Consider the following 47,271-nt stretch of genomic DNA (forward strand, 5'->3'; position numbering starts at 1 on the left):
GGGTCGCTCTTGGGGGTCTATTGGTCACTTTTGAATCCTCTGATTATGACCGGCATTTACACCGCGATTTTTGGTGATGTGTTTTCGTCTTATTATGGAGATTCTCTAGTTGACTATATGCTTGCCGCCTTTACGGGGTTGAGCGTAATTCATTTCTTTTCCGGGTCAACCTCCCAAGCCTTGGTTAGCGTGGTGGGAAATGGTGTTTTACTGAATAAGATTAAGCTGCCGGTGAGTGTGTTTCCGGTCGCCATGATTGCCTCGAATGTCTTTCAATTTTCTGTAGGGATGTTTCCGCTGTTAGCGATTGTCACCTTTGTGCGATCGCACAGTATTTTAAACGTTCTAGCCCTCATGCTTCCCTTGGTTTCCCTGGTGTTAGTCTGCACGGGAATTGGCCTCTTTGTGAGTGCCTTGTTTGTCTTTTTTCGAGATCTCCCTTACTTCTACGAACTTGTCACTTTTGTGTTGTGGTTTAGTTCCCCCGTGTTTTATCCCAAAGATATTATCCCTGACGCTATCGAACCCTTTTTGACCTTAAACCCCCTAATTGATATCATCGATAGCATTCGCGATATTGCCTTAGATGGTCGAGTGATCACAATCTGGGGCTATGGTCAAAACCTAGGCGGGCCAAATCTCATTGAGGTATTCCTGAGCTTGATGTATGGCTTGCTCTTTCTGCTGATGGGCTGGCTTTGCTTTCGGTGGTGGCGACCCCGTTTTATGGACTTATTGTAAATGCAGGAAGTGATTCGACTGGATCAAGTCTCCCTTTGGCGACGCACTCAAGAAGAGTTTTCCTATGACTTAAAAAAAACAGTCTTGTCAGTGCTAGAGGGAAAGTTTAATCGTCCAAAACGCAAGCTCGTTTTAGACGGGATTGACTTGGTGATTGAACGGGGAGATAAACTCGGCATTATTGGCCCCAATGGCTCTGGAAAATCCACCTTACTGAAGGTGATCAGCGGCATTTTAGAACCCACCCACGGCACGTTACGGGTGCGGGGTAATATTGCGCCTTTGATTGAGTTGGGGGCGGGGTTTGATGTGGAATTATCGGTGTTCGATAATATCGTGATGTATGGTGTGATGTTGGGATTTTCCCGCCGCGAGATGCAGCAGCGGGCGTTTTCCATCTTAGATTTTGCGGAATTGAATGATTACTATCTCGCGCCGGTGAAGGCGTTGTCGTCGGGGATGACGGCGCGGTTGGGGTTTGCGATCGCCACCGATGTTCACCCCGATATCTTGATCCTGGATGAAGTCCTTTCCGTTGGCGATGAAAGCTTTATGCGCAAATGCCAAAAGCGGTTAGATGCGTTTTGGCAAGATCACGTTACCGTTCTCGTGGTCTCCCACTCGATGGACTTTATTCGCGAATCCTGCAATCGCTGTATTTTTCTGTCCAACGGCTCGATTCAAGCGGCGGGTGATGCGAAGGACATTGTGGATCAGTACCTTGACGGTATTGCTCCACCCTAATCAGCATGGCTACCGCCACCGGACACTAGGGTGACGACAGGATTTGAGAGCCTTGGTCAATGAGGTGGGCTTCTAGATCCAGGCGGCATTGTTGAGCCAATTGCCACAGTTCTTGCTCAGAATACTGGGGGTGCTGAGTTGCCTGCTGGAGCTTGTGATAGATCGCTTTGCTGCTGTCGAGGGTGGGGAATTGACTAGAGGCGGCGCGGATTTTGGGGTGTGCTGTCGAGAGAACCTGCTCACTGGTGTTGAAGAGCGATTCATGGAGTTTTTCGCCTGGCCGTAGCCCCGTAATGGCGATCGGAATGTCGTGACCCGGTGTGAAGCCCGCCAGAGTAATCATCTGTTCAGCAAGATCGTAGATATTCACGGGTTCGCCCATGTCTAGTACTAAAATTTGTCCCGATTGACCCACCGCCAAACTTTGAATCACTAGTTGCGAGGCTTCGGGGGTGGTCATAAAGTAACGGGTCATGGCGGCATCGGTGACGGTGACGGGGCCACCCCGCGCAATTTGGGCTTTAAAGATGGGGACGACACTGCCGCGACTGCCGAGGACGTTCCCGAAGCGCACGACCAAAAAGCGTGTTGTCCCGGTGGTTGCAAAGGAGCGCACCAAGAGTTCCGCGAGGCGTTTGCTCAGACCCATAAAATTGCTCGATTCGACGGCTTTGTCGGTGGAAATCATCACAAAGGTTTTCACCCCGACTTCGGTGGCGAGACGGGCAAGATCGGCGGAGGCGATCGCATTATTTTCCAGAGCTTCCGTGGGGTTCTGCTGCATCAGCGGCACATGCTTATGGGCGGCGGCGTGGAAAATAATCTCCGGTCGCCACTGGTGCAGGAGGGCAGTCATGCGATCGCGGTGGCGAATATCAGCAATCAAGGGTTGAAGCGTCAAGTCGGGGAAGGTGCGCCGTAGTTCTTGTTCAATGGTGAAAATGCTATTTTCACCGCGCCCCAAGAGCAAAATTTGGTGAGGTCGCAGGGTGGCCACTTGGCGACAAATTTCCGAGCCGATCGTGCCGCCCGCTCCGGTGACGAGAACGGTGCGCTGCTCAATTTGCTGGCGGGCGGAGGGGAGTTGAGCGTTAAAGGCCTCGCCAAAGTCCAGGTTGATTTCTGCCCGGCCCAGGATGTCTTGAATTTGGATCTCGCGGGCTTGGGGGGTGAGGAAGCGATCGCGCAGCAGTTCCGCATGGCCGGGCAGGATTTTGAGGGTGAGCGGGGTTGAGTTGACCAAGGCTAAAATCCGCCGGATCTGGTCAGGATGGGCAGACGGAATCGTGATTAGGGCTTCGGCAACGCCATGGTATTGGGCAATCTCCACAAGCTGCGCAGTTGTGCCCAAGACCTTCACGCCTTCGACGGTGCGGCCGACTTTGGTGCGATCGTCATCCACAAACCCGACAATCTCTAGGGCTAAATCCGCATTTTGCCGCGCTTCCTGCACCACCAGCGCCCCGGCCTGGCCTGCACCAATCAACAGCACCCGCTGTACTGATTTAGTGCGGCGATGATGCGTCGCCTGTCGCCTAAAGGGTTGCTGCACCGAACGCCGCCGCGCATAGCGTAGCACCACCATCCCCATCAAACAAAAACTCCAGTCAATCACCGCCACTCCCAATGGAATTCCGGTTTGGGTAATGTCCAGACGCGGCAAAATTAAGCGCGTCAGGGTGATGACCAGCAGCGAGTAAAACGTCACTGCATTCAGGAGACGAATGAAGTCTTTGAGGCAAAATAAGCGCCACACATGCTGATAGAGGCCAAAGCAAGTTTGGGTGAATAACCGTCCGGGAATGGCCACCAACGGTAACACCCAGGCCAGGGTGACATGGGGGGGGGCGATCTGACCCTCAAACCTGACCCAAAATGCCACTAAGCACATCAGCCAGGCGACGCACCCATCTAAGCCAAAATGCGCTAAACGATAGACCGACGGTAGGCGAACTCGTTTCCCCATCAATTCCACATCCCGTAATTGTTCCTAGCACTGTACATCACTCCGGACGCACTCCCCCCGCTTTAGGTTTCTCGTCTTGTTGCGCCGCTAGTTCGGCTTGTAAGCGCGGCCATTGTTCAAGCAGAATGGCCGCCAGGGTAGCCACCATAAACCCAGCAATGAGGGAGAGGATCACAATCTGGAGGGGCGATCGCTGCACTGCACTAATCTCCGACTCCTCAATCACAGTCAGCGGCAAAAATTCCACACTATTGTCAGCGAGATCGTCCTGAATATCTTGGAAATATCCTTGTTGAAAGGACAGTGTAGCCTCGGCTCGCAGGAGTTCTGCCCGTTGTGTTTCGAGGGCTGTGCGACGAGCAATATTGTCGGGGGGAGTCACGGCGATCGCCGCATCCAACTTGGCGATCGCTTGCTTTACCTGGGCATCCTGCACAGCCAGCGTTCTCAATTCATCGGTGATTCTCTCATTCAGAGGGTCTTGCCACGCGATCGCTAATGCTGCCATCAGGGGTTCTGTCTGATCCTCTAACGGTGGTGCAGTGGCAGCCGTCAGGGTGAGGGCGATCGTATTGCTCGTGGCATCATAGGGAGCGGCACTAATACTTACTGCATCTGGTGTCACCGTCCCCACTGCTGTCACAGTCCACTGACCAATTTGACTCAGGGTTTTAGGGGCTGGGCGAGGGGTTTCAACCGGGTTTAATTGAGTCAACAGGCTATCCAAGGGATCGGGTTCAACCCCAAGCGTGATTGTTTGTTGATAGGTGGTGGTGGCTTGCAAGGCTGTTGTCGCCGTAGCCGCGATCGCCACCACTAGCGTCGTCACACCGATCAAGCGCCAGCGACGCTGAAAAAACCGAATAATATCAACTAGAGAAATTTCATCGTCATCATAAACTGGGGACTGTTCCGGATTCATCACCATAGTTTCAGAAAATGCCAGAGAGATTGAAATCTAGGCATAGCATACCCTGACCCTGCCGGTTCTCAAGCTGGGTCAGCGTTGAATCTGCTATTTTGACATTTCCCCCTTCCCCTTTGAGCAGAGATCCGGTATGGTTTCACAAGTGTTACGATTTAAACTTTCCTATTGAAGCGAGCTTTGACGGTCTTCACGATCTCAGTTCCTTCCCCGCAGCCTTCTTGTCCCCTGGGGAACTTTACCCCCTGTCTGACGTAAAATCGGAGGTCGAAGTGCAGAAGAGGTGTGCCCGAAATCGCAAACGTTCAAAACGCCGCGCAATCTATTGTCCCCACCATGGCTGCTATCTCGATAGTGTGAGCCAGAAGTATTCTCTCTATACGGAATCAGCGGGAACATTACAATCTCGTGGCATCTGTCGGTTATCAGCCCTGCTGTTAGTGGCGACCCATACCGCTGTCCCCTTAGTCGGGGAATGGCTCGAAGCCTTTTGGTGTCCTGAATGTCAAGAAAGCACCTGGTACTATGTACGGCAAGGGAGCGATCGCACCCATGAAATCCAGTCAGCGCCGAGAGAATTATGGATGCAAGCCACCGGGGTCATTAATGCCACAGGAAATCCTTCGGTGGGAGAGTTTACACGACGGCAGGCCAGGGCGCGATCGGGGGTGCGAGATTTTGGGATGGTTCGGTAGTATTTTGGTTGGATGTTTAGATGCTTAAAAAACGTCGATCTGTGACCTCACCTTCAGTTTTGCAGGATTTGGGGCGGCTCTGGGTTTATCTCAGTGGCCGACGGCGGCGACAGTTGGTGATGCTATTGGTTTTGATGATTGCATCTTCCCTCAGTGAGGTGGTGAGTCTGGGGGCAGTCATTCCATTTTTGGGAGCGTTGAGCAATGCGGAGCGGTTACTGACGAATCCTCGGCTAGAGCCTTGGCTGACTACGTTGCGGATCGTCACGGCCAATCAACTGGTAACGGTACTGGCTATTGTTTTTGTCCTCGCTGTTTTAATAGCTAATGGGCTGAAGTTGGTGACGGTTTATTACCAGACTCATTTGGGATCAGTAATTGGTAGTAATTTGAGCTGTCAAGTTTATGAAAACACTCTACATCAGCCCTATCCTTTCCATGTCCAACAAAATAGCAGTGATTTAATTCAACTTGTTACAACAGATACTAGTAGTTTAACTCAGGGTGTTCTAATTCCTGGTTTAGCTATTATCACCAACAGTATAACTACTGTTGCTTTGACTTGTGCATTATTAGTAATTGATAGTCAAGTTGTATTGATTTCTGCCGTTGTTCTAGGCGGAACCTACGGCTTGATATATCGCCAACAAAAGGCAATTCTTCGGCGCAATAGTCAGGTTATGACCGAAGCTGGTCAGGATCGGATTAAATCAGTCCAAGAAGGCATTGGTGGAATTCGGGATGTCCTTTTGAATAGTTCTCAAGGTTTTTTTCAGACGGTTTATGATCAGTGCGATCGCAAGGTTCGTCGTGCCATTGCTGACAACACCATTGTTCCATACACACCACGCTACACGGTGGAGGCGGTGGCAATGACAGCGATCGCTCTTCTTGCTCTAACCCTGGGGCGTGATGGTGATTTTAGCCAAGCCATTCCAGTCTTAGGAAGTTTAGCTTTGGGGGCAAACCGTCTCTTGCCTGTGTTACAGCAGTCTTTTTCTGCCTTAGCTCAAATACAAGGCAATTATTCAGCCCTAGATCGGGTTTTGCGAGGGCTTGAACGCTCAGTGAGTCCAATCCCTTTTCAATCCCAGCCTCGACCTCTGGAATTGACCCAATCTCTCCAATTATCCGAGGTCTGGTTTCGCTACCGACCAGAGCTAGACTGGACATTGCAGGATCTAAACCTAACCATTGCAGCAAGGACGACAGTAGGATTTGTGGGGAGTACCGGGAGCGGTAAGAGTACAACGGCGGATTTGATTTTGGGGTTGCTAGAACCAGAAAAGGGCCAGATTTTGGTGGATGGTCAGCCGTTGCAGGGGGAGCGATTGCGTCAGTGGCAGCAGGGGGTGGCCCATGTACCGCAGCATATTTTTTTGAGTGATGGCACGATTGCGGAAAATATTGCCTTTGGGGTACCAGTGTCAGCGATTAACCGGGGGCAAGTGGCTAAGGCGGCGCGACTAGCACAGATTGAGGAGTTTGTTTTGGGGTTGCCGGCTCAGTACGAGACCTATGTGGGGGAGCGAGGCATTCGCCTCAGCGGGGGACAGCGGCAGCGGATTGGCATTGCGCGGGCGCTTTATCGTAATACGTCGGTGATTGTGTTTGATGAGGCGACGAGTGCCCTGGATAATGCGACGGAGCGGGAGGTGATGGCGGCGATTGATGGGTTGAGTGGGGAGTTCACGATTATTTTGATTGCCCACCGGTTGAGTACGGTGGAGCGTTGTGATCATGTAGTGGAATTGGAACAGGGGCGGGTAGTGGCCCAGGGAACATATGAGGAGTTAATCGAGAATTCGCCTACTTTCCAACGGATGGCAGGTGTAAAGTAGTTTAGCAGAAGTAAAAAACAGTATCCTTATCACTGTGTTGTATGATTAGAACTCATTAAGATGCGTGCAATTCTTTTAGCCGCAGGACTAGGTACTCGGCTCCGCCCTCTCACAGCAACAATACCAAAGTGTCTTGTTTCCATTCATGGATCACCTTTATTAGCTATCTGGTTAGAACGACTCACCCAAGCAGGCTTTGGCCCTTTCTTGATCAATACCCACTATCTACCATCCTTGGTAGAGCAGTTTGTTAAAGATAGTGATTACAAAAATCAGGTTACTTTAGTTTCAGAACCAAAATTACGAGGAACGGCAGGCACATTGGTGTCAAACCTGGATTTTTTTGAAGGACAAGATGGGCTGCTGCTGCATGCTGATAACTACTGTTTGGCTGACTTTCAGGCTTTTCGCCAAGCCCACCAAAACCGTCCTGATCATTGTTTAATCACGATGATGACGTTCCGTACCCCTAGTCCTGAAACTTGTGGCATCGTCGGCTTGAATCAGGCAGGAGTGGTTACTGCTTTTCATGAAAAACAAGCTCATCCTCCTGGGAATTTGGCTAACGGTGCAATTTATCTCTTGAGTCCGGAGTTTCAGTCTATAGTGAGGAAGCAGTTCTCGGGTGCTACTGATTTTAGTACAGAAATTATTCCGTATTTGATAGGGCAGATTTTTACCTATGAAACTCAAGCACCTTTTATTGATATTGGCACGCTAGATGCCTACATGATGGCTAACCATTTGCCTCCACCTGAAAGTGGATCAATCTAAATTGTGTGTGATTCTATACATGGCTATCCGTCAACTCTCATAATTTGATGAAAAACTATATTAATAACTATGTTGAGCGTCTTCATTGTGCTCTCAATCAACCTGCGATGGATCAGGTTCCGCTATTGGCTGCACAACTGAGGCGGGCTTGGCAAGAACGCAAATGTATTTACTTATGTGGGAATGGGGGCAGCGCTGGTAATGCGGTGCATTTAGCCAATGACTTCATTTATGGAGCGGGGATGAAAGCTGGTGTTGGTTTAAAAGTAGAGGCGCTCAGTGCTAATCCCGCAGTGTTGACTTGCCTAGGCAATGACCTCGGTTATGATCAAATTTATGCCCAGCAACTTAGGGTCAAAGGTGAAGTGGGGGATGTTTTAATTGTATTGTCAGGGAGTGGTAATTCTGCCAATGTGGTGCAGGCATTAAATGTGGCTGATGAGTTAGGTATGGTGACTTGTGCTATCCTCGGATTTGATGGTGGAATGTGTAAAACCACTGCGCAAATTCCCATCCATTTTGCAGTGAATGATATGCAAATTGCAGAGGACATACAGTTAGTTGTGGGTCATATTTGCATGCAGTGGCTTTGCGAGGTTATTGGTGAAGACGCTGCAAGTCAAAAAGACAAAATAGCCCTTAGTTCGTTAAGCGCATGATTCATCGGTTTTTAGTCATTGGTAGCAACTCATTTTCTGGATCTCATTTTTGCCGTTATCTGATTCAGAAACAACAGTCTGTTTTAGGGATTAGTCGTTCTTCAGAACCTAATGATGTGTTTTTACCCTATCGTGGCTTGGGGAGGGATGAGCAGTTTTCCTTTCAGCAGATTGATTTAAATCACCAACTTCCGGAATTAATGGAGTACCTGCATGACTTCGATCCGGAATATGTGGTTAACTTTGCAGCTCAGGGTATGGTGGCTCAAAGTTGGCAGACACCAGAACATTGGTATCAAACTAATGTGGTTGCACAAGTTAAACTTCATGATCAGTTGCGCCATTTGTCTAGTTTGAAAAAATATGTGCATATTACAACCCCGGAGGCTTATGGTAGTACGGAAGGCTGGATTAAAGAGAATTTGCATTTTGCACCGAGTACACCCTATGCGGTTTCGCGGGCAGCTTGCGATCTACACCTGATGAGCTTTTTTAAGGCTTATCAATTTCCTGTAGTGTTTACTCGCGCCGCTAACGTCTATGGCCCTGGCCAACAGCTTTATCGTATTATTCCCCGCGCAATGCTTTATGCTCGATTGGGTAAAGTATTAGCCCTTCACGGTGGTGGACATTCCATTCGTTCATTTATCCATATTGAGGATGTTGCGGATGCTACCTATCGCACTGCGTTAGAAGGAGTGCTTGGGCAAACGTACCACATTTCTACATGGGAAACTGTTTCGATTCGAGAATTGGTTCAGAAAATTTGTGATTTGACTGGGGTGGCTTTTGAAGAGCTAACAGCAGTGACAGAAGAGCGGTTGGGAAAAGATCAGGCTTATTTATTAGATAGTGAAAAAATTCGTACTGAGTTGGGTTGGCAAGATCGCGTTTCTTTGGATGATGGTTTAGTTGCTACGTTAGCTTGGATTGATGAAAATCTTGCTACATTAAAATCTCTGCCTATGGAGTACATCCATAAGCCTTAGTTTTCGATATTTAGACGATTCAAATCATTGAGCATGGATATTTTATTAACTGGTGGATGTGGTTACATTGGGTCTGTTTTGACAGAGCAGTTGCTAGAAGATGGACATACAGTGTTGGTGGTTGATACTCAATGGTTTGGCAATTTCCTCAAGCCCCATCCTCGATTGACAGTATTAAAGCAGGATGTGCGAGAGGTGGATGCTATTCCGTTGCAGGGAATTGAGCGAATTATTCACCTCGCAAATATTGCCAATGATCCTGGGGTGGATCTAAACCCTACATTGTCTTGGGAGGTAAATGTGTTGGCGGCTCAACAACTAGCAGATCGGGCCCAGCGGGTTGGAGTGAAACAGTTTTTGTTTGCTAGTTCGGGTAGTGTGTATGGGGTCAAGGATGAACCCCAGGTGACGGAAGACCTCAGTTTAGTACCGATTTCGGTATACAACAAAACTAAGATGGTGGCGGAGCGGGTGCTGTTAAGCTATCAAGATGTGTTTCAGGTGCATTGTATTCGGCCTGCAACGGTGTGTGGGATATCACCACGTATGCGTTTGGATGTAAGTGTGAATATGCTTACTTTTCAGGCGTTGAAGAATGGCAAGATTACGGTATTTGGGGGGCAGCAAACTCGGCCCAATATCCACATTCGGGATATGGTGAATGTCTATCGTCATTTCCTTGCCCATCCGGAGTTGCCATCGGGGGCGTACAATACAGGATTTGAGAATATTTCGATTTTAGATATTGCAGAGCGAGTACAGAAGCGAGTGGCGGCGGAGATCGTTGTTACGGAGTCGAATGATCCCCGCTCTTATCGGCAAAATTCAGATAAGCTGCGGGCTACGGGTTTTGAGCCTCAGTATTCGGTGGATGATGCGATCGCAGAAATTATCGACAAATATGAATCTGGGGAATTGGTGGAAAGCGATCTCTGTTATACGGTGCGGTGGATGAAGCATTTAAATCTTTGAAAGTTATCTAGCGAAAATATCTGAAGATTGGCTGAAATACATAATTAGCCGAATAAACTAATGAAATTAGCCGAATAAACTAATGAAAGCAGTTATCCTCGCTGGAGGTCTAGGAACACGACTTTCTGAAGAAACTTACCTCAAACCTAAACCAATGGTGGAAGTCGGTGGCAAGCCTATTTTGTGGCATATTCTCAAGATTTACAGCCATTTTGGCATCAATGAGTTTGTCATTTGCTGTGGGTACAAGGGGTATTTAATTAAAGAATACTTTGCTAACTATTTCTTGCATACTAGTGATGTCACTTTTCATATGGATATTGATAACCATATGGAGGTACATCAACGGAAGAGCGAACCCTGGAAAGTTACTTTGGTTGATACTGGGGAATTGAGCCAAACCGGTGGGCGATTGGGTCGGGTGCTTCCCTATTTGAATGGGGAATCCTTTTGCTTTACCTATGGTGATGGTGTAGCTGATGTGAATATTGCTGCGTTGATTGAACATCACCGTCGCTCTGGCCTACAGGCAACTTTAACGGCAGTCCAGCCCCCAGGGCGTTATGGGGCGTTGCATCTGGAAGGAGATACTGTCCTTCAGTTTCAAGAAAAGCCTGATGGCGATAATGCTTGGATCAACGGTGGTTTTTTTGTCTTAGAGCCGACGGTACTGGAGCGAATTCATGGAGATAGTTGTAGTTGGGAATCAGAAATTCTGCCCCAGTTGGCAACTGATGGACAACTTGCTGCCTATAAACACTCAGGATTTTGGCAGCCGATGGATACTTTGCGCGATCGCACCCGTTTAGAAGAACTTTGGGCCGCAGGTACAGCTCCTTGGAAATTGTGGTGATCAATACATCCCCGCCTTATGGTCAGATCAATCTAGAATTTTGGCGCGATCGCCGGGTTTTAATAACCGGACATACCGGATTTAAAGGCAGTTGGTTGACGTTCATCTTGCTCCAACTTGGTGCTCAAGTCTGGGGTTATGCACTATCCCCAGAGACTACCCCCGCTTTGTTTAGTGCTCTGAGCTTGGTTGATAATAAAGCAGATTGTCTTGATGGTCAGTTGCATCACCGGATTGGCAATATTAATGATGAGGAATCCCTAAAACACTGCGTAGAGGACGCTCAACCTGAAGTCGTTTTTCATCTAGCTGCCCAGCCCTTAGTGCGCCAGAGTTATGTTGACCCCTTAGGAACGTGGAATACCAATGTTTTAGGCAGTTTACGGGTGTTAGCTGCACTCCAGTCATTACAACATGCCTGTGCTGTTGTGATGGTAACAACAGATAAGGTCTACGAAAATCGAGAGTGGCCTTACGGCTATCGCGAGACCGATGGTTTAGGAGGGCAAGATCCCTACAGTGCTAGCAAGGCAGCGATGGAGTTAGGGGTTGCCAGTTGGCGCTCTAGCTTTTGTGGCAATGCCCCACATCAAAATCCGTATCTCGCTATTGCTACAGCTAGGGCCGGGAATGTCATTGGCGGGGGAGATTGGTCTGGCGATCGCATTGTGCCGGATGCAATGCGGGCTTTGGCTACTGGTCAGGCTATTCCGGTGCGGAATCCGGCGGCAACGCGGCCCTGGCAACATGTGATAGAACCGCTCAGTGGCTATCTGTTGTTAGCCCAATGTCTTTACAGTCAGCAATCTTGCGATGCGGTGAATCCGAATCCCTATGCTTGCCCCTTTAACTTTGGTCCAGATGTAGAGTCTAATCGGTCGGTACAGGATTTAGTTGAATCGTTGTTGCACTATTGGCCGGGGCGGTGGCTAGCAACAATCTCTGGGGTGGCTCCCCATGAAGCTAGGTTATTGCATTTGGTGAGCGATCGCGCTCGGCAAAGATTGGGCTGGAAACCCCGCTGGGATTTTTCAACAACAGTAGAGCGCACGGTGAATTGGTATCGTCGCGTTGAAGCTGGGATACCCGCGTTCCAGTGTTGTTTGGAGGATTGGCAGGCTTACTATGTGGGGGAGGATTATGACTGAACTTTTCCCTACATCCATCTCAGGGGTTGTGGAGTTGGTGGGAAAACCTTTTTATGATCGCCGAGGTGCTTTTCTCAATGCCTTTCGTTGTCAAGAGTCTGCTTTTGCAGTCGCTTGGGGAGATCGGGCGATCGCTCAAGTTAACATCAGTCTGACGAAAACGTTAGGTGCTATTCGTGGTCTACATTACCAAGCTGCCCCCCACAGTGAAGCTAAAATGGTGCGTTGTTTGCGGGGTCGGGTTTGGGATGTAGCGGTGGATTTGCGTTTAAATTCACCTACCTATGGACAATGGTATGGGGTAGAATTAAGTCCTAGTAAAGCCAACGCCTTGCTGATTCCTGAAGGATGTGCCCACGGGTTTCAGGTGTTAGACGAGAACAGCGAGTTGCTTTATTTACATTCGGGGGCATGGGTTCCCGAAGCCGAAACTGGAGTTCGCTGGAATGATGATCAGCTTGCGATTTCGTGGCCTCTGCCCGTTACTGAAATGAGCGATCGCGATCGCTCATTGCCCTCTTTCTCTCAGCTATGACTTATTCTTGTCGCCATTGTGGTGCTCCCCTTATTCATGAGGTAATTGATCTTGGTCATCAACCCCCCAGTAATGCTTATTTGACCGCAGCGCAACTGTTGGAACCGGAGATGACCTATCCGTTGAAGGTCTATCTTTGTACAAGTTGTTGGTTAATGCAGTTGCCTGCCCATGCGGCGGCGGCGGAGTTGTTTACGGCGGATTATGCTTATTTCTCTAGTACCTCTACCAGTTGGTGTACTCACGCTGAACGGTTTGTGGCATCAGCAACCCAACGGTTAGGGTTAGGTGTTCACAATAGGGTGGTGGAAATTGCCAGTAATGATGGTTATTTGCTTCAGTATGTGCAGCAGCGAGGCATTCCCTGTTTGGGCATTGAACCCACTCGGGCAACGGCAATGGCAGCGAAGGCTAAAGGGATTGAAACTCTGGAGCGGTTTTTTGGGGCTTCGTTGGCATCTGAGTTAGTTGCTAGCGGTAGTTTGGTGGAAGGTGGGGCTGATTTGGTGGTTGCTAATAATGTGTTAGCTCATGTACCAGATATCAATGATTTCATGACGGGGATCGCCCGTCTCCTGAAGCCAACGGGGCGAGCAGCGATCGAGTTTCCCCATCTATTACGGTTGTTGGCGGGAAACCAGTTCGATACGATTTACCATGAGCATTACAGTTACCTCAGTTTGCGAGTGGCGCAACGTCTCGCGACCAAGGCCGGGTTAGTGGTGGAAGATGTGGAGGAGTTGCCCACCCATGGGGGGAGTTTACGGGTGTGGTTCGCGATTCAGGGGCAGGCTCAATCTACGGTGGCGGTGGATGCTGTATTGGCGGCGGAAGAGGCGGCAGGTTTGGAAAACCCGATGGCCTATACTCATTTCCAGCAGCGGGCAGAGGAAGTTAAGCATGATTTGTTAGAGTTTTTGTTGAGGGTTAAGAAGAAAGGGCAACGGGTGTTGGGTTATGGAGCGGCTGCGAAGGGCAATACGTTGCTGAATTATGCCGGAGTAAAGCCGGATCTGTTGCCGGTTATCTATGATGCGGCAAAGGCTAAACAAAATAAGTTTATGCCAGGGAATCATATTCCTATTCTTCCATCGGATCAAATCTTGATCGAGAAGCCGGATTATGTGTTGATTCTGCCTTGGAATATTGCTACAGAGGTGCGTCAACAAAATGCTTTATTGGAGAGTGATGGAGTCCAGTTTGTCACAGCAGTGCCAGAGATAAGTATTCTATGAAGCCACGAATTTACTACACCAAGCCATCAATTACGGAGCTAGAGGTGGGCTATGCTACAGATGCGGCTCGTAATGGCTGGGGCGATCGCTGTTATGAATATATTGGTAGATTCGAGGAAGCATTTAAAACTCATCTTGGTGTGAAATATGCGATCGCAACTTCGAGTTGTACGGGGGCGTTGCATATGGGTATGGCAGCGTTAGGAATCGGGCCAGGTGATGAAGTGATTCTGGCAGATACCAATTGGATTGCGACTGCTGCCCCAATTGTCCACCTAGGTGCAAAACCCGTATTTGTAGATATTTTGCCTGATAGCTGGTGCATTGACCCTGAGTTAGCAGAGGCTGCTATTACATCCAGAACAAAAGCGATCGTTGCCGTTCATTTGTATGGCAATTTATGCGAAATGGATCGTTTGCTGGCTATTGGCGAGAAATATGGAATTCCGGTTATTGAGGATGCAGCAGAGGCGATCGGCTCGGTATATCACGGTAAACGGTCTGGTAGTATGGGTAAGTTTGGGAGTTTCTCCTTTCACGGGACAAAGACACTGACCACTGGTGAAGGTGGTATGTTTGTCACCAATGATGGTGATTTATATGAAGCGGTGCTAACTCTCTCTAATCATGGACGCGCTAGAGGGCAAACTAAGCAGTTTTGGGCTGATATGATTGGCTTTAAGTATAAAATGTCCAATATTCAAGCAGCGATCGGTTTTGCTCAGGTGCAACGTATTGATGAACTAATCAATCGGAAACGCGAGATTCTAAAATTTTATAAAGATCACCTTGAGTGTCTTAATGGTGTATCAATGAATCCTGAGCCAGAGGGAACAACCAACGGTGCATGGATGCCCACAATTGTTTTTGACAAACAAACTGGCATTACTCGCGAACAGCTACAATCTCTTTTTAAATCAGGAAATATAGACGCAAGAGTTTTCTTTTATCCCCTATCAAATTTATTGATGTTTGAGGGTAAGGAAGTAAATGTTAATTCATGGAATATTCCAACTAGAGCAATTAACTTACCTAGTTATCATGATATTAGCAATCAAGATATTAAACGAGTCGCCCAAGAAATAGTAAATAGATTTTATCCACAAAAAAGCTAAGTAAGATGGATCAATTAATCAAAGTGATGATTGCTGGTATTGGAGGAGCTTCCCTTGGTACAGAAATCTGTAAATCTCTCAAACTAGCGAAGATATATGATGTATTTGGATGTGATATTTCTGCTACTGCTTATGGTATGTATGAAAATGACTTTTCAGATACCTATCATATATCCTCTAACAGCTATGCGAGAAATGTACTAGATGTATGTGTTGATGCTGGAATAAAATGGCTAATCCCCGGTGGCGAACAGCCAATGCAGATATTAAGTCAGGAAACGGAAATGTTTGCTAAGGCTAATATTCATGTAGTCGCTAATTCACTTGACTTAATATCTATTTGCTCAAATAAGAAGCTAACGTTTGGTAAATTGCCTGAGTTAGGGATATTAATTCCTAAGACTATTGCGATACAAAGTAAATCAGATTTAGATCACATTGGATTGCCATGTATTGTTAAGCCTTCAACAGGAACGGGTGGAAGTGTTTCCGTCTTTTTTGCTGTTAGTGTTGAGGAAGCAATGGTTTATGCCGAGTTTATTAAGCGTAATGGAAGCGAACCTATCGCTCAAGAATATATTGATATTAATGAAGGCGAATTTACCATTGGTGTTTTATCTCTTCCCAATCAAAAAATTGTTGGATCAATCGCTCTAAGACGCGAATTAAGCGCGAAGTTGTCAGTTGCTTATCGAGGGCGTGGTGGTATCATTTCTAGCGGCTATTCACAAGGCTATATAGGCGAATATCCAGAACTTTGTAAGCAAGCGGAGGATATAGCTAAAGCACTTAATAGTGCTGGTCCTATTAACATCCAAGCAAGAGTCAGGAATGGGCAGCTTATGCCATTTGAGATTAATCCACGATTTTCAGCATCAACATACCTTAGAGCTATAGCTGGTTTTAATGAAGTTGATATAATGCTTCGTTATTTAGCTTTGCAAATAGAACCTCAAAAACCATTAATTCAGACTGGTTGGTACTTGCGTAGTTTAACTGAGCAGTATGTTTCAGAAGAGGTCTTAAGATGACAATACGTTGGATTACGCCATTGCTGGGTACGGCTGCTTTTAATGGTGTTCAGGGTATTACAGATATTACTGTTGTTGATGTTCGAGATCTTGTGGATAAAGCTGGAAATAATAGCAATGCAATCTTAAATAAAATTCATCAGGCGATTGATTTAATCACACAAGGTAAACGTACTGTAGTTTGTTGTGACTATGGAATGTCTCGGAGTAATGCCATCGCCGTTGGTATTATCGTAAACTTAGAAAAAATCCCTTTTAATCAAGCTTTACGTCAAGTTCAAGAAGCTACGGGCGAAGCAGAAATTAAGCTTGACCCACTCAACGCAGTCCGTCAGGCTCTAGGCGTAAATATTAAAAAAGCAAAGTACAGTCAATATAGGAATATTTTAATCACGGGTGGGCGGGGATTCATTGGTACTGCTTTACAAGAGGCTTTAATTAATAGTGAATTTAGGTTAATATCTCCAACTCGTGAACAGATTGATATTGTTGCTGGTAGTACCAAGCTAGATCTATTAGCCAGTGAAGAAAATATTGATTGTATTGTTCACTTAGCAAACCCTAGAGTTTATACTTCTAACATTGCTATGGGGCACACTCTGACAATGTTGCGTAATATCATTGATGTATGTCTTGCAAAAGATATTCCTTTGATTTATCCATCAGGTTGGGAAATCTATTCTGGATATGCTGGCACAATTCATGTTGACGAATCCACACCAGCGTTGCCTCGTGGTCCTTATGGAGAAACAAAATACCTTTCAGAATTATTAATAGAGCATTGTTGTCGTACTCGTGGCTTACGTTGTGCTATGTTACGCTCTAGCCCAGTTTATGGCTCAATGTCTGATAAACCTAAGTTCATATTTAATTTCTTTAAAAAAGCAATTCAAGGACAGAAAATAGTTACCCATCGCTATATGAATGGCAATCCAAAATTAGACTTACTCCATATTGATGACTTTGTATCATCCATCATTGCTACTCTCAAGTCTAGATTTATTGGTAATCTCAATATAGGAACTGGACAATTAAATTCAACTTTACAAATTGCCGAAATGATTAGAGATGAGTTAGGGAGTCCTAGTATGATTGAACAAATAGAAGTAAATACGGAGGTTGCATCAATTGCAATGAATTATGGGCGAGCTAATCTTGAGTTGGGCTGGGAGCCCATAACACCTTTTAATCAAGGTTTGAAATCTCTCCTATCTCAAATTTCTACTAATTGAGTCAAAAATGGATACCAAAAAAGAGAAAGAACTACAAGAAGAATTTACATGGGCTAGATCTAAAATGTTTGCTGATTACAACGGCATTTTAGGCTACTACCAAGCGAAAGCTTGCTTAGAACATTCCCGTGGTGACAGCCTATTAGATATGCCATGTGGCGATGGCACTTTAACTTCGCTTTTAGCTTCAGATTTTAAGATAGTTGTTGGGTTAGACGCTTCTAGTCAGCACCTTGCATTAGCCAAAGAAAACCTACCAAGTGCAGAATTTCATGAGGGCTTGATTGAGGAATTTGAGACTAGCCAAAAATTTGACACTATAACAATGCTTAATATTCTTGAGCATGTAGTAGATCCAGTAGGGGTCTTACAAAAAGCGGCGAGCTTGCTGAATGACAATGGAATTTTATTAGTTCATGTACCTAATGCACTGGCTGTAAATCGAAGACTAGCAGTATTGATGGGAACTCTGACCCACTGCGAAGAACTCTCACCTTTCGATATTCAAGTCGTAGGACATCGCCGTTCTTATTCACTGTCAACTCTCTGCAATGATATTGAGCAAGCTGGACTTAAAGTTAATGCAACTGGTGGCGTATTTTACAAGTCTCTCTCTACTCCTCAAATGAATTGGTTCTTAGAAAATGGACTATGGGAAGAAGGTGGATTTGGTTGGGGACGAGTTGGGGGCGAGAAAAAAGACTGGAAAGCAGAATTTTGTCGCGCATCTTATGAGCTAGGTAAACAAAACCCTGAAGACTGTAATATTATCTATGCTTGTATTACAAAGTGATTAACTCATTCCTGAGTACAGGACAAAACTTTGGATTTCAGGTCTTGAAAATGGCTGAAAGTTAGACTCAGTAAGGATCTGCGGTAATTTAGCCTAGGATCTTTGTATATCAAGAGTTTCAGCTTTTTTGTCCTGTACTGAGAACTCATTCAGCCAAAAGGAAATTCAGTGAATCCATTAGACTCTTTTAAATCTCAAGTTGAAGCTAATATCACGGGACTTGGAGCGGACAAAGATATTCAAGCTATGTCTCGAATATGGTCGCGTGAAACTAATCGTAATGGTTATACATATAATTATTCATGGTTAGGTCGCCCTATTATCCAGTATCCGCAGGATATGGTGGCAATGCAAGAATTGATCTGGAAAGTGCAGCCAGATTTAATTATTGAGACGGGTATTGCTCATGGTGGATCACTAATTTTTTCGGCTTCCATTCTAGAACTCAATGCTATTTGTGGTGGTTGCCAAGATGCAGAAGTATTGGGCTTAGATATTGATATTCGCGCTCACAACCGGGAGGAGATCGAGGCGCATCCGATGTTTAAAAGAATCTCAATGATTCAAGGATCTAGCATTGATTCAGAAATTATTGAGCAGGTTAAAGAAAAATCCAAAGGAAAACAAAGAATCCTTGTTTGTTTAGACAGCAATCATACTCATGATCATGTACTTGCCGAGCTAGAAGCCTATGCACCGCTAACCTCTGTGGGTAGTTATTGCGTGGTATTTGATACCCTGATTGAAGACCTGCCCGATGACATGTTTGGCGATCGCCCCTGGGGGCCAGGCAACAACCCCAAAACCGCCGTATGGGAATATTTGAAAAATCATCCTGAGTTTGAAATTGACGAAAGTATTCAACACAAGCTACTAATCACCGTCGCTCCAGATGGCTATTTAAAGCGGGTTCATTAACATCAAACAAAATGACTTTTAGAAGACATAGGTAAGAAATACAATCATGAGAAATTTAAACTTTTAAGTAATGAAGACGTATTGTGCCATTTACGATTTCGCCCTTCTGCCTTATGCACTTGGTGATGTCATGACCTGGTGTGTAAAAACTGCAATGAAAGCGAAAGAAAGAGATTGTCGATATGTTGATATTTACATACGAGTTTCTTCCGAAAGCTATGCAATCAATCTTCAAACAAAACACGTCTGCCCCAATAATTATCAGATTTTCTTAAGCGAATTATATCCAGCCTTCCAGGCTCATCCGCTTTTACGTAACCTACACATTTTTTCTGATCCTGATAATTTATTGAAAAGTATATCTGCTCAAGAAACCTACGAAGATATAGAAACCCATGAAGTTGAGAGCTACAAACAAATTGCTCTGGAGAAAGCCTCTAACCAAGACAAAGATAATTATTTGATTTGCCAAGTTAAAGCACATAATGATATTAATCAATACTATGATACTTATCAAGAAATACCTAAGTTGAAAACCTCGGTTGCCAATTCAGACTTAGATTTTCTTTTTTCTGGTATTTTTAAAAATAAATTTGTTGTTTTAATACAACCTAGACTCAGAAAAGTCGATCGCGGATTTGGCGGTGATTTGACCTATAATCGGGACTCTGATTATCTTGAGTGGTTTGACTTTATTCACCGAGCTGAAGAAAAGTATCCACAGGTAATTTTCGTTCTGTTGGGGCGGCTTTCAGAGAAACCTTTATCCCTACTTCGTCTCAAAAATGTTTTCAGCTTAAGAACATTGGGTTGTACCCTTATCCACGAAATCGGTATGTTTGAGCGATCGCATTTGTTTATAGGTGCTTCTTCTGGTTTTGCCGCAGTAGCTAATTTCACGAATATCCCTTATTACATTACGAAAATCACACAGAATGTTTGTAAAGTATATGAAATACCTTACGGTTCTTCACGTTTACCATTTGCGTCGCCATCTCAAACTTTAGTTTACCAGGATGAAACTTCTCATTTATTCAGTGAGCTTCTAGAAAAAAAACTAAGTCTTTCCGATCTCCCGTCAAATGTCCTTGTTGAAAATGATACATCACCAGTTATCGATTTATTCACAACTGAATATGAATTTAGGGCAGCAGCTTTTAAGTTTTCGACCGTATCTAGAGTGGATATTTCTAAAAAATCCGAATCACTAGAAGTTGCATTAGTTTTAAAAGATGCGATCCGCCAAGGATTTGAGTTAGCCAATAAGAAAAATATACGGGAACTTCATGAGTTGCTTAATCATCTATCTAACAACTTTTCTCCACAATTAGACATTGTACCAGAATATTGGAAACTATATGCCTTGATATCAAGGGCGAAAGAGGATAAATTGCAAGAGCAACTGTATGAAAAAAAGTTTCAAGATTTAGCGAAAAAGCGATCTATATGGCTATGTTATAGAAGTATAATTTGGTATTCCAAAGTGTTTCTATTCAAAGAACTAAAATTAGTCGCAAAATTCTTTTCCATTGTGTCTAAAAAGCTAAAAAAATCTATCAAGTCATGGACAAATGTAAATAGCTAACATAGTCAATGGACTTTTCCCTTTTAATGTCGATAAGATTTTAAGATTTGTGGATAAATGAAGCTTAATTTTGCAGACCAACAGAAAATACTTTAATAACATTTTTGTATGTTAAAAAAAAATCTGCTCACTATTATAATAACCACTAAAAATAGGTGTGAAACAGCTCGTGAATCTATTGCCTTAGCAAGACGAGTAGGGAATGAATTAGACGTAGAAGTGCTGGTTCAAGATTGTAGTGATGACAACAGTCTGAGCATTATATTAGAGGATATTGGGCTACTACATCGTATTAATTATCAACATACACACCCTGTCTCGATGACTGAAAATTGGAATAATGCTGTGAGAAGAGCTAATGGAGAATATCTTATTATAATAGGGGATGATGACGCAGTCCTTCCTACAGCACTGACCGTTGCTCAATGGGCTAAAAGGAACTCTATTAAAGCGGTTAAGCAACAAACATTTGATAACTACTGGTGGTCTAATGTTCCTAGTAATCGTCTTGCTAGCTTATTTGACTATGTTTTGACTCATTCCGGTACCTCGCAGGAGTCCCACTGCCACCTTGCTTGGGCGCAGTTCTTTGCTTCAGGTCATATCCCTAATGTATTTGTGGGAGCTTACCATAACCTTGTTCATCATTCAGTATTTGATGAGTTGCTAGAGCGTACTGGAAAATACTTTGATAGCTTTAATCCAGATTACTATTCTTGTTTTGCTATAGGATGCCTTTTGAATTCTTATTATACTCTCGATTTTCCATTTACTATTGTCGGCAAATCACTTAAGAGTAATTCAAATCGTTCTTTTTCAGAGTCATACTTCCATTTCACTGAATACACAGACTATAAAATACCAAGTCTGTTTCCAAACACTCTTATACAGTTTTCTGATGAATCTATGCGCTTGGGTGCATTTAGAGTATCTATTTATCATTCGTATATTGTTTTAATAGCTAACCTTGAGTCACTGCTTAAAGTGAGAGATTATTTTCGAGAGTCTAACTATTTTTATAGTCAAGAATTTCTGGATTATGTTAATTTCCCCAAACTTTACTCTTTCGCGATCTGTTTAGAGCCTTATCAGATTTTCAAGCATATAAGTCAATATGAAAGTGTGAGAATTGTTTTTAATGGAAAGGTGATTGCATGGTATGCTAAATTAATAAGTAATTATCTTGCAACATTCAAAATATTAGGGACTCATGTTATATCTTCATGTGAGTTAATAATTAAAACTATAATCAAAAGAATGTTTAAGGGGTGGTACGATAAGTATAAGTTGCGTGTCACAGTTAGCGGATCTTCAGAACGTCACGATACATGTAGGTGTAAAACTCTAACAAGCGCTGTGGAGCTAAAAATGTCCACACTCAATGACTTGATGATTAACTAGAGCTTACTGTTTAGATGGCCGGTATTACACTGTAAATTGATGCCCAACCCAACCACATGACTATCCCAAACTTCCCTGACATTGCCGCCCAACTGCGCGCAAATGTAGTGCAGATGTCTCATCAGGCTAAGGCTGCTCACCTTGCTTCTGCTCTATCCTGCGTGGATATTTTAACCGTACTGTATGGTCAAGTCTTGAATATTGACCCTGCCCAGCCCCAACACCCCGATCGCGATCGCTTTATCCTCAGCAAAGGCCATGCTGCTGCTGCTCTTTATGCCACCTTGGCTTGGAAAGGCTTAATTTCCCCCGATCAACTACCCACCTATGGCAAACAACACTCACTCTTGGAAGAACACCCTTCCCCCAAACTGCCCGGAGTCGAAGCAGCGACTGGGTCTTTAGGTCATGGTCTACCCATCGGCAACGGTATGGCCTTAGCTGCTCGCATTCAGAGACAAGACTATCGAGTCTTTGTCCTGATGAGTGATGGTGAGTGTAACGAAGGGTCGGTATGGGAGGCAGCGATGTTTGCCGCTGCTCAGGGGTTAGATAATCTGACGGCGATCGTGGACTTTAACAAATGGCAGGCCACGGGGCGCTCTCAAGAAGTTCTCCAACTCGACCCCCTAGCGGATAAGTGGGTGAGCTTTGGTTGGACAGTGACTGAGCTAGATGGCCACGATCATGACCAGTTACTCGCCGCACTCACCCAACCCTCTAACGGTCGCCCCCATGCCATTGTTGCCCACACCATCAAAGGAAAGGGAGTTTCCTTCATGGAAGATGACAACAACTGGCACTATCGGGTGCCAACTGAACAAGAAGTACTCGACGCGAAAGTTGAGCTAGGAGTCCTATGAGAAATGCCTTTGCCAAAGCAGTCACTGAGCTGGCGACTCAGAACCCAGACCTCGTATTGCTGGCGGGGGACATTGGCAACCGAATGTTTGATGGATTTAAGAGTCAGTATCCGACCCGGTTTTATAACTGTGGTGTTGCCGAGGCAGGAATGACCGGTATCGCCGCCGGGTTAGCTGCATCCGGTTTACAGCCAATTACCTACACCATTACCCCTTTTAATACCCTGCGTTGCTTAGAACAAATTCGCGATGATGTCTGCTACCCTGACTTACCCGTAATTCTAGTAGGCACAGGTGCAGGTTTATCCTATGCCAATTTAGGAGCAACGCATCACTCAATGGATGATATTGCTGCCCTACGAATTTTACCGAATATGCATGTGATTTGTCCTGGCGATCCAGTAGAAGTTGGCTTGGCCGTGACCGCTGCCTTGGAATTGAAGCGACCAACCTATATTCGGATTGGTAAAAAAGGAGAGCCAGTTATACATCATCAGCCGCCCACCTTCCATATAGGACAAGGAATTGTCTTGCAAGAGGGTACAGATATTGCCTTGGTTAGTGTAGGAAATGTTCTGCCGATAGCAATGGAATCTGCTCAAATTCTTACCGAGAAAGGTTTATCCATTGGTTTGGTGAGTCTCCATACGGTCAAGCCCCTTGACTATAACCTTCTCACCGATCTTTTCAATCGCTATCATCAAATTGTAGTGGTTGAAGAGCATGGTCTTGCCGGTGGTGCAGGGAGTGCTATTTTGGAGTGGGGCTGTACTCAAGGAGTAGATCTTCGCAAGCTGCGATGTTTTGCTGGGCCTGATCGCTTTCTGAGTGCCTGCGGCAATCAGCAACAAGCTCGGGCTGCCATTGGTTTAGATCCCGCTTCTATTATCCAGAGTTTGGTGCAGGGGTGGGACTGCTGATGATGCTCGGATTAGATTTTGATAACACTTTGATTTGCTATGATGGCTTGTTTCATCGCGTAGCTTTAGAGCGGGGGTTAATTCCTGCCGATTTGCCTGCTCAGAAAAACTGTGTTCGGGATTACCTACGGCAGCAAGATCTAGAGGATCAGTGGACTCAGATGCAGGGGGAGGTTTATGGGGTACGCATTACAGAAGCGGAATCTTTCCCCGGCGTGTTACCGTCCCTCCAAACCTTAGCTCAGGCTGGTTGGTCTATGGGCATTGTCAGCCACAAAACCCGCACTCCCTACCAGGGGCCAGTCTACGATCTACATCAATCGGCTCGTAGCTGGCTCACCAATCAGGGGTTTTTCTCCCCTGAAGGGTTGGACTGGAACAGGAATCAGATATTCTTTGAGTTAACCAAGGAGGAAAAAGTAAAGCGGATTGTGGAGCTAGGTTGCTCACACTATATCGATGACTTGCCAGAGATTCTGGAAATGTTGCCCGCAACGGTTCAGCCCATTCTCTTTGCTCCTGGGGGTAAGGTGCGAGTACCAGAAGGGTGGCATCAGTTTCACCATTGGCGTGACGTACCTCAACTATTGGTGCAGTTAGCCTAGCGAAAATCTGAGATGGCTAAATTAATAATTCCGGGAGAAAGTCTACTAGCTGAATTTGGTTTGCTTAATCCCCAGTTAGAGCGAATTCGGGCTGGACGCAATAGCCGGGTGTGGCGGGTTGAGGGCTTAGGTTGTACCTACATCCTAAAGCAATATTTCCGTCATTCGGGAGACCCTCGCGATCGCCTAGCCACGGAATATGGTTTTCTGAGCTTTCTCAACAGTCAAGGCTTAACTAATGTTCCTCAGCCTTTAGCCCAGGATGCAGCCAATGGATTTGCCTTATATAGTTATATTCCTGGTGTTCCAGTCACTACGATTGAGACTAACCACATTCAGCAGTCAGCCCATTTTATTGAGCAAATCAATCAAAATCGCTATTCGGTAGCAGCCCGCTCTTTGCCCTCAGCGTCTGAGTCCTGTTTTAGCCTAGAGGAGCACCTACAACGGGTAAAGTGGCGTTTAGAGAGTTTGCAAATCGCTTTGGTAAACCGCACCGATCCTTCTCAGTTGGGGGCATATCAATTACTTGCGGAGCATCTATGGCCGACTTATAAAAAGCTAGAGCAGCAACTACAATTTCAATACTCAGCAGTAGATTTATCAAAAACCTTAGATTTTCAACAGCGAGTGCTATCTCCTTCTGACTTTGGCTTTCACAATATATTAGAAGTTGAGAATCAACTCCATTTCCTGGATTTTGAATATGCAGGTTGGGATGATCCAGCAAAGCTGCTCTGTGACTTCGCGAGTCAACCTCAATGTCCTGTTTCTGTCAACCAAAGCAAAGTCTTTGGGAATCAACTAAGTGTTTGGTTGCCCCAAATTCAAGAGCGAGCAAGCTTACTTTTACCTCTTTATCGTCTCAAGTGGTGCTGTATTTTGCTGAACGAGTTTCGCGATCAAGATCGCCAGCGGCGCTATCATGCTGGTGATGATCAGACTGATCATCTAGAGGTGCAGTTGCATAAAGCCCAAACTTATTTCTGTCAACATTTACCAAATTACTAATGGCCTTAGTTGATTTCATGTCGGTTCTTCATAAAAGCACCAGTCGAGACTATCTAGCTCGGGTTAATGATTCGGAGTATCCCAAAGCTAGGGCTGCTAAGTTAGCGAAGCAGTGGGGCTATGATTATTGGGATGGCGATCGCCGCATTAACTACGGAGGATATCGTTATCTTGAGGGTCGCTGGGAAAAAGTGGCCCGAGCGATGGTTGATCATTATGACTTACCAGAGCGCCCTCGCATTTTGGATGTTGGTTGTGGTAAGGGGTTTTTGTTATTCGATTTTCTCAAGGTTGTGCCTGATGCTGAGGTGTATGGTCTAGATATTTCTGATTATGCCATTGCTCATAGCAAGGAGGAAATCCGCGATCGCTTAGTAGTGGGTAACGCCACCCAACTGCCCTGGCCGGATAACTATTTCGATTTGGTAATTTCCATTACCACATTGCATAATCTCCATAACTACGACCTAGATCAAGCTTTGCAGGAAATGGAGCGGGTCGGTAAGAACAATAAATACCTTTGCGTAGAGGCTTACCGAACTGAAGAAGAAAAAGCTAATCTATTGTACTGGCAAGTCACCTGCGAAGCTTTTTGTACTCCCGATGAGTGGCAATGGTGGTTTCAGAAAACGGGCTACACTGGTGATTATTCGTTTATCTATTTTGAGTAAGTATAAAATTTTCATGACTATTCCAAAAACAATGAAAGCTGCAATTTTGGTAGAGCAGCGCCAGCCCCTGGTAGTTGCAGAAATTGAGCTACCTCAGCAGCTTGATGTGGGGCAGGTATTGGTAAAGGTTCACTATACAGGTATCTGTGGTTCCCAGTTGGGAGAAATTGATGGAGCGAAGGGGCCAGATCGCTTTCTACCGCATTTGCTAGGTCATGAAGCATCAGGAACGGTGATGGCGGTAGGGCCAGGGGTCAAGCATGTCAAGCCGGATGATGTGGTGGTACTACACTGGCGGAAAGGATTAGGGATTGAGGCGACACCCCCAACGTACCAATGGCAGGGTCGTGATGTTAATGCTGGGTGGGTGACTACTTTTAATGAATATGCGATCGTGTCCGAAAATCGCTGTACGCCAATTCCATCCGATAGTGATTTACAGGTTGCTGCGTTGTTTGGCTGTGCGGTGACGACAGGTTTTGGTGTGGTCGAAAACAATGCCAAGCTTAAGATTGGAGAGTCTATAGTGGTCTTTGGAGCTGGGGGTATTGGACTGAATATGGTACAGGCGGCTGTTCTGGTTAGTGCCTATCCTATCATTGCGGTAGATATCCACAAAAATCGTCTGCAACTGGCGGCAGAGATGGGGGCAACCCACCTGATCGACAGTTCCTACGAAGACCCTAAGTCTAAAATTGCTGAAATTATGGGCAATGCTGGTCTGGATGTCTTTATTGACAACACCGGACAACCCTCAATTATTGAAATAGGCTATCAGTTAACCAAACCCCAGGGACGTGTGGTGTTAGTAGGAGTGCCGCGTAAAGGTAAGGATATTAGTATTTATTCTCTACCACTTCACTTTGGCAAAGTATTAATTGGTTCTCACGGTGGGGATTGCTACCCTCATCTTGATATTCCCCGATATCATAATTTATTTCGCTTGGATCGCATCAAACTCAAAGAGTTAATTACAAACACATTTAACTTAGGTGAAATCAACAAAGCAATTAAGAAAATTCGCAATGGGGAAGTGAAAGGCCGTTGTTTAATATCCTTTAAATAGATGAATGAATAACATTGATATTACATTACGTTTTTCTGAATTAACTAGAAATTTTGATATTTAAGCAATAATAGTGGGTAAGTTAGTATGAGCATGAAAGTTAGTGAAGCACGGTGTCATGTTTGTGACGGAACATGCGAAGAATTTGAAGATTTTGGTTCATTTCGTCAGATTGCATCTGATTGCAAGCCCTATAAAAGAGGTGGACAATTAGTGATTTGTCAAGATTGCGGAATGGTTCAAAGACCATTAAGTGCAGGCTGGAAGAAGACAACAGAAGAAATTTACTCAAACTACCAGTTGTTTTATCAAGGCTTGCAACAAAATGAGGAGATTATTTTTCATAGTCTCACTGGTCAAAGCACATCTAGATCTAAATTGATGTTATCTTGGTTAGATAATGTTCTTGAATTACCATTTTTAGGTTCTTTTCTCGATATTGGATGTGGGGCTGGAGGTTTTTTAGAAAGCTTCTCAAAATATCGCCCTCAATGGCAATTGTTTGGATTAGATATAGGTGATAATGCAAAAAAAACAGTAGAAAAAATTCCTAACACTCAGTTTATTCAAGGCTCAATAGATTTTCTTTCTGAAGACACTAAGAAGTATGACTTAATTCTTTTAAGCCATACTCTAGAGCATTTACCTAATCCACGTCAGTCCTTAAAAATTATACTCGATCATCTGTCAGATGATGGCTTTTTATTCATACAAGGTCCAATTCTCGAAACTGCTCCATTCGACATATTAGTAGCCGATCATCGCTCTTTTTTTACATCGCAAACACTATCCTATCTTCTACAAAAAAGTGGATTTGAAATTTTATCTATAGATACCAAGTATTTACCAAAAGAAATCAGTGTTTTGATGCAAAAGCAAAAAGGAGATAGAAATCAGCCTAATAATGATTATCATTCGAGTTACTATTCAAACAAAGAAATGGTTCAAGAAAATATAAATTTTTTGAATTCTATCCGAGACCAATCTTTAGAGTTCAAAGGAAATACAACAAAAAAGATCGGTATTTTTGGTTCAAGTATTTCTTCATCTTGGCTTTTTGGTGAATTTGAAGAGGCACAATTTTTTGTAGATGAAAACTCACAACGTATAGGTAGTTATCATCTAGGTGTGCCAATAATAAGCCCTTCTGTCTTATCTAATGAACATACTGTACTCATGCCTTTTAGACCTGATATTGCCAAGTTAATTGCTGATCGTCTACATAAAACACTAGGTCTTGAGGATGTATTTATATTACACAGGGCACCTCGAAAAATAGAAAGATTTCATGAACCGAGCGCGAGAGGAGCAGGCTCTGCGCCAAACTAGAGACAAGGCAGACAGGAGCAGGGAACCATGGGTAAAGGCTTCGGCAGAATTGAGAAGCGGCGGCAGCAGCTAGAAGCACGCAAAGACAAGCTGCAAGACCTCAATGAGATGATACCGTGGCGGGACTTGGGGCAAGTGCTCGACCAACTGCCGCGCCCAGAACGAAAAAGCAAAGCGGGTCGCAAAGCCATCGACGTGGTGGTTCTGTTCAAACTCTTGATCTTGAAGCATCTCTACAACCTGAGCAACGAGGAAGTCGAGTACCAAGCGCACGACCGAGCCTCATTCCGCCGATTTCTGGGGTTGTCGGGAGAAGCAGAGATTCCGGATGCGACGACCCTAGACCGGTTTGAGCAACGGCTGAGAGAAGCCAACCTCATCGAGGAACTCTTTGAGCAGTTTGCCAGCTTCCTGCGAGAGGCAGGGTATGAAGCGAAAGGGGGTCAAATCATTGATGCTACGCTGATTCCAGTGCCAATCCAGCGCAACAGTCGAGAAGAGAACCAGAAGATTAAACAAGGAGAGCTCCCGGAAGCCTGGCGAGAGCAGCCCCACAAACTGTCCCAGAAGGACAGGGATGCCCGCTGGACGAAAAAGAACGGCCAGAACCACTTCGGCTACAAAAACCACATCAATATCGATGCCAAGCATGGCTTCATCCGCCGCTATAGCATTACCGAAGCCTCGGTGCATGACTCCCAAGCCTTAGGTGCGGTGCTAGACCCGGACAATGGTGGCGACGAGGTTTGGGCGGATAGTGCTTACCGCGATGAGCAAGTGGAAGTCGGCTTGGAAGCCCTTGGTCATAGCAGTCAAATTCACGAACGAGCCTATCGCAACCGACCGTTGACAGAAGAGCAGAAAGCCTCCAACCGGAAAAAGTCCAAGACCCGCGCCAAAGTCGAGCATGTCTTTGGGTCTTGGGTGATGACGATGGGGGGCAAGTTAGTCCGGGCGGTCGGTCTAGCGCGAGTGCAAGCCCAACTGGGCTTCAAAAATTTGGTGTACAACCTCAAGCGCTATGTGTTCTGGCAACAGAAGTCTCGATCTCAGTCCCGAGTTCAGTGTGTCTAAAGGAAGGAATGGCGGTGAAAATGAGGCTAATTTCGCGCAAGACGTGAGACATTTGGGTCAAGGGTAAGGATTCAGGTGGGGGGGTTGACAAATCAGAAAAAACAGCTAGGTTAGCACAATGAAGCCCATCGAGATTCCCCCAGCCGTCGAACGAGAGCAACTGAGACAAGCATCATCAGAGGTGCTGGTGGAACTGGTGTTGCGGCAACAAGAGATTATTCAGCAACTAGTCTGGGAAATAGAGCGGCTCAAGAACAACGCCAACAGCGATAGCGAGAGTTCATCGAAACCCCCATCAAGCGACATCCACAAACGCTCAGAACACCAACCCCCAGAAAAAGAGCCACCAAGCCAAGGAAAGCGTAAACCCGGTGGGCAACCCGGTCATCAGGGAAAAACTCGCAAAGGGTTTGGCAGAATAGACCGCTACGAAATGGTGCGAGCACAAGTGTGTGGGTACTGTGGGAGCCAAGAGTTGAGCCTAGTCCCCCGAAAAACGCGCCGCCATGAAGTAGCCGAGTTAATCCAACCCGCCATAGAAGTAGTGGAGTATGAGCAGCAGTGCTGCTGTTGTAGCCGATGCGGACAGGAAACATGGGGAGAGTTACCGCCGCCAGTGCTGGGAGGTCAAAGCTTAGGAGCCGGACTGCAATCCCCTGTTGGTGTGGTTGGGGAACTACGCTCACATGAGCTATGAAAAGCGGCAGGAATTCCTAGAGGAACTGGGGAATATCACCGTGGGAGTAGGGACATTACAAGCGACCAATGAAAGGGCATCCCAAAGCGTTAAGCCGACAGTAGAGGAACTGGGAAACTGGGTGAAACACCAAGACTACGCCCAAGTGGATGAAACACCATGGCTAGTCAAGGGAGTGAAAGAGTGGATGTGGGTAGTGTGTGGGGTGGGTTTTTGCCTCTTCCACGCCGCTGATACTCGTTCAAGGGCGGAATTAGAGACCCTATTAGGTCGAAGCTTTGATGGTGTACTCGTCTCTGATGACTTCAGTGTGTACAACGGTTATGAGGTGAAAGCCCAGCAGAAGTGCTTGGCTCATCTAAGGCGGCACTTCAAGAAAGTCTGCAAGCTCAGGCATGGAAAAAATCCAGAGTTGGCGAAGGCATTCCTGGATTTGATTGACACAGCCTTTGAGCAGCATCGTCAGTGGCGTGAAACCGAGGATGGGGCTGCCTATCATCAATGGGCGGCGGGCTTTATCTATGAGGTGAAGGCGGCTGTGGAGCATTGGCTCTCCCTGGCTGGGCATGAGGCAGGCTTGTTATTGCGCTCTCTACGCGATAAGGCAAATCAGTGGTGGTATTTCCTGTCCCATCCAGAAATTCCCCCGGATAATAATCGTGCGGAACGCTCGTTGCGGTTGGCTGTAACCAAGCGTAAGGTTTGTGGTGGCTCGCGTTCGATGGCAGGTTTTGCCCAGACGGCAAGGTTACTGAGTGTGATTCAGACTTGTCGGACTCAAGGGCGTTCGGTGTTGAGTTTCTTGAAACAAGCTTTGATGGCGACGGCTTCTCCTGAGCAAGTCTCCATGCCTTCCCTCATCCCTGCTACCTGAATCCTTACGAAAATCTTTTGTTCGAGGTGCCCTACAGTCAGTAATTAAATGACTATGATAAAAACTGCAATTATTGGAGCCAGTGGATACATTGGGTGGCGTTTATTACAATCCTACAGAAATGAATTTCCTGATTGTATAGGAACCACTTTCTCTCAAAAAATACCTACTCTGCATCATTTTGATATCCGATGTCCTGATCTTCATGCGTTAAACCTTATCAAAACCGGTCATAAAGCTGTTTTGATTGCATCAGCAAAACCCAACATTTCTTTTTGTGAAAATAATCAGCAATTAGCTTATGATGTTAATGTTAAAGGGACGCTCGATCTTGCCCGTCAGGCTGAAGATCTAGGGTTACCAATAATTTTTTTGTCAACAGATTATGTATTTGAAGGAACTGCTGCACCATATAAAGATAGTGATATTCCCAAACCAACAACCCAATATGGACTTCAAAAGTTGACTGTAGAACAAGAGTTACCTAGTTTAGTCAGTAATTATCTCATTCTACGTCTTAGCAAAGTATATGGCACTCAAAAAAAAGATGGAACATTGCTAGATGAAGTAGCCAAAAATTTTACGTCTAGCTCAGTAATGCGTATGGCAAGTGATCAGCTATTCTGCCCCACACATATTGATGACATAATTGATGTGATTCATGAGCTACAAATAACTAGTTGTGGTAATAAAATCTTAAACTTATGTAACCCTCATGGTATTTCCCGCTACGAAATTGCCATGCTTATGGCGGATGCAATGAATGCAGATAAGAATTTAGTTCATTCTATTTCACTACATGATCTGCCAAGAATGCGATCACGCCCTCTTGATACGCGCATGTCTCCATCTGGTATAGTGGCGCAGATCAAGCCTGAATTCATATCAACACAACAGAGTATACTCCAAGTTGCTAGAGCTTGGTATGATAACCTTGAATAAGAATAATGTATTCCCAGTGCATTGTTAGGGATACAAAGATCCCTTAACAAGTAACGAGCAATACATTAACAGACCACTTCTCTTACTCTAAAAAAGAGATGTAAATCTCTGAACTTGTTGTTAGATGTTGTCATTACATCTGAAAGTATCTTGACAAAATTAGAGTGACTAGAAAGTGATCGCTAAAGCCATTACTCTTTTTATTGCCATGAACATCCATTCTCGTAGGTTATCTTGTCGTCTCTGTGAATCACCAAACCCTATAAAGGTTCTACCTTTGCAGCCTGTTCCAGTTGGTGAGCACTATTCTCAAACTCCGCCTACATCTCAAGAAATGCGTTTCCCCATTGATATTTATCATTGCGATCATTGTGGCGCTGTACAGACCCAAGATGATATTGCAAGTGATTTTTTATGGAATGGATATACCTATTTCTCAGGACAAACACGGGGAATCATAAAACATTTCCAAGACTTCGTAAGTTTTTATAAGGAAACTTACGGGTTTCCTTCCTTATGCCAAGCTTTTGATATTGGAAGCAATGATGGTTCTCTACTTAAGTGTTTTGAAGCAGAGGGCTGTTCCGTCTATGGAATTGATCCATCTGATATAGTGGCTGGTGTTGCTCAAGAGTCAGGAATTCCGACATTTATTGGACTATTTTCAGATGCAGTTATCGCGTCCTTTCCCACTGAATATCAAACAGCGGATATTATAACAGCTTTCAATGTATTTGCTCATTCTCCTGATATGCCTGGGATGATCAGAGGCGTAAAGCAAATGCTGAAGCCTAACGGAATTTTTTGTTTTGAGGTTCAATACTTAGGTGATATCGTCAACAAAAAATTGTTAGGAACAGTGTTTCATGAACACATGATTCACTACTCAGTTACGTCCGCCAAAAATTTCTTGGAAGCCTACGATATGAAGTTAATAAACTTCACAAGAAATCCCATTCAAATGGGATCAATAATCTTTTTTTGTGCTCATCAGTACTCTGACTATCCCACTAACAGCGAAATCAAAAAACTGTTAGATCATGAAAAGTATATGGGCTTAACTGATGGTCATTGGGGTGAAGAATTTTCTACCCATATTTATGAACAAGTCACTCGCATTCAAGAGTACAGAGAAATGTGGACAGCGAATGGTTTTAAAGTTGTTGGGTACGGAGCTGCACGCTCAGGGCCAACTCTAGCTATCCAATTTGGTCTAGAAAATTGTCTTGAGTACGTCTTGGATGATCATCCTTCCAAATGCGGTAAGTTCGGGGTATTTGAATCTATTGCAGTGCATCCTACGCAAAAACTTTACACGGCTAAGCCGGATGTTGTCATTGTCTTGGCATGGATTCACACGAAAAAAATTATCCAAAATAATGTTTCTTATTTGGAATTAGGTGGTCGGTTTATTAGCTTGTGGCCTAATGTAGCTGAAGTAACAATTGAAAACTTGGATAGTTGGCTCAAGATGTTTGACCAGGTAAAACAATGATTAAACTGGGTTTTATAGGCACGGGTTTTGTTGCTCAACAATGCCACTTACCTTCATTTGACAGTGTAGCCAGATGTACAATTGTAGCTGTTTCAGATTTACAATCCGATCTTGCTGATAAAATCGGGCGGCGTTACGAGGTACCAAAAGTTTATTATTCACATCGAGAGTTACTTGAAGATCCCGAAATTGATGCTGTTGTCATCACAGTACCTAGACCCCTAACCAGTGCTTTGTGTTTTGATGCTTTGCAAGCTGGTAAGATGGTTTTCACAGAAAAGCCAGTTTCGTTAAACTATTCTACAGGGTTGAGTCTACTAGAAGTTTCTAGCAAGCTTAATTTACCCGTTCAGGTAGGATATATGAGGCGATATGACTCTGCTGTTTTAAAAGCTGCACAACACCTGAAGGTGCTTAAAGACTCTGAACAGTCGCCAGTATTGGTTCGGGCATATTGCTATATGGGAGATTCTTACTGTAGTCCCTTTGGAGACTTTAAATCCACACAGATGCTCCAAAATACAATCAGTAATTTTGAATCGCGACCTAGCTGGTTAGATAAGAAAACTTCTGCTGTCTATGAATCGTACTTGAATGTGTTTAGTCATATTCTTGACTTAATCAGCATTCTTCTAAATACAAAGTTATCAGTCGTCAAAACGCTCCTAGATTCACAAGGGCAGGGTATTGTACTTTTATCTACCGCAGATGGTGTAGCTATTGAGCTAAGTACAGCAAAATCTTCACTGAACCAATGGATGGAGGGTATTAGTTTTGTTTTTGGAGATCAAATAGTAGATTTATCTCTTAGCCCGGCATTTCTTAAAAATGTGCCAAGCACTCTACAGATTCGTAGAGGTGATACTGATGATATGGTAGAAATAGTTCGTCCAAAGTGGAGTTGGGCGTTTAGGAATCAAGCCGAAAATTTTATCAATCTGTGCCAGAATTGGCCTGATTCGGAAGCAAATCTTGCTGATGCAGTAGAGCAAGTCAGGCTTGTTGAAAGTATATTTTCTTAGTCCTGATAAAGGTGGCAATCTAGTCTAGACTAATCGGTGATAATTAAACTTTTCTTTAGATTGAAATACAAAAATTGATAAAATCTAAGATTTCTCCCCGCACTGTTTTTGTCTCTGGTAATTTTAATGTGCTGCATCCAGGGCACCTGCGACTCTTGAGGTTTGCTAAGGAATGCGGTGATCGCCTAGTGGTGGCCGTACACAGTGATCGCATCGCAGCTAATGCCGCTCATGTGCCTGAGCAATACCGCCTCGAAATGGTCAAAGCCAACAGTTGGGTTGATGAAGCCTTTATCATTGATGAACCCATCACCAAAGTACTGCAACGGTTGCAACCCGCGATCGTGGTAAAAGGGAAAGAACATGAAACTCAATTTAACCCTGAATCAACCGTTCTTCAGACCTATGGCGGGCGACTCCTGTTCGGGTCTGGCGAAGCAACGTTCTCTTCCCTGGATCTCATCCGCAACGAATTCACTCAGACTAATCTGCAAACTATTCATTTACCCCAAGAATTCATGGCTCGTCATGGACTCACCCAAGCAGATATGGTACGACGGGTGGAAAAATTTTCTAATGTAAGAGTCTGTGTAGTTGGAGACTTAATTATTGATGAATACATCACTTGCCAGCCCCTGGGCATGTCTCAGGAAGACCCGACTATTGTAGTCACCCCCATTGACTCCACCCGCTTCGTAGGTGGAGCTGGTATCGTAGCAGCTCATGCCGCTGGCTTGGGAGCCCAGGCACAGTTTGTTTCAGTCACTGGAGTCGATAGTATCCAGAGTTTTGCCCAAGAAGAACTAACATCTTACGGTGTGAAGGCTCATCTCATCAGCGATGACAGTCGTCCCACAACTCTTAAGCAGAGATTTCGTAGTAAGGGCAAAACATTACTGCGAGTGAGCCATTTGCACCAAGGCTCCATCAGTACTCAACTGCAATCTAAAGTTCTGGACCGAGTCGTTGCGGCCCTTAATAAAACCGACGTATTAGTATTCTCCGACTTCAACTACGGTTGTCTGCCCCAACCTCTTGTAGATCAAATCATTCATCATGCCCAAAAACTTGGGGTAATGATAGCAGCCGACAGTCAATCCTCATCCCAAGTGGGAGATATCAGCCGCTTTCAAAGCATGGATTTAATCACTCCTACTGAGAGAGAAGCCCGTCTCAGCACCCGTAACCATGAAGATGGTTTAGTAGTACTAGCAGAGCAGTTACGGCAACAAGCTTACGCCCGCAATATTTTGCTGAAGCTCGGCAGTGAAGGGTTGCTTATTCATGCCGATGCCGATAGTAACCATAGCAGCGATGCAGGAAACTGGTTAACAGATCGAGTTCCAGCCCTCAACAGCTCGCCAAAGGATGTAGCCGGAGCAGGCGACTCCTTGTTGATCGCAAGTGCCCTAACCCTAGTTGCGGGTGGCACCATCTGGGAGTCAGCCTGTCTCGGCTCCTTAGCCGCAGCGATTCAAGTAGGGCGGGTTGGAAATTCTCCTGTACAGAGACAAGAGTTATTCCTAGAGTTAGGATCTATTGTCAATTAAGCTCAAAGCATCCGTACTCTTTGACTAAATACAAACTATCTGATGCTCTTCAACTCCTATATTTTTATTTTTGGATTTCTTCCGGTCACCGTTATCGGATTTCTGATTTCACGCCAGGTTGAGAATAAAAGTCTGACGCTTGGCTGGCTGACACTATGCTCACTTTTCTTCTATGGGTGGTGGAAATGGGAATTTTTGGCACTTATACTTACATCGATCGCCATCAACCTCGCATTTGCAAAGCTTTTACTAGCAGAAGGTAAACCTCAGCGGCTTCGTAAAATCGTAAGGATTCAGGTACTTGAAACGCAGTCACAGCAAGGCTTTCAAAATCGAGGTGAGTTCTAAACTAACAGTTCATTCTCAATAAGTACGCAAGACTAGGGGTTACAGCCTTGTTTATTGAGAATAACAAAATAGCCCGAAATAGCTGAAACCCATACTGAGAAATGCTTACAGCCAAATTCTCATGACCTGAATACTTACGTAAAATCTTCATGATTGTGGGAATTACGTTTAATCTCAGCATACTCGGATTCTTTAAATATGCTGACTTCTTTATTACTAATATAAACGCAATTTGGTAGTGCGTCAAAATGATGTGGGTTTGGTAAAGTAGAGGAATCGTTACCACTGCACTAAAACTATGGAATGTCGGCTCTGCGGTCATCCCAAAACCCACAAACACGGCAAAATGCCCAATGGTCATCAACGCTACTTCTGCCCTCACTGCCAGCAAACCTTTGCCGAGAGTTTTGACACCCTCTACTACTATCGCCATGTTACTCCGGAGCAGATTGAGCAAGTACTTCAAGCCCACAGTGAAGGCACTAGCTTGCGAGGAGTCAGCCGCATCAGCGGATTAGCCTATAACACCGTGGTCAGTATTATTCGTGCCGCCAGTGCTAAAGCTTTGCTGGTTCATAACGACCAAGTGCAGGGCGTGGAAACGGAGGACGTGAGTGCTGATGAGATGTGGTCATTCGTGAAAAAAAAACAAACAATGCTTGCCCGAAGAAGTTGAAGTAGGCGATTGCTGGATTGCGATGAGTTTGGCAGATTCGAGCGGGTTAATCTTGACAGCACGAGTGGGGAAACACACCGATGAACTGATTGAAGAACTGGTGGTGAGCACGGAGGGAAAGACCCATTGCCAGCAATGGAATAGTGACAACTGGGGAGGATATGAGCGGGTACTGCCGCTGGAAATTGAGCACTACATTGGCAAAGACCAAACGCAACGGTTGGAGCGTACCAATGGAATTATCAGGCAGCAGACGGGTAGGTGGCATCGACGACAGAACAAGTTTGGCAAACTGTGGCAGCAGACAAAGGTGACGGTGCGTTTAGTGGTGAGTTATTTCAACTGGATCTGGCAGCACAGTCGCTACAAGAGCACGGCGGCACAACGAGCAGGATTGACTGACCATCGCTGGAGTTGGCAGGATATCCTCTCCTTCCCCACAATAATCTAATGCACTACCCGCAATTTCCATTTCCAACAGAAACCTTGTTCTAAGTAGCTCAGGCAAGAAAGAGTGAACTATGTAACAGAATATTGAGGTTGTCGCAGATTGACATATTCAGTGGAGTGAGCGTTTTGTTGTGCCCGAGCATCAAGTCCAAAAATGACCTCACAAGCCAACTCCTTCTCTGACTCAAACATCTGACCAACCAACCTGGTTGACTGACAAAACTTAGTCAGGGTCATACTGGTATGTGCGTATGTTGAACTCGATTTGATAGGTGCGACGGTCGTGTTGTTTTCGAGAAGCCATAGCGGGTTCAGGGTCACGAGCCTGGGAAAAACAGACCGTCCTAATGAGCTGCCAACCTTGCTCCAAAGCGGTTTTGATCCAGTCCCAACCGATGCGGAAATAGCTGTTGCCACGAAACCAGTGGGGGTCTACCCGGCGACGGTCTCCGGACTCCACCACCACGACCCCTTGAGCCGTGACATAGAGCGTCGCGACCGCGAGGAGGAACCAGAGGCGAGACAGAGCGCAGACGGAGCGCAGTTCTGATTTCTGGAGATTCCAACCGCTAGATTGGTCATCGAGAAACGCTTCCTCGATATCAAAGCGCAAGCCATATTCGCGGAACGTCTGTAGGTTAGTGGGTTCATCACTGACGATTGCCCAAAACTCACCATTGATGTTGTTGTAGCCAAGGGCAACATGAACCGGTCCGTACCACTCCTGCTTGTGGAGTTTGACGGTGTGTAGACAAAGGGCTTCCCCCCGTTGGAGATGGAAGTCTTTCAATTGCTGCCAGCCTTTACCAGCCCGCCAGAGCCAGGTGTTGCGCTTGAGACGAATGCGATAGTGCCAGCCCAACTCTTGACTGAGCATCTGCATCGCCTTGAGGTGGACAAAGCCTCGGTCGGCCAGCAACACCACCTTCACCCCTTGGGGCAATCGGTTCGCGCCTTGGTAGAGCAGCTCTCGATAGTCGCTGAAAGCGATGGAGGCACTTTTGTGTTCCAATACTCGCCACACCACGGTTAAGGCTCGGCCTCGATGCACCACAGCCAAACGCACCAGGCAATAGTTGTCCCAGTACATTGAGGTGTCTAAGCTCAGATACAAACAGTCCTCATTCCAAGTGGCAAGCGCTGCTTGAATCAGCGGTTTGTACAGCCGATGGACATTGATGCGACTGTTGTGTAGCCAGCGGCTGACCCGACGTTGCTTGCTTTGAGCTTGGTGCCCACGACAAGGCAGGTAGGGTAGCCAGCGGGTTAGGTTGACTTCACCGCGCTGAATCAAGGCGGCTACCATCCACACACAGGTGGTCAGATGCGCCCGATGTGCCCAGGACACCGATTGACTCAGCCAAGGGGCTAAGGCATCGTAGAGGGGGGAGTTTTTTTCACAGCGTTCGTTGTTTTGAGTGGTATCTAAGCTTAGAACGCTGGCTCCCCTGTTATGACCTCGACCCCTGAAAAACCCTCTCAGTCAAGACTTCGACTTCTACCTCTCAACTTTTGTCAGTCAACCAGCTCATTCTCTCAAATAATACGCTGAATATGTCAAATTCTTTACGATCTCGTATAACCCAAATACATGATGCTTTGCGTTATACAAAAGTATATAATGCGTTACGTTCCACCAAAAAAAATATTAGATCTCACGCAAACAAAATACATAAAATATTGAGATTCACAAGTAAAAAGCACTGTTCAAGTACACCTTTAGCAGTGTATGATCTTCGTTGTTCACCTGTGAGCTATGACTTTGCATGCTTTTTGTATGAAGCAGACTGCTTTTTCAAAGAAAAAGGATATAATCAGTTTCACGTTATCATTGTCTCAATCATTGATGAACCTCAACCATGGGAAGAAAAACTAGACTACCTCAAGGTTATCGGTGATTATCAAAAAAGGCAGCGAATCTCTAATATCTTAGTGCCGTTAGGATTGTTATATCAGGCTTGCGCATCAACTAGCCTGATCAACGATCCAAATCTGATTATTGAAATCAGCCAAAAACGTCATAATATATATCCAGAAAATTATGGCGGGTTGTTTTTGCTAACCATGGACTATAATAAAGTCTATGATTATGAGCGCAAAAAAACAAATTTCTCTGGTTTCAAAGCATCTACTCTTGATTTAGAGAAAGTCAATTTTTGGCTTTCAAGTCAGGCAGTAAATCGTCCATTTGTAACCTTCACTATCCGTCACTATCAATATCAAAAAGAAAGGAATTCTAACATTCCAGCATACATTGAATTTAGTCAACATTTAAAAACCTTAGGAATTTCCAGCGTTTTTATTCCAGATGCTGAAGATATATCCTACCTTGAGCAAATATGCAGCTATCCCATCTTCTTTGCTGGTGCATTTAACTTATACCAACGCCAAGCAATTTATGAGTTGGCTATGACTAATATTTTTAACTCTAATGGTTGCCATGTTCTTTGTGCTCTTAATCAATCATGTTCATATATCATGTCGGGCATTGTTAATAAGTATTGGTCAAAAGAAGCGCATGAAGCGAGAGGTCTAAAATATGATGCTCAGCCTTTCTGTGAAAATAGAGGAGTCTGGGAGTGGGAATCTGAAACATTCGCATCACTCAAAAAGTCTTTTGATCTTCTCTTAAAGAAAAATCCTGATTGGTTAGCGAGTGAAAAGTGAGTAAATCCTTCCATCGAGCCATTAATGTCTAATGTCATAATTTCTAATCAATGAATTTTTCCGTACATTTTCAACGTAACTTTGAGTTTATTGTCAGCATGAGTTCTCTAAAAATCGTCCATGTTATAACAGGTTTAAATGTAGGTGGCGCAGAAATGATGCTATATAAGCTTTTATCTCATCAAGATAAAGAGCAATTTGAATCTGTAGTAATCTCTTTAATAGATAGAGGGGAATTGGGTGATCGCATTGCAGCCCTAAATATACCAATTTATTGTTTAGGATTAAAATCTAATACATTTTCTATTGTGATGGTTTATGAATTATGGCAAACAATTAAGAAAATCAATCCTGATGTTATCCAAGGTTGGATGTATCATGGTAATTTGATAGCACTATTTATAAAGCTTTTAAGGTATCCAAAAGTGCCTGTTGTATGGAATGTGCAAAGTTCTTTATACTCTTTAAAATATGAGAAAATCACGACTGCTTTAGTTATTCAACTGGGTAGAATACTGGATTTTCATGTTAACAGCACGATTTACGTCTCTGAAATTGCTAAAGCGCAACACCATGAATTTGGTTTTGATAATCAAAAAAGTATTGTAATACCGAATGGATTTAATGTAAATAGTTTTCAGCCTTCTCTGCAATCATATAAAGAAGTTAGGCATGAACTTGGACTAAATCACGACTGTCTAATTATAGGGCTAATAGCCCGTTTTCATCCTCAAAAAGATCATGTAACTTTCTTAAAATCTGCTCATTTATTACTTCAAGAAAAAACTGACACGAATATTGCTTTTTTATTATGTGGAACAAATATTGACAATAACAATTTAGTTCTAATAAATATAATCCGAGAGCTTGAGCTAGTAAAAAATGTTTATCTTCTAGGAGAACGTCAAGATATTCCTCGTTTGACAGCAGCATTAGACATTGCAACACTCTCTTCTGCTTACGGAGAAGCCTGTCCAAATGTAATTGGAGAAGCAATGTCCTGTGCTGTTCCTTGCGTCGTAACCGATATCGGTGATTCAGCCTGGCTAGTTGGAGAAACAGGGAAAGTTGTTCCACCTTCTAATCCAGAAGCTTTAGCTGACGCATGGAGAGAATTAATTAACCTGAAAGATGGCAGAAGAAATCTAGGTCAAAAAGCTAGGCAAAAAATAGTCAATAACTTAGCTATTGATGTGATAGTTTCTCAGTACGAAAAACTGTATCATCAAATAACTAATATGCAAGGGTAAAAAAGTAAAATAGCTGATTGACGGACAAAAGATTCAGTCAGGGGAGTAAGAAAAAGAGCAAAACTGGAATTCAAGGCGATAAGAGCGTTGCCGATGCTGAGGACGAGAAGCCATAGCCGGTTCAGGGTCAGAATTAGAAAAGAAAGCAACAAGCCGAATCAAGCGCCAGCCCTCAAGGAGAGCAGTACGAATCCACTCAAGACCGATACGAAAATAGCTATTGCCGCGAAACCAATGGGGGTCAACCCAGCGACGCTTGCCCGATTGGACAACCTCAAGACCCTGAGCTGAGACATAGAGAGTCGCCAGAGCCAGAATGAAGCAGAGACGGGAAAGAACACAAACTGAGCGAAGTTGGGAAGATTGGAGGTGCCAACCCCCAGACTGGTCATCGAGAAACGCCTCCTCGATATCAAACCGGAGACCATACTCAGCAAAAGTCTGGAGGTGGGTCGGTTCATCACTGACAACCGCCCAAAACTCGCCATTGACATTGTTGCGACCGANAATGACATGAACCGGACCATACCATTCACCTTTGTGAAGTTTGACGTTGTGCCAGCAGAGGGCTTCACCGGGTTTGAGATGAAACGCTTTTGGTTGGCTCCAGCCCTTGGCAGAGTGCCAAACCCAGGTATTGCTTTTGATGCGGATGCGATAATGCCAGCCGAAGGTGCGCACCAGCGTCATAGTCTCCGTCTGCACAAAGCCCCGGTCAGCCAGCAGCACCACCTTACACCCCTTGCGGTAGGAGTCGAGCGACATCTTGGAGCAGTTCTCGGTAGGTGTTGGCGGCAACCGAGGCACTGGGATGAGCCAACACACGCCAGCCTAGGGGTAAAGCACGACCGCGATGCACCACAGCCACCCGAATCAGACAATACTCATCCCAAAATAGTGAGGTGTCTAAGCTCAGGTACATCACCTCATCCTGCCAATCGGCTAAGGCGGCTTTGATGATGGGTTTGTAGAGTCGATGAATATTGATGCGGCTATTGCCCAGCCAGCGTCGGACTCGCCGCTGTTTACTTTGGGCAAACAATCCTCGACAGGGCAGATACGGCAGCCATTTCGTGAGGTTGACTGCTCCGGTTTGGATGACGGCGATGACCATCCAGATGCAGGTAGTCAGGTGGCTCAGATGCGCCCAGGGGATGTCTTGACCCAACCAGGTTTTCAGGGCATTGTAAATTTGGGAGTTTTTTTCACAGTTCTCCAGAGTTTTGTTGTGGTAACTCAATTCTAGAGGACTGACTCCCATTTCTTAATTCTCTGTATTTCAGTCAGGGCAACCTCTTTAGCTATCCCTACCACTTCTTTTGTCAGTCAATCAGGTCGAGAAGAAGCGAGAAGAGATTATCAAGTATATAGAGGAAAGGAAGCAGGGTGAACGCAAAAATCAATAAGAACCACCTTATTGAGAATAAGTAGCTCAGGCAAGAAAGAGTGAACTATGTAACAGAATATTGAGGTTGTCGCAGATTGACATATTCAGTGGAGTGAGCGTTTTGTTGTGCCCGAGCATCAAGTCCAAAAATGACCTCACAAGCCAACTCCTTCTCTGACTCAAACATCTGACCAACCAACTCATCTCGCTTGAGATGCTGCCACTCCAACTCAATAGGATTCATCTCTGAACAGTAGGGGGGCAGGAAGAAAAGATAAAGCCCCTGAGCTTGCCAAGTAGCAATCTGGGCTTGAACAAGCTTGCTGGTATGAATGGAGCCGTTGTCCAGCACAATGACCCTTATCCGTCCGGTTTTCGAGAGGATGTCAGCGGCACTCTGGGCTTGCTGGTTCATCAAGGCGATGAAGTCATCGCTCTTAAAGCTGCCTAAAACCAGAGAGTAGATGAAGGTGACCAATGGCTGCCACAAACCGATGATGCTGAGCCTCTTGCCTCGCTTGCGAGTCTGCTCCTGTCGTTTTTGCTCACCTCGGAAGTAATAGCTGTAACTGGCGGCACTCCATAAACAACTGCCGGATTCGTCGCCGTAGAGCAAGTCAATCTCCCCTGCTGCCGCAGAGAGTTCGAGCATCTCTAAGTCTGCTTGCTTAATCGCCCGCGTTGCTGGGTCTTGGCGCTCTCGGTGACTCTGACGTGTCCGCTTCCATATCACCCCCTTTTTTTGAGCACCTGACGCAGATGGTCTGGGCTCAAGCTAATGCCTCTGTATCGTTTGAGTTTCTTGGCTAACTGTACGCTGTTATAGGTTCGCTTTTCTTCACGCAAACAGGTTTCTAGGTACACCATGTCGGCTTCTGTCCAGGTGCTCTTTTTTCCTCTTCCTGGTGCATCCCAGAGTCCGCCTAAGCCCTTTTCCTGCCAACGTTTGAACGTTTTCCTCACTGTCCCTACATTCCAGTGCAAGTGTTGGGCTATCTTTTCGACGTACCATCCTTGATGGCTGAGTCTCAGAGCTTCTGCACGGTCTTTGACTCTCTGTATTACTGTGGTTGCTTTCCTTAGCTCCCACAGGGTTCTTTCTTCCTCTGGGCTTAGAAATACTCTCATCCTTGCTCCCATAAGTACACCTGTTCTTTGTACTCACTCTTTACATCTCTCAATCTACCTCTCTTTTTCTACCCTGGCCTACTTAGTAAGTATATTTATGTCAATACATTGGCTCTATTGACATAGGCGAGAACGATAAAATAGGACTTCTCATTATATTCATGTCGCTCGAAAGCCAATGCACACTTTGGACACAATTTTCTTGCGCTTACCCTGGAGATGCACCTTTTTTTTGCGTACTAAGCTAAATGATAGATAATGAATCTGAAAATATTTTTTTAGGCATCCATACCAGTAATGTTCTATTTTTCCCATAAGTTCATTCAAATGTGTTCCGTTGTTATGGTTGCTGCTCTGGCCTTGCTGGTTTGGTCTTGCGCCTTACCCGCTCAAGCCAATGCTAACTTTGAGCGACAGGTGCTAGAGGTGATTCAACAGCATCCAGAAGCCATCATGGAATCTGTCCAAAACTACAAACGCCAACAACGTGAGCAAATCCAAGCCACCCAAGAAGCCTTTGCTCAAGACTTGATTACTCAACCCGATGGAATTGTTGGCTCTTCACCGCGCACAGGTGATCTCGAAAATCGGGCGATCTTATTAGAATTTTCTGATTTTCAATGTCCATTTTGTGCCAAAGCCCATGACACGATTAAAACGTTTGTGGCGCAGCATTCGGATCAAGTGACGTTGGTGTATAAACATCTGCCATTGGCTTCGATTCACTCCCAAGCAATCCCGGCAGCAAAAGCAGCTTATGCCGCCCAACAACAGGGTCAATTTTGGGAATTTCATGATGCTTTATTCCAAAATCAAGACCAACTCGGGGAGGAATTTTATCTGAAAACAGCACGTCAACTACATTTGAATCTAGAACAGTTTGAGCGCGATCGCGCCAATGCTATGGAAATTATCTCAGAAGACACAAATCTGGCGACTCAAATGAAGATTAATGGCACACCATTTTTTATGTTTCAAGGTCAAGTGTTTTCTGGTGCTGTTCCGATTGAGAAGTTTGAAAACCTGCTATAACCCGCTTCTGTCACTCTGGGAGATTTTGACGAACTTGCGCTATCACAGCCAAGAAAAGAATCGGTATTTGAACCCGATCTGACAAAAGAGGGCTATAGCAATCTGACATGATTTTTGAACAGAAAGATGACTGAAAGCCTTGCCTAACAACAATAGTTATTTTACGAATCAAGCAGGATTACTATATACCTATAATCGAATTAAGTTGTCCTGCTTGATTCGATTTTTTTGCAATAAAAATTATTATCATCAAAAGATTGGATTTATGTATATTAGCGTTTAGGCAAGGATTTCAGGCTATATAAGTTTAAAGGTAAGGATTCAGGTGGGGGGGGGTTGACAAATCAGAAAAAACAGCTAGGTTAGCACAATGAAGCCCATCGAGATTCCCCCAGCCGTCGAACGAGAGCAACTGAGACAAGCATCATCAGAGGTGCTGGTGGAACTGGTGTTGCGGCAACAAGAGATTATTCAGCAACTAGTCTGGGAAATAGAGCGGCTCAAGAACAACGCCAACAGCGATAGCGAGAGTTCATCGAAACCCCCATCAAGCGACATCCACAAACGCTCAGAACACCAACCCCCAGAAAAAGAGCCACCAAGCCAAGGAAAGCGTAAACCCGGTGGGCAACCCGGTCATCAGGGAAAAACTCGCAAAGGGTTTGGCAGAATAGACCGCTACGAAATGGTGCGAGCACAAGTGTGTGGGTACTGTGGGAGCCAAGAGTTGAGCCCAGTCCCCCGAAAAACGCGCCGCCATGAAGTAGCCGAGTTAATCCAACCCGCCATAGAAGTAGTGGAGTATGAGCAGCAGTGCTGCTGTTGTAGCCGATGTGGACAGGAAACATGGGGAGAGTTACCGCCGCCAGTGCTGGGAGGTCAAAGCTTAGGAGCCGGACTGCAATCCCTGTTGGTGTGGTTGGGGAACTACGCTCACATGAGCTATGAAAAGCAGCAGGAATTCCTAGAGGAACTGGGGAATATCACCGTGGGAGTAGGGACATTACAAGCGACCAACGAAAGGGCATCCCAAAGCGTTAAGCCGACAGTAGAGGAACTGGGAAACTGGGTGAAATACCAAGACTACGCCCAAGTGGATGAAACACCATGGCTAGTCAAGGGAGTGAAAGAGTGGATGTGGGTAGTGTGCGGGGTGGGTTTTTGCCTCTTCCACGCCGCTGATACTCGTTCAAGGGCGGAATTAGAGACCCTATTAGGTCGAAGCTTTGATGGTGTACTCGTCTCTGATGACTTCAGTGTGTACAACGGTTATGAGGTGAAAGCCCAGCAGAAGTGCTTGGCTCATCTAAGGCGGCACTTCAAGAAAGTCTGCAAGCTCAGGCATGGAAAAATCCAGAGTTGGCGAAGGCATTCCTGGATTTGATTGACACAGCCTTTGAGCAGCATCGTCAGTGGCGTGAAACCGAGGATGGGGCTGCCTATCATCAATGGGCGGCGGGCTTTATCTATGAGGTGAAGGCGGCTGTGGAGCATTGGCTCCCCCTGGCTGGGCATGAGGCGGGCTTGTTATTGCGCTCTCTACGCGATAAGGCAAATCAGTGGTGGTATTTCCTGTCCCCATCCAGAAATTCCCCCGGATAATAATCGTGCGGAACGCTCGTTGCGGTTGGCTGTAACCAAGCGTAAGGTTTGTGGTGGCTCGCGTTCGATGGTAGGTTTTGCCCAGACGGCAAGGTTAACTGAGTGTGATTCAGACTTGTCGGACTCAAGGGCGTTCGGTGTTGAGTTTCTTGAAACAAGCTTTGATGGCGACGGCTTCTCCTGAGCAAGTCTCCATGCCTTCCCTCATCCCTGCTACCTGAATCCTTACGATCTTCTAAGCTGTATTTTGACCAAATGTACACAAATTTGTTTTTTTAGAATCCTTCTGACTTGACTAGAACTCAATTCAATTCCAGTCTCTTGCTCTAAATGCTTTGCTAATCTCTCTGCTGTTCACCTTCCATATTCATACCCAAATTCTTTCGGTTCTTTATCGATTGATTTCTATCAATAATTCCTATATACTCAGGTGTAGCTTTATGGAAATTCCCTTTCATTC

At 45.1% G+C, this 47,271-nt stretch carries 41 protein-coding genes and 4 pseudogenes (1 of these 45 cut by a window edge); 38 read left to right on the plus strand and 7 right to left on the minus strand.

From position 1 onward, the window contains the following. Together SPI6313_RS21840 and SPI6313_RS21845 are read left to right on the plus strand one after the other, a co-directional pair. Window positions 1-741, plus strand: the 3' portion of a protein-coding gene (locus SPI6313_RS21840; RefSeq protein ID WP_072622891.1) for an ABC transporter permease. The gene continues 102 nt to the left of window position 1, outside the view; 741 of the gene's 843 nt are visible here — the last part of the coding sequence; the start codon falls outside the window, past its left edge; its stop codon occupies window positions 739-741. Further along, entirely contained in the window at window positions 742-1,485 is a 744-nt protein-coding gene (locus SPI6313_RS21845; RefSeq protein WP_072622892.1) for an ABC transporter ATP-binding protein, read from the plus strand. A gap of 25 nt (window positions 1,486-1,510) precedes the next feature. On the opposite strand, the gene SPI6313_RS21850 is transcribed toward SPI6313_RS21845, so the two are convergent. Both SPI6313_RS21850 and SPI6313_RS21855 read right to left on the minus strand, forming a co-directional pair. Beyond that, entirely contained in the window at window positions 1,511-3,451 is a 1,941-nt protein-coding gene (locus tag SPI6313_RS21850) for a polysaccharide biosynthesis protein (protein ID WP_072622893.1), read from the minus strand. A 37-nt stretch (window positions 3,452-3,488) separates the two neighbouring features. Then, window positions 3,489-4,379: a Wzz/FepE/Etk N-terminal domain-containing protein gene (locus SPI6313_RS21855; protein WP_072622894.1), complete on the minus strand. Its 891-nt coding sequence runs from the start codon at window positions 4,377-4,379 to the stop codon at window positions 3,489-3,491. Window positions 4,380-4,648: 269 nt separating this feature from the next. Here SPI6313_RS21855 and SPI6313_RS21860 point away from each other — a divergent pair, with 269 nt between their 5' ends. From SPI6313_RS21860 to SPI6313_RS22575, 32 genes and pseudogenes are all read left to right on the plus strand, one after another. Next, a complete protein-coding gene (locus SPI6313_RS21860) occupies window positions 4,649-5,071 on the plus strand; it encodes a hypothetical protein (RefSeq protein WP_139276732.1) in 423 nt (140 codons plus the stop codon). 41 nt (window positions 5,072-5,112) lie between these two features. Then, a complete protein-coding gene (locus SPI6313_RS21865) occupies window positions 5,113-6,912 on the plus strand; it encodes an ABC transporter ATP-binding protein (protein WP_217650706.1) in 1,800 nt (599 codons plus the stop codon). 60 nt (window positions 6,913-6,972) lie between these two features. Next, entirely contained in the window at window positions 6,973-7,686 is a 714-nt protein-coding gene (locus SPI6313_RS21870; protein ID WP_072622896.1) for a nucleotidyltransferase family protein, read from the plus strand. Between the two features lie 47 nt (window positions 7,687-7,733). Further along, entirely contained in the window at window positions 7,734-8,345 is a 612-nt protein-coding gene (locus SPI6313_RS21875; RefSeq protein WP_072622897.1) for an SIS domain-containing protein, read from the plus strand. Beyond that, window positions 8,342-9,334, plus strand: a complete 993-nt coding sequence (locus tag SPI6313_RS21880; RefSeq protein ID WP_072622898.1) for an NAD-dependent epimerase/dehydratase family protein — start codon at window positions 8,342-8,344, stop codon at window positions 9,332-9,334. The genes SPI6313_RS21875 and SPI6313_RS21880 overlap by 4 nt, the downstream gene beginning before the upstream one ends. A gap of 33 nt (window positions 9,335-9,367) precedes the next feature. Further along, window positions 9,368-10,306: an NAD-dependent epimerase/dehydratase family protein gene (locus SPI6313_RS21885; RefSeq protein ID WP_072622899.1), complete on the plus strand. Its 939-nt coding sequence runs from the start codon at window positions 9,368-9,370 to the stop codon at window positions 10,304-10,306. 82 nt (window positions 10,307-10,388) lie between these two features. After that, window positions 10,389-11,159: a glucose-1-phosphate cytidylyltransferase gene (gene rfbF / locus SPI6313_RS21890; RefSeq protein ID WP_072622900.1), complete on the plus strand. Its 771-nt coding sequence runs from the start codon at window positions 10,389-10,391 to the stop codon at window positions 11,157-11,159. Continuing rightward, window positions 11,156-12,307 (plus strand): CDP-glucose 4,6-dehydratase, encoded by a 1,152-nt coding sequence (gene rfbG, locus SPI6313_RS21895; RefSeq protein WP_217650707.1) that lies wholly within the window; start codon window positions 11,156-11,158, stop codon window positions 12,305-12,307. Before rfbF ends, rfbG begins: the two co-directional genes overlap by 4 nt. Next, the gene (gene rfbC / locus SPI6313_RS21900; protein WP_072623287.1) at window positions 12,297-12,842 is read left to right on the plus strand and encodes a dTDP-4-dehydrorhamnose 3,5-epimerase; all 546 of its coding nucleotides are present in this window, start codon (window positions 12,297-12,299) and stop codon (window positions 12,840-12,842) included. The genes rfbG and rfbC overlap by 11 nt, the downstream gene beginning before the upstream one ends. Beyond that, the gene (locus SPI6313_RS21905; protein ID WP_072622901.1) at window positions 12,839-14,077 is read left to right on the plus strand and encodes a class I SAM-dependent methyltransferase; all 1,239 of its coding nucleotides are present in this window, start codon (window positions 12,839-12,841) and stop codon (window positions 14,075-14,077) included. Before rfbC ends, SPI6313_RS21905 begins: the two co-directional genes overlap by 4 nt. After that, window positions 14,074-15,192, plus strand: a complete 1,119-nt coding sequence (locus tag SPI6313_RS21910; RefSeq protein WP_072622902.1) for a DegT/DnrJ/EryC1/StrS family aminotransferase — start codon at window positions 14,074-14,076, stop codon at window positions 15,190-15,192. Before SPI6313_RS21905 ends, SPI6313_RS21910 begins: the two co-directional genes overlap by 4 nt. Window positions 15,193-15,197: 5 nt before the next feature. Beyond that, window positions 15,198-16,223 (plus strand): ATP-grasp domain-containing protein, encoded by a 1,026-nt coding sequence (locus tag SPI6313_RS21915; RefSeq protein WP_072622903.1) that lies wholly within the window; start codon window positions 15,198-15,200, stop codon window positions 16,221-16,223. Continuing rightward, window positions 16,220-17,455, plus strand: a complete 1,236-nt coding sequence (locus SPI6313_RS21920) for an NAD-dependent epimerase/dehydratase family protein (RefSeq protein WP_072622904.1) — start codon at window positions 16,220-16,222, stop codon at window positions 17,453-17,455. The genes SPI6313_RS21915 and SPI6313_RS21920 overlap by 4 nt, the downstream gene beginning before the upstream one ends. Window positions 17,456-17,462: 7 nt before the next feature. Further along, the gene (locus SPI6313_RS21925) at window positions 17,463-18,248 is read left to right on the plus strand and encodes a class I SAM-dependent methyltransferase (RefSeq protein WP_072622905.1); all 786 of its coding nucleotides are present in this window, start codon (window positions 17,463-17,465) and stop codon (window positions 18,246-18,248) included. A 168-nt stretch (window positions 18,249-18,416) separates the two neighbouring features. After that, window positions 18,417-19,166: a cephalosporin hydroxylase family protein gene (locus SPI6313_RS21930; protein WP_072622906.1), complete on the plus strand. Its 750-nt coding sequence runs from the start codon at window positions 18,417-18,419 to the stop codon at window positions 19,164-19,166. Window positions 19,167-19,236: 70 nt separating this feature from the next. Then, window positions 19,237-20,751, plus strand: a complete 1,515-nt coding sequence (locus tag SPI6313_RS21935) for a hypothetical protein (RefSeq protein WP_072622907.1) — start codon at window positions 19,237-19,239, stop codon at window positions 20,749-20,751. Between the two features lie 108 nt (window positions 20,752-20,859). Then, window positions 20,860-22,152: a glycosyltransferase gene (locus tag SPI6313_RS21940; RefSeq protein WP_072622908.1), complete on the plus strand. Its 1,293-nt coding sequence runs from the start codon at window positions 20,860-20,862 to the stop codon at window positions 22,150-22,152. A gap of 56 nt (window positions 22,153-22,208) precedes the next feature. After that, complete coding sequence (locus tag SPI6313_RS21945) at window positions 22,209-23,015, plus strand: transketolase (protein ID WP_072622909.1); 807 nt, start codon at window positions 22,209-22,211, stop codon at window positions 23,013-23,015. Continuing rightward, a complete protein-coding gene (locus SPI6313_RS21950) occupies window positions 23,012-23,935 on the plus strand; it encodes a transketolase family protein (RefSeq protein ID WP_072622910.1) in 924 nt (307 codons plus the stop codon). The genes SPI6313_RS21945 and SPI6313_RS21950 overlap by 4 nt, the downstream gene beginning before the upstream one ends. Before the next feature lie 47 nt (window positions 23,936-23,982). Next, on the plus strand, window positions 23,983-24,540 hold the full coding sequence (locus SPI6313_RS21955) for a hypothetical protein (RefSeq protein ID WP_139276733.1): 558 nt from the start codon (window positions 23,983-23,985) through the stop codon (window positions 24,538-24,540). 12 nt (window positions 24,541-24,552) lie between these two features. After that, on the plus strand, window positions 24,553-25,551 hold the full coding sequence (locus SPI6313_RS21960) for an aminoglycoside phosphotransferase family protein (RefSeq protein ID WP_084669160.1): 999 nt from the start codon (window positions 24,553-24,555) through the stop codon (window positions 25,549-25,551). After that, window positions 25,551-26,222 carry a class I SAM-dependent methyltransferase gene (locus SPI6313_RS21965; protein WP_072622913.1) on the plus strand — a complete coding sequence of 224 codons (672 nt, stop codon included), beginning with the start codon at window positions 25,551-25,553 and terminating at the stop codon, window positions 26,220-26,222. Before SPI6313_RS21960 ends, SPI6313_RS21965 begins: the two co-directional genes overlap by 1 nt. Window positions 26,223-26,235: 13 nt before the next feature. After that, window positions 26,236-27,288 (plus strand): zinc-binding dehydrogenase, encoded by a 1,053-nt coding sequence (locus SPI6313_RS21970; protein WP_072623288.1) that lies wholly within the window; start codon window positions 26,236-26,238, stop codon window positions 27,286-27,288. A gap of 87 nt (window positions 27,289-27,375) precedes the next feature. Beyond that, complete coding sequence (locus SPI6313_RS21975) at window positions 27,376-28,617, plus strand: class I SAM-dependent methyltransferase (protein ID WP_084669161.1); 1,242 nt, start codon at window positions 27,376-27,378, stop codon at window positions 28,615-28,617. A gap of 27 nt (window positions 28,618-28,644) precedes the next feature. Further along, entirely contained in the window at window positions 28,645-29,691 is a 1,047-nt protein-coding gene (locus SPI6313_RS21980; protein WP_072622915.1) for an IS5 family transposase, read from the plus strand. A gap of 118 nt (window positions 29,692-29,809) precedes the next feature. Then, a pseudogene (tnpC, locus tag SPI6313_RS21985) lies at window positions 29,810-31,262 on the plus strand (IS66 family transposase). A 54-nt stretch (window positions 31,263-31,316) separates the two neighbouring features. Continuing rightward, entirely contained in the window at window positions 31,317-32,204 is an 888-nt protein-coding gene (locus SPI6313_RS21990; protein WP_175551211.1) for an SDR family oxidoreductase, read from the plus strand. 208 nt (window positions 32,205-32,412) lie between these two features. Continuing rightward, window positions 32,413-33,699 carry a class I SAM-dependent methyltransferase gene (locus SPI6313_RS21995; protein WP_217650709.1) on the plus strand — a complete coding sequence of 429 codons (1,287 nt, stop codon included), beginning with the start codon at window positions 32,413-32,415 and terminating at the stop codon, window positions 33,697-33,699. Next, window positions 33,696-34,721: a Gfo/Idh/MocA family protein gene (locus SPI6313_RS22000; protein WP_072622918.1), complete on the plus strand. Its 1,026-nt coding sequence runs from the start codon at window positions 33,696-33,698 to the stop codon at window positions 34,719-34,721. The genes SPI6313_RS21995 and SPI6313_RS22000 overlap by 4 nt, the downstream gene beginning before the upstream one ends. 74 nt (window positions 34,722-34,795) lie before the next feature. Continuing rightward, window positions 34,796-36,271, plus strand: a complete 1,476-nt coding sequence (locus SPI6313_RS22005; RefSeq protein ID WP_217650710.1) for a PfkB family carbohydrate kinase — start codon at window positions 34,796-34,798, stop codon at window positions 36,269-36,271. Window positions 36,272-36,313: 42 nt separating this feature from the next. Then, window positions 36,314-36,619 (plus strand): hypothetical protein, encoded by a 306-nt coding sequence (locus SPI6313_RS23795; protein ID WP_072622920.1) that lies wholly within the window; start codon window positions 36,314-36,316, stop codon window positions 36,617-36,619. Between the two features lie 298 nt (window positions 36,620-36,917). Further along, a protein-coding gene (locus SPI6313_RS22575) for an IS1 family transposase (RefSeq protein WP_139276489.1) occupies window positions 36,918-37,746 on the plus strand; the annotation gives its coding sequence in 2 pieces (ribosomal slippage) (window positions 36,918-37,268 and window positions 37,270-37,746; 828 coding nt in all). Between the two features lie 222 nt (window positions 37,747-37,968). Here the strand turns inward: SPI6313_RS22575 and SPI6313_RS24180 are convergent. Next, window positions 37,969-39,093, minus strand: coding sequence for a transposase (locus tag SPI6313_RS24180; RefSeq protein ID WP_217650711.1), 1,125 nt, complete (start codon window positions 39,091-39,093; stop codon window positions 37,969-37,971). A 401-nt stretch (window positions 39,094-39,494) separates the two neighbouring features. Here SPI6313_RS24180 and SPI6313_RS22035 point away from each other — a divergent pair, with 401 nt between their 5' ends. Together SPI6313_RS22035 and SPI6313_RS22040 are read left to right on the plus strand one after the other, a co-directional pair. Next, window positions 39,495-40,412: a hypothetical protein gene (locus SPI6313_RS22035; protein ID WP_072622922.1), complete on the plus strand. Its 918-nt coding sequence runs from the start codon at window positions 39,495-39,497 to the stop codon at window positions 40,410-40,412. A 98-nt stretch (window positions 40,413-40,510) separates the two neighbouring features. After that, window positions 40,511-41,662 carry a glycosyltransferase family 4 protein gene (locus tag SPI6313_RS22040; protein WP_072623290.1) on the plus strand — a complete coding sequence of 384 codons (1,152 nt, stop codon included), beginning with the start codon at window positions 40,511-40,513 and terminating at the stop codon, window positions 41,660-41,662. 33 nt (window positions 41,663-41,695) lie between these two features. On the opposite strand, the gene SPI6313_RS24185 is transcribed toward SPI6313_RS22040, so the two are convergent. The 3 genes and pseudogenes from SPI6313_RS24185 to SPI6313_RS22585 all read right to left on the minus strand — a co-directional run bounded on the left by SPI6313_RS24185 (window position 41,696) and on the right by SPI6313_RS22585 (window position 44,189). Further along, window positions 41,696-42,427 carry a transposase gene (locus SPI6313_RS24185; protein ID WP_217650712.1) on the minus strand — a complete coding sequence of 244 codons (732 nt, stop codon included), beginning with the start codon at window positions 42,425-42,427 and terminating at the stop codon, window positions 41,696-41,698. Beyond that, window positions 42,396-42,923, minus strand: a complete 528-nt coding sequence (locus SPI6313_RS24190; protein ID WP_072620930.1) for a hypothetical protein — start codon at window positions 42,921-42,923, stop codon at window positions 42,396-42,398. The genes SPI6313_RS24185 and SPI6313_RS24190 overlap by 32 nt, the downstream gene beginning before the upstream one ends. Before the next feature lie 190 nt (window positions 42,924-43,113). Next, window positions 43,114-44,189: pseudogene (locus SPI6313_RS22585) on the minus strand (IS630 family transposase). Between the two features lie 330 nt (window positions 44,190-44,519). Here SPI6313_RS22585 and SPI6313_RS22065 point away from each other — a divergent pair. Further along, entirely contained in the window at window positions 44,520-45,209 is a 690-nt protein-coding gene (locus tag SPI6313_RS22065; protein WP_175551212.1) for a DsbA family protein, read from the plus strand. A 370-nt stretch (window positions 45,210-45,579) separates the two neighbouring features. Then, window positions 45,580-47,032: pseudogene (gene tnpC / locus SPI6313_RS22070) on the plus strand (IS66 family transposase). On the opposite strand, the pseudogene SPI6313_RS24565 reads toward tnpC (SPI6313_RS22070), so the two are convergent. Continuing rightward, a pseudogene (locus SPI6313_RS24565) lies at window positions 47,021-47,271 on the minus strand (winged helix-turn-helix domain-containing protein); the annotation flags it as partial. The pseudogenes tnpC (SPI6313_RS22070) and SPI6313_RS24565 sit on opposite strands and share 12 nt — an antisense overlap.

The organism is Spirulina major PCC 6313 (assembly GCF_001890765.1).
Lineage (GTDB): Bacteria > Cyanobacteriota > Cyanobacteriia > Cyanobacteriales > Spirulinaceae > Spirulina > Spirulina major.

Excerpts from the sequence above, each read along its gene's own strand:
- SPI6313_RS21885 (WP_072622899.1), top strand. The coding sequence starts at position 9,368 with ATGGATATTTTATTAACTGGTGGATGTGGTTACATTGGGTCTGTTTTG.
- rfbF (WP_072622900.1), top strand. The coding sequence starts at position 10,389 with ATGAAAGCAGTTATCCTCGCTGGAGGTCTAGGAACACGACTTTCTGAA.
- SPI6313_RS21850 (WP_072622893.1), bottom strand. The coding sequence starts at position 3,451 with ATGGGGAAACGAGTTCGCCTACCGTCGGTCTATCGTTTAGCGCATTTT.
- SPI6313_RS21990 (WP_175551211.1), top strand. The coding sequence starts at position 31,317 with ATGATAAAAACTGCAATTATTGGAGCCAGTGGATACATTGGGTGGCGT.
- SPI6313_RS21925 (WP_072622905.1), top strand. The coding sequence starts at position 17,463 with ATGGATACCAAAAAAGAGAAAGAACTACAAGAAGAATTTACATGGGCT.
- SPI6313_RS21980 (WP_072622915.1), top strand. The coding sequence starts at position 28,645 with ATGGGTAAAGGCTTCGGCAGAATTGAGAAGCGGCGGCAGCAGCTAGAA.
- SPI6313_RS21875 (WP_072622897.1), top strand. The coding sequence starts at position 7,734 with ATGAAAAACTATATTAATAACTATGTTGAGCGTCTTCATTGTGCTCTC.
- SPI6313_RS21935 (WP_072622907.1), top strand. The coding sequence starts at position 19,237 with ATGAAGACGTATTGTGCCATTTACGATTTCGCCCTTCTGCCTTATGCA.
- SPI6313_RS21975 (WP_084669161.1), top strand. The coding sequence starts at position 27,376 with ATGAGCATGAAAGTTAGTGAAGCACGGTGTCATGTTTGTGACGGAACA.
- SPI6313_RS21965 (WP_072622913.1), top strand. The coding sequence starts at position 25,551 with ATGGCCTTAGTTGATTTCATGTCGGTTCTTCATAAAAGCACCAGTCGA.
- SPI6313_RS21995 (WP_217650709.1), top strand. The coding sequence starts at position 32,413 with ATGAACATCCATTCTCGTAGGTTATCTTGTCGTCTCTGTGAATCACCA.
- SPI6313_RS24190 (WP_072620930.1), bottom strand. The coding sequence starts at position 42,923 with ATGGGAGTCAGTCCTCTAGAATTGAGTTACCACAACAAAACTCTGGAG.
- SPI6313_RS21920 (WP_072622904.1), top strand. The coding sequence starts at position 16,220 with ATGACAATACGTTGGATTACGCCATTGCTGGGTACGGCTGCTTTTAAT.
- SPI6313_RS21905 (WP_072622901.1), top strand. The coding sequence starts at position 12,839 with ATGACTTATTCTTGTCGCCATTGTGGTGCTCCCCTTATTCATGAGGTA.
- SPI6313_RS21915 (WP_072622903.1), top strand. The coding sequence starts at position 15,198 with ATGGATCAATTAATCAAAGTGATGATTGCTGGTATTGGAGGAGCTTCC.
- SPI6313_RS21910 (WP_072622902.1), top strand. The coding sequence starts at position 14,074 with ATGAAGCCACGAATTTACTACACCAAGCCATCAATTACGGAGCTAGAG.
- SPI6313_RS21960 (WP_084669160.1), top strand. The coding sequence starts at position 24,553 with ATGGCTAAATTAATAATTCCGGGAGAAAGTCTACTAGCTGAATTTGGT.
- SPI6313_RS22040 (WP_072623290.1), top strand. The coding sequence starts at position 40,511 with ATGAGTTCTCTAAAAATCGTCCATGTTATAACAGGTTTAAATGTAGGT.
- SPI6313_RS21880 (WP_072622898.1), top strand. The coding sequence starts at position 8,342 with ATGATTCATCGGTTTTTAGTCATTGGTAGCAACTCATTTTCTGGATCT.
- SPI6313_RS21950 (WP_072622910.1), top strand. The coding sequence starts at position 23,012 with ATGAGAAATGCCTTTGCCAAAGCAGTCACTGAGCTGGCGACTCAGAAC.
- SPI6313_RS23795 (WP_072622920.1), top strand. The coding sequence starts at position 36,314 with ATGCTCTTCAACTCCTATATTTTTATTTTTGGATTTCTTCCGGTCACC.
- SPI6313_RS21940 (WP_072622908.1), top strand. The coding sequence starts at position 20,860 with ATGTTAAAAAAAAATCTGCTCACTATTATAATAACCACTAAAAATAGG.
- SPI6313_RS22065 (WP_175551212.1), top strand. The coding sequence starts at position 44,520 with ATGGTTGCTGCTCTGGCCTTGCTGGTTTGGTCTTGCGCCTTACCCGCT.
- SPI6313_RS21855 (WP_072622894.1), bottom strand. The coding sequence starts at position 4,379 with ATGGTGATGAATCCGGAACAGTCCCCAGTTTATGATGACGATGAAATT.
- SPI6313_RS21945 (WP_072622909.1), top strand. The coding sequence starts at position 22,209 with ATGACTATCCCAAACTTCCCTGACATTGCCGCCCAACTGCGCGCAAAT.
- SPI6313_RS21970 (WP_072623288.1), top strand. The coding sequence starts at position 26,236 with ATGACTATTCCAAAAACAATGAAAGCTGCAATTTTGGTAGAGCAGCGC.
- SPI6313_RS21870 (WP_072622896.1), top strand. The coding sequence starts at position 6,973 with ATGCGTGCAATTCTTTTAGCCGCAGGACTAGGTACTCGGCTCCGCCCT.
- SPI6313_RS21845 (WP_072622892.1), top strand. The coding sequence starts at position 742 with ATGCAGGAAGTGATTCGACTGGATCAAGTCTCCCTTTGGCGACGCACT.
- SPI6313_RS22000 (WP_072622918.1), top strand. The coding sequence starts at position 33,696 with ATGATTAAACTGGGTTTTATAGGCACGGGTTTTGTTGCTCAACAATGC.